Origin of the sequence: Sphingomonas sp. AAP5 (assembly GCF_004354345.1) — a bacterium.
Classification (GTDB): domain Bacteria; phylum Pseudomonadota; class Alphaproteobacteria; order Sphingomonadales; family Sphingomonadaceae; genus Sphingomonas; species Sphingomonas glacialis.
This window is the reverse complement of the sequence record NZ_CP037913.1, coordinates 1,371,374-1,429,044: the sequence shown is the minus strand read 5'-3', so window position 1 is coordinate 1,429,044 and position 57,671 is coordinate 1,371,374. Positions and strand designations below refer to the sequence as shown.

Sequence of the window (57,671 nt, the reverse complement as noted above, 5' to 3'; positions counted from 1 at the left end):
ACCCGTCAACCGGCCCGATCGGCAACGCTGGGGCGGCGGCACGGGCGGCCATTGGCAGGGCGGCACCAACGCACCGGGCGGGTGGAACGCCTATCGCCAGCCGTCACGCGGCTATCGCCTGCCGCGGTATTGGTCTTCGCCGAACTTTTTCATCGGCGACTTTGCCGGTTACGGTCTGTCGGCTCCGCCCGCAGGCTATGGCTGGTATCGCTATTATGACGACGCCGTGCTGCTCGACCAGCGCGGTCGGGTCTACGATTCGGTCAACGGGCTGGATTGGGACGGCGGCTATGACGATGGCGGCTACGATCAGGCGGGTGGCTACGGCCGATCCTACCCGCCGCAGCGCCACCCCGCGCCGCTGCCGCCGATTGTCCAGAACGGCAACGTCACGACCTATTCGACCTCTTCTGGGTATGGCGGCGGATACGCCACGAGCTACGGCGGCGGTTATGCCTATCCGGGCGCGACCACTACGGTCGTGACGATCCAGTCGGCACCGATCGTCACCACGACGACGACCGAGTATGTCGAAACCGTCCGCGAACGGCACGTCTATCGCGCCGCGCCGCGCAAGCGTTATTACCGTCCGGTGCGGCGCAAGCCCGTATGCCGCCCGGTCGAACAGCCCGTCCTGGGAAGCTGACCGGCCGCTACTTCGTGTGCGGCTCGGGTCCGGCAAAGCTCACCACGCTTTCCGACCCGTCCGCCGCGACAGCGCTCACGCCGACGAAGTGATCGTCGACGCTGATATCCTTGAGCACCGTGCTCGTCGCGCCGGCGGGCACGTCGCGTGACGTCTGCCAGTCCTGCGTGTCGTTGCGGCGCCAGTGGACGCGGTACGTGCTGGCGCCGGGGACCGGCTGCCACTTTACCGTCGTGTCGAAGCTCAGCGCACCTGCGACCGTGACGCCATCGGGTGCGGCGGGGGCGGCGGCGAGGCGGCGGATCGTCGCGATGTTGATCGCGGTGACCTTGGCGAGATACGGGAAGTCCATCTTGTCGACCGTGTCGCCATACGGGATTCCGTTCTCGACGCGCACGTCCTGGTGCTGCTGCGTCCAATTCTCGGCGCCGACCGAGAAGCGTACCGCCGGATAGCCGAGCTTGAGGAACGGCTCGTGATCGCCGCCCCGCCCGAAGCGGTCGGGCCGGCGGTCGACGAACACGTCGAGCCCGCCGGGGATCGTGCCGGCGACACCGTCGATCGTCTTGGCGAGGCTGCGTGAGGGGCCGTCATCCTCGCCGCCATTGCCGCGGCGCGCGAGTTGCGCGGGGACATCCTCGATAGCGCGAATGCCTTCGGAAAAGACGCGGACGCGGTCGGCGACGCGGACGCCGTTCTGCCCCATCGTGTTGCCGACGATATCGTTGTTGAGCATCGCCGAGACGGTCCAGCCGCGCGCCTTGGCGGTTTCCGCGAGCAGCGTGCCGCCGAACAATCCCTGTTCCTCGCCCGAGAACACCGCATAGACGATCGTCGCGCGGAATTTTTCCTTCGACAGGATCCGCGCCGCCTCGAGCACGAGCGCAACCCCCGATGCGTCGTCGTTCGCGCCGGGCGCGTCGTGCGTCGCATCCATGCCGTCGCTGATTCGACTGTCGATATGTGCGCCGACGATGATCACGCGCTTGGGGTCGAGCCCTTGCTGGAAGCCGAGCACATCGACCACGTTGACGCCATTGGGAGCGCGCGCGTTGGTGAAGGTCCGCGCGATATTGGCGACGGTGATGCAGCCGTTGCAGCCATCGGCGATGCGCGTGAGTTCGCCACCCGTCCATGTCCGCGCCGCGCCGATCCCGCGCACCGGATCGTCGGGCGACGACAGCGTGTGGCGCGTGCCGAAGCTGACGAGTTTCTCGACCGTCGCCTTGAGACGTGCCGGGTCGGGCGCGGGGTGCGCTGCGTCTTTGGCGACGGCGGGTGTGGCAAGAATCGCGAGGATCGCGGCGGCGGTGGGAAGGGTGCGCATCGCCGCATCGTGGCGGGATCGCGGTATCGACGCAAGCCGCTCTGCCGTTCAACCTTCACCGGCATCCATGCGCGGCCGTTCGATTTACTGGCATACCGCATGGACCCCGGATCAAGTCCGGGGTGACGGGGTGCTGTATCAACTCAGCCGGTCGATCGCTTCGCGGTCGAGCGAGCCGGGGATGATCATCAGCGGGATCGGCAAGGCCGCGTCGGCGCCCGCGAAATGCGCGACCAAGGGCCCTGGCACCCCGCTCGCCGCCGCGGCGAGCACGAGCGCGGCGATATCGGGATTCGCGGCGATCATGTCGCGGATCACCTTCGGGCCTTCACCCTGTCGTACCGTCAAAGCCGGCTTGAGCCCCGATTCCTGCAGCAAGGTGCCCGCCGCTGCGGTGACGAGGCCCTCTGCGTGCTGGCGCGCTTCTTCCTCGATCGTCGCCTGGATGCCGGCGAACGCCGTGAATTCGGTCGGCGGGATCAGCGCGAGGATCTCGACCCCGCCCCCCGTCTTGACCGCGCGCCGCGCGGCGAAGCGCAGCGCGATGCTGCTTTCTTGTGTCTCGTCGATCACGACCAGATAGGTCCGCATGGCGCTCGCTCTCCCCCCGCAGCGATATTGTGAGCGATAGGTGGGGCTAAGTATCGCATCGTGCAAGCCATGGCCTTGACCATCCGCGCGCCGGGCGCGAGAGACGACCCCTACGGATTCGGTTAGATGAGGACGCGTTGATGCCGGTCGAAATCAAGATGCCCGCTCTTTCTCCAACGATGGAGGAAGGCACGCTGGCGAAGTGGCTGGTCAAGGAAGGCGATACCGTCAAGTCGGGCGACCTGATGGCTGAGATCGAAACCGACAAGGCGACGATGGAGTTCGAAGCCGTCGACGAAGGCACGATCGGAAAGATCCTCGTCGCCGAGGGGACCGATAACGTGAAGGTCGGCACCGTGATCGCGACGTTGCTCGCCGAGGGCGAGAGCGCTGGCGACACGACGCCTGCGCCCGCCGCGAAGGAATCCGAGCCAAAGCCGTCGCCGGTCGACCCCAACAAGACCGGCAGCGAAGCCAAGCCCGTCGAGCGCACGCCCGAACAGGCCGAGGATCACGGCAATCCGGCAGGCGGCGCTGCGCCCAAATCGGCTCCGGTCGCCCGCCAGGACGGCGATCGCGTCAAGGCGAGCCCGCTCGCGCGCCGCATCGCGGCCGAGAAGAGCATCGATCTTGCGACGCTGCAGGGCTCGGGCCCGAACGGCCGGATCGTCCGCGCCGATCTCGAGGGGGCAAAGTCGGGCCATGCGCCGGCCGCTGCTGCCAGCGCACCCGCTGCGGAAACCGCAGCCCCGGCCCCCGTCGCCGCCGCCAAGCCCGCTGCGATCCCGGACATCCCGCACACCGCGGAAAAGCTCAGCAACGTGCGCAAGACGATCGCGCGCCGCCTGACCGAATCGAAGCAGACGGTTCCGCACATTTATCTCACGGTCGACATCCGTCTCGACGCGCTGCTCAAGCTGCGCGCCGAGATGAACAAGGGCCTCGAGGGCCGCGGCGTGAAGCTGTCGGTCAACGACCTGCTGATCAAGGCGCTCGCCGCCAGCCTGATCCAGGTCCCCAAGTGCAATGTGATGTTCACCCCCGACCAGCTGATCAGCTTCAGCCGCGCCGATATCTCGGTCGCGGTGTCGACCCCGTCGGGGCTTATCACGCCGATCATCAGCGGCGCCGACACCAAGGGCGTCGCGACGATCTCGGCCGAGATGAAGGACCTCGCCGCGCGCGCGCGCGACAACAAGCTCAAGCCCGAGGAATATCAGGGCGGCACCGCGTCGCTCAGCAACATGGGCATGTTCGGGATCAAGCAGTTCGAAGCGGTGATCAACCCGCCGCAGGGCATGATCATGGCGATCGGCGCAGGCGAGAAGCGCCCGTACATCATCGACGACGCGCTCGGCGTGGCGACGGTGATGTCGGCAACGGGCAGCTTCGACCATCGCGCGATCGACGGCGCTGACGGCGCGCAGCTGATGCAGGCGTTCAAGGCGCTGGTCGAATCGCCGCTGTCGATGCTGGCCTGATGATCGGCCGCCGGACCCTGATCGAGCTGCTGCACATCGCCGCCGGCGTGATCGGGGCGGCGGTGATCGCCTATGGCGCGGTCTGGGCGCTGCCGCATGCCGCGAGCCCGATTTGGGAAGTGGCGTTCGGCATGATGGCGGTGATCGTCTTCATGGGGGTTCGGCCGCTGCGCATGGCGTGGCGTGCCGACCGCAACCGCCACGATCCGGCGCTTCGCGACTGATCGCCGCGGCATGACCGATCTGCCCCCGACGACCGCACCGGCGATCCGCGCGACGGCGATGGCGTGCGACGCCAATCCGTACGGCAAGATCTTCGTCGGCTGGCTGATGGGCCAGATGGCGCTTGCCGCCGGTTCGGTCGCCTCGCGCCATTGCGGCGGGCGCGCCCCCGTCGTCGCGGCGGACGGGTTCAGCTTCACTGCACCCGTCGAGATCGGCGACGAAGTCTCGTTTCATGCCGAGATCGTCAAGACCGGGCGCAGCTCGATGACCGTTGCGGTCGATGTGTGGCGGCGCGACCGGCACGGTCCCGCCACGCAACGCGCCGCTCGCGGCACCTATATTCTTGTTTCGATGGGCGAGGACGACCGGCCGCGCCCGCTAGTGATAGAGGAATCCTCCCTTGGCTGACCAATTCGACCTCATCATCCTCGGTTCGGGCCCCGGCGGCTATGTCGCCGCGATCCGCGCGGCGCAGCTCGGTCTCAAGACCGCGATCGTCGAGCGCGAGCGCCTGGGCGGCATCTGCCTCAACTGGGGCTGCATCCCGACCAAGGCGCTGCTGCGTACCTCGGAAATCTATCACTATATGCAGAATGCCGAGAGCTACGGGCTCAAGGCCGACAACGTGTCGTTCGACCTCAACAAGGTGGTCGAGCGCAGCCGCAAGGTCGCGGGGCAGCTCAATGCCGGCGTCAAGGGGCTGATGAAGAAGAACAAGGTCACGGTGTACGAGGGCTTTGGCGCGATCACCGCGAAGGGCAAACTCTCGGTCAAGCAGGGCGATAAGACGACCGAGCTCGAAGCCAAGCACATCATCATCGGCACCGGCGCGCGCGCGCGCGACCTGCCGTTCGCCAAGGCCGATGGCGAGCGGATCTGGACGTATCGCCACGCGATGGTTCCGCCCGAAATGCCGACCAAGCTGCTGGTCATCGGATCGGGTGCGATCGGCGTCGAATTCGCGAGCTTCTACAACGACATGGGTGCCGACGTGACGATCGTCGAGATGCTGCCGCGCATCCTCCCGGTCGAGGACGAGGAAGTCAGCGCGTTCATGGACAAGGCGCTGACCAAGCAGGGCATCAAGCTGCTCGTCGGTACCGGGCTCGAGGCGCTGACGCCGAACGCCAAGGGCGTGACCGCCAAGATCAAGGGCAAGGACGGCACGGTCACGACCGAGGAGTTCAGCCATGCGATCGTCGCGATCGGTATCGTGCCCAATACCGAAAATATCGGGATCGAGGCGCTCGGCATCAAGACCGACCGCGGCCACATCGACGTTGACGGCTATGCGCGCACCAATGTCGAGGGCATCTATGCGATCGGCGACGTGACCGGAGCGCCGTGGCTCGCGCACAAGGCGAGCCATGAGGGCGTCGTCTGCGTCGAGGCGATCGCGGGGCTCAACCCGCACCCGTTCGAAAAGTGGAACATCCCGGGCTGCACCTATTCGCGCCCGCAGGTCGCAAGCGTCGGCCTGACCGAGGCGAAGGCCAAGGAAGCCGGTTACGAGCTCAAGGTCGGCAAGTTCCCGTTCATCGGCAACGGCAAGGCGATCGCGCTCGGCGAGGCCGAGGGCTTCGTCAAGACGGTGTTCGACGCCAAGACCGGCGAGCTGCTCGGCGCGCACATGGTCGGCGCCGAGGTGACCGAGCTGATCCAGGGCTATGTCGTCGCACGCCAGCTCGAGACAACCGAGGCCGAGCTGATGGAAACGGTGTTCGCACATCCGACGCTCAGCGAGATGATGCACGAGAGCGTGCTCGGCGCGTACGGCCGCGCGATCCACATCTAAGCCAAGGAAATGCCCCGCAACGGGGGGGCGAGGGCAGCCAGTCGGCGCTTTACACTTATGCTGCGGCGCGTCATGCCCCCCTCATGACGCGCGCAACCGAGCCAAGGTCCACGCCGCCTCGCACCGACCGCGCGGCGGCCGCGAGGATCGGCGGGGCGACTTTGCTGCTGCTGCTTGGGTCGCTTGCGCTCTTCTGGCCGGGCATCGTGACCTACGACGGCATCGCGCAATTCGGGCAGGCGCTCGCCGGGCACTTCGAGGATTGGCATCCGCCGATCATGGCAGGGCTGTGGCATGCGCTGCACGGGCTCGTTGGCGGCGGCGCGGCGCCGATGCTCGTGCTTCAGATGGTGCTCTATTGGGCGGGGTTCGGGGCGATTGCCGCGACTCTCGCGCGCGAAGAACGGCGCCATGCGGCGGTCGCCGTGCTGTGCATCGCGGGGCTGCCGCTGTTTCTCGGCTGGCAGGGCGTAGTGCTCAAGGACACGCAGATGCTTGGCGCGATGCTCGCTGCGGCGGGGATCTTTGGCTGGTGGCGGTTGCGGGGGGCGCGGCTGCCGGTCCTTGCCGGCGTGGCGGCGATCGTCTTGCTGGCCTATGCCACGTTGGTCCGCTCGAACGCGGTGTTCGCAACCGTGCCGCTCGTCGTGATGCTGTTCGGGCCGACGCGCTGGTGGGCGCGGGCGGTATTGACGCTGTCGGGCATCGTCGCTGTGCTAGGACTCGCCCAAGCGATCAACCACGGGGTTCTTCGAGCGACCGCGAGCGGTGTCGAGCGGACCGAGGCCTTTTATGACCTGTCGGCGATCGCGGCGCAGGATCCGGCGCATGCCATCGGGCTGACCCAAGCCGAGGCGCGCACAGTGCTCGCGCGACATTGCGCCAAGCCGTTCTTCTGGGATCCGCTGGGGACCGCCGACCGCTGCGGCCCGACGCTTGAGCGCCTGCATGGTCTGACTGCCGGGCCGTTGTACCGGTTGCTCGGCGAGGCGATCGTGCGGCATCCGCTCGCTTATGCGACGCACCGGCTCGGCCACCTCAATTCGACCGAGCGCTGGATCGTCCCGGCAGGCTGGCCGAGCGCGGTGCCCCCGGGTGCGAGCGAAGCCAATCCGATCGGCTTGCACAGCCCCGGGCCCGCCGCGTCCCGCTGGCAAGTGCTCGCGCGGTGGAATGCCGAGCTCCCGCTTGGCTGGCCCGCCGCATGGCTGGCGCTGGCGGTGTGCGCGATCGTCGTCGCGCTGCGTCGCCCGCCGGGGCCGTTTCGCGATGTCGCGCTGGCGTTGCTCGCATCGGCGGTGGTGCTCGAGGCAAGCTTCGCGGTGCTCAGCATTGCCTCGGACTTGCGCTATCACCTCTGGCCGATGGTCGCGACCGCGCTCGCGACGATCCTGTTATGGGCGCAGGCGCGCTGGTCGCGGCGCGCCGTGCTCGGGACAGGCGTCGCGCTGGCGCTGGTGATCGTCCCGGGAACCGTGGCGCGGCTGATACTCCCCGCAGCACCGACCTCCTACGCGGCATTGCTCCGCTAGGCGTCGCGGCCTCAGCCGGGCGTTGCGGTCGAGGTGAAGTGGACGACGTCGTCCATCGCGGTCGCCCGCACCGGAGGGGGCTCGAACGGGCTGACGGCGCCATCGGCGGTGATGTGCTTGAGATTTCCGTCCACCGACGCGCCGATCTCGATCGAGATCGTCTCATAATGCACATCGCCGATGATCCGGGCCGAGCGTTCGATCGTCAGCTGCCGCACCGCGACCGATCCCTCGATTGCGCCGCCGAGGCGGGCGCTCTCGGCGATCACCGCACCGGCAATGCGGCTGTCCTGACCCTGGATCAGCGTCCCGCACTGGACGTCGCCGTCGACGCGGCCATCGATGTGAAGGTCGGCACTCGCCGCGATATTGCCGGTGACGAGGACATCGGCGCTGATCACCGAGAACGCGCCGCGCTTGCCGCTTCCCGATGGTATCGAATGGCCTGAAACGCCGCCGCCGCCATCGCGCGCCTTACCGTTGAAAATTGCCATCGTTCCCGCCCCCGACTGTCAAATTCGGCGGCTGCCTAGCACATCACGCGCGGCAGCGGCAGGGGCGCGCTGCCGCCCACGCCATCGCAGGGTTGTCGTTGGCGGCCCCGCGTTTGAGCACGGCCCGCGCCTGAAGCAGCGTCGCACCGATCATCGCGATCGCCCCAAACGCCGCCGCGCCCACGCCGCCGGAGCAGGCGACCAGCATGCCGATCCCGACCAAGGCAGCGATGCGCCGGCGTGGTGCGCTGCGCTCGAGCAGCGCGGCGTGCAGCGCGAGTCCGCCAGCAAGCAGGAACGCGCTCGGATCAAGGCCGGGCAGGACCATCGGGATCGCCAGCGCGCAGAGCAGCGCCCGCTCGCGCACTTCGGGAGGACGGAGCGGCTGGGTCGACGCCCATGCACCATAGGCCACCGCCGTGCCGAACGCGCTTGTCAGCGCCAGCCCGCCGAGCGGCAGCGTCCCGATCCACGGCAGCATCTGGAGGATCGTCCAAAGCGAAGGCGCGGCGGGGAAGGTGATCGGCTGCGGCAGCGCCAGGAACGGAGGAGCTGCGTGGGCGCGGGCCAGCAGCATCGCCAGCGCAAAGACCGGCGCAAGCGGCAGCAGCCGCCAGCGCACTCGCGCGCCGATGAGGACCGCCGCGACGAATGGCGCAAGGACCAGCGCATTGTGGTCGAACCCGACAGCCAGCCCATACCAGACGAGCATCGCGCCATAGTGACGCGCGCCCGCCGCCGTAATCGCGACGAGGCACGCCGCCGGCCAGAACACCGCGCCATTCGCCACTACGCTGAGCGGCAGCAGCAACCACGCGGCCGCGCTCGGCGGCGGTATTCGCAGGGGAGGGGCGGGACGCAGCATGGTGTGTCTTTGCGCCGATCGGGTTGCCAGCGCGTTAAGGGTCTCACGCACGGCGATTTGCGCTCGGCGGATGGGGCGCTTAAGCTTCGCGTCTGCGTGCGGCACAGACCGCGGCAGAGGAGAGTCGGATGCCGCACCCCGTCAGCCACGTGCCAGTACGACGTTCGCGCGACGCTGTGCCGTGCCCGGCGCTCCGGTCGCACACCCTGTGGAAAGGACATCATCCCATGACCGACAAGATTCGCGACGCGTTCAACGAGACGATCGCCGAGCCCGCCAAGAAAGCCGGCGAGGCGATCAGAGACGCCGGCGGCAAGATGGCCGAGAGCGGTTCGGCAATTGGGATCAAGATGCTCGATCAGGCCGAGGCCAATGCCCGCGAGGCGTTCGCCGCGATGCGCGCCGCCGCAGGTGCAAAGGATTTGTCCGAAGTGATGAAGATCCAGGGCGACTTCCTGCGCGACCAAGGCCAGCGCAGCATGGCGCAGGCGCGCGAAATGGGCGAAGTCATCCTGCAATTCGGCCGCGAAGCGGTCGGTGCGGTGCGCGGCGACAAATAGCCCGCCGCTGGCGCCCGTCGCTCAGCGTGCGGGCGCGGCGGTGCGCACGATGTCGTGGCTCAGGATCGCGACATCGTGCGTGTTGCCGGCGCGGTCGCGCACCTGGTCCCTGAGCAGCGCTTCGGCGCGAAAGCCTAGGCTTTCGAACAGCATGACCGATCCAATCTGGTCGGGCGTCATGTGTGCGGTGATCTTCTCGAGCCGGCGTTCGAGCGCGATCGAGTATATCCCCTCGAGCAGATCGCGGCCTAGCCCGGCGCCGCGCTTGCCCGGCGCGACGAGCAGCCGGATCTCGCCGACATGCGCGCTCCAGCTGAGCGGATCGCGAACCAGCGCGGCGGTTCCGACGAACGTGCCGCCATCTTCGGCGATGAGACTGTCGATATAACCTTCGTCGATCGCCGCGACCCAGGCGGCGATGACGCGCGGATGGCGCAGGTCGCGGCCGAGGAAAAGCAAGTCATGCTCGGGCAGCGTCTCGGAAAAGGCGAGCATCGCCGCCGCGTCCTTGGGCTCGAACCGCCGGATGTGATAGCCCATCTTGATCACTCCCCGGCGCGTCGATCCAAGGCTGGATCATTCTGGTCTAAGCCGCTGTGCTGCCATGCGCGCTTCGGCTTGTCACGCGCTCGTTCGGGCGCTGGATCGCAATCGCTATGGCTGAGCCGATTTCGGCCCCGCCGCAGTCACTTCGAGCGTCGAATCGCCGCCGAGCGTGCGGTACAACGTCACCAGGTTGCTGGCCTGGGTTAGCTGCGCGGTGACGAGACTGCGCTGCGAGGAATAGAGCGATTGCTGTGCCGTCAGGCTCTGCAAAAAGGTGTCGATCCCGCCGCGGTAGCGCGCGTCGGACAGGCGGTAATTGTCGGTCGAGGCGGCGGTCAGCGCGCGTTGCGCGTTGAGCTGCGCAGTGATCGTGCCGCGCCGGGCGAGTGCGTCGGCGACTTCGCTGAACGCGGTCTGGATCGCCTTCTCATAGGTCGCCAGCGCATAATCGCGTTGCGCGCGCGATTGCACGACACCGGCGCGGCCGGCGCCGGCCCGGAAGATCGGATAGCTCGCGCTCGGCGCGACCGAATAGTTGAACGCGCCGCCGGTGAACAGATTGCCGAGCGAGCTGCTCGCCAGCCCTGCGAGCGCGGTGAGCGAGATCGTCGGGAACAGGGCAGCGCGCGCGGCACCGATCTCGGCGTTGCTCGCGCGCAGTTCATACTCCGCCTGAACGACGTCGGGCCGGCGCAGCAGGATGCTCGAATTGAGCCCGGCAGGAAGCTCGGCGATCGTCGGCGCGGCTTCCTCGATCGATGCGGGCAGCAGCGCTGGATCGACCGGCGCGCCGACCAGCAGCTGGAGCGCGTTGACATCCTGCGCAACCGCTGTGGTTTGCGTGGCGAGATCCGACAAGGCGGTCTGCTGCACGATCTGCGCCTGGGCGAGATCGGTCCGCGGGGCGATGCCGCCGTCGAGCCGCAATTTCGTCAGTGCCACGCTGCGGGCCGATAGCGCCGCGGTCTCGCGCGCGATCTTGAGCAAGCTGACGTCCGACGCATAGGTCAGCCACGCCGTGGCAATGTCTCCGACCAGCGTCAGGCGTGTCGCGCGCGCCGTCGCCTCGCTGCCGAAATAGCGATTCTGCGCGGCGGTGGTCAGCGAGCGGACCCGCCCGAACAGGTCGATCTCGAACGCGGTGATGCCGAGGCTGGCCGAAAAGGTATTGGTCGCGCCGCCGCTCGTCGTGATCGTGCCGGCGTTGCCCGTGCCGGTGTTGCCGGTGCCAGTCCCGGTCCCGGTCCCGTTTGCGGTGTTCGACACACCGCGCGTCCCGTTGTCGCGGCGTGTATAGCCCGCCGAACCGCCGATTTCGGGGAGCAACTCCGCGCGCTGGATGCGGTACTGCGCGCGCGCGATCGCGATGTTGGCGGCGGCGGCGCGGAGGTCGCGGTTGTTGACGAGCGCTTGCTCGATCACTTTCTGCAAACGCGGATCGCGGAAGATGTCGCGATAGCTGACGCTCGGCAGCGTCGCCTCGGTCTGCGCGAGATAGGCGTCGCCGACCGGCCAGCTCGGCGGGACGGGCAGCGCGGGCTCGACATATTTGGGCGCCAGCGAACACGCCGACAGCGCGGCGAGCGAGACGAGCGAGACAGTCTTGCGGATCATGCGGTCGCCTCGCCCTGGCCGGAAGGACGCGTCGGGGGCGTCTCGTCGGCAGGCTTCTGTTCGTGGTGGAGCTTTTGCGAGATGCCGCGTGCGCCGCGACGGATCATCACGAAGAACAACGGGATGTAGAAGATCGCGAGGATCGTCGCGGTCAGCATCCCACCGATCACCGCGGTGCCGATCGCGACGCGGCTGTTCGCGCCGGCGCCGGTCGAGATCGCCAGCGGCAGCACGCCGAAGATGAAGGCAAAGCTCGTCATCAGGATCGGGCGCAGTCGGATCCGCGCAGCCTCGAGCGCGGCATCGATCACGCGCTTGCCCGACTTCTCGGCTTGCTCGGCGAACTCGATCATCAGAATCGCGTTCTTCGCCGCCAGGCCCATCGTCGTCAGCAGCCCGATCTGGAGATAGACGTCGTTCTGCAGACCACGGAGCGTCACGGCGAACACCGCGCCGACCAGGCCGAGCGGAATGATCAGAAGCACGGCGATCGGGATAGACCAGCTCTCATAGAGCGCGGCGAGACACAGGAACACGACGAGCAGCGAGATCCCGTAGAGGAACGGCGCCTGGCCCGAAGACAGCCGCTCCTGATACGACAGGCCGCTCCACGCGACGCTCGTGCCGGGATACTGCGCGGCGAGCTCGGTCATCTTCTCCATCGCGGTGCCCGAGCTCTGCCCCGGCGCGGCCTGACCCGAGAATTCGTACGACGAGATCCCCTGGAAGCGCGCGAGCGAGGGGGCCGCGGTGCTCCAGCTCGTCGTGGCGAAGGCCGAGAAGGGGGTCATCGCGCCAGTCGAGCCGCGGACATACCATTGTGCGAGATCGTCGGGCGACGAGCGGTACGGTGCGTCGCCCTGGACGTAGACGCGCTTTACGCGACCACGGTCGTTGAAATCGTTGACATAGCTGCCACCCCACGCCGTCGAGAGCGTCGAGTTGACGTTCGCCTGGGTGAGGCCGAGCGTGCTGAGCTTCTGCGCGTCGAGATTGACCTGTAGCGTCGGCTGGTCGTCGAGGTCGGTCGGGCGCACCGCGGCGAGCGTCTTGTCGGCGCGTGCCGCTGCCAGCAATTTGTCGCGCGCCGCCTTGAATTCGTCTCGGCTCAGGCCGCCCGAATTGAGCAGTTCCATCGTGAAGCCGGTCGACTGGCCGAGCCCGCGCACTGGCGAGGGAACGGTCGCGTAGAATTCGACGTCGCGCAGACCGCTCAGCGCCTTGGTCGCGCGCCCGGTGATCGCCTCGGCACCATTTTCGACTCCGCTGCGATCGGCCCAATCCTTGAACGCGATGAAGCCGCGCCCGGCATTCTGCCCGCCCGACCCGCCGCCGCCGCCAGCGACGGTCAGATAGCCGGCAACGTTCTTGGCCTCGGGGCCGGCAAAATACTTCTCGATCTCGAGCTGCGCCTTGCGCGTCGAATTGAGCGTCGCGCCTGGCGCGAGATTGTACTGGATCTGCGCGATGCCCTGGTCCTCATTGGGGAGGAAGCCCGTCGGCAAGCGCAGGAACAAGACCGCGAGGATTGCGATGACAAGGGCATAGATCAGCACGAACAGCCATTTGCGATCGATCACCGTGCTGACGGCGGTGCCGTAGCGATCGATCGTCTTGTCGAAGCCGGTGTTGAACCAGTCCTTGGCCGGCTGCGTCTTGCGCGTGAGCCAGCCGTCCTGCTTCATGTCCTGCTTGCGCTTGAGCAGCGTTGCGGTCAGCGCCGGGGTCAGCACCAGTGCGACGACGACCGAGAGCACCATCGCCGAGACGATCGTGACCGAGAACTGGCGATAGATCACGCCGGTCGATCCGCCGAAGAACGCCATCGGCAGGAACACCGCCGAGAGGACGAGCGCGATCGCGATCAGCGCGACGGTGATCTCGTTCATCGACTGGATCGTCGCATCGCGCGGCGACATGTCGGGATTCTCTTCCATCAAGCGCTCGACATTCTCGACCACGACGATCGCGTCGTCGACGAGCAGACCGATCGCGAGCACGAGCCCGAATAGCGTCAGCGTGTTGATCGAGAAGCCGGCGAGCGAGAAGATGCCGAAGGTGCCGAGCAGCACCACCGGCACCGCGATCGTCGGGATCAGCGTCGCGCGCCAGTTCTGCAGGAACACGAACATGACGACGACGACGAGCAGGATCGCCTCGAACAGCGTCTTCTCGACTTCCTCGACCGACAGCTTGATGAACGAGGTCGAATCCTGCGGGAAGCTGTAGGCATAGCCGTTGGGGAAGGCCTTCGAGGAGCGCTCGATTTCAGCCTTGACCAGTTCGGCCGTGCTCAGTGCGTCGGCGCCCGGCGCGAGGCTCACCGCGATGCCGGCGCCCGGATGGCCGTTAACGCGGCTGGTGACGTTGTAGCTTTCGGCGCCAAGCTCGATCCGCGCGACATCCGACAGATGCACCGAGGAGCCATCGGGCTGCGTCTTGACGACGATCGCACGGAACTGTTCGGGCGTCGACAGACGCGTCTGCGAGGTCACGGTCGCATCGAGCACTTGCTCGGCCGTATTCGGGACGCCGCCGATTTCGCCCGCGGCGACTTCGGCGTTCTGCGCGGTGATCGCGGTGGTGATGTCGCTCGGGATCAGGCTGTAGCTGGCGAGCTTGTTGGGATCGAGCCAGATGCGCATCGCATATTGCGCGCCGAATACGTTGATGTCGCCGACACCCTTGATGCGGCCGATCGTGTCCTGCAGGTTCGAGACGAGATAGTCCGACACGTCCTGGTTGGTCGTCCGGTTGGTCGTGTCATAGATCGCAGCGATCAGCAGGAAGTCGGGGTTCGACTTGGTCACCGTCAGACCCTGCTGCTGGACCTGCTGCGGCAAGCGCGACAGCGCCTGCTGCACCTTGTTCTGCACCTGCACCTGCGCGATGTCGGGATCGGTCCCCTTGTCGAAGGTCGCCGTGATCGTCACCTGGCCGCGCGACGACGAGCTCGTCGCGAAGTAGAGCAAGCCGTCGATCCCGGTGAGCTGCTGCTCGATGACCTGCGCGACCGAATTCTCGAGCGTCGCCGCCGACGCGCCGGGATAGGTCGCGCGGATGTTGACCTGAGGCGGCGCGATGTCCGGAAACTGCTCGACCGGCAGGGTGTAGATCGCACCGACGCCCGCGAGCATGATGATGATGGCAACGACCCAGGCGAAGATCGGCCGGTCGATGAAGATGCGCGATATCACAGGGCTGGCTCAGTTCTTCTGGACGGCTGCATCACCCGCTTTGGGCGACTTGATCGTTTGCGGCGCGCTTGCGGCAACGGGCCTGATGGTCTGGTTGACCTTCACCTTGCCGACGCCTTGCGTAATGATCTTGTCGCCAGGGTTGAGGCCGGTGGTGACGATCCAGTTGGTACCCTGCGTCGCCGTCGCGGTGATCGGGCGCTGGACGGCCTTGTAGCCACCCTTGCCGTCGGCGCCGACGACATAGACCGTCGCCTCGCCCTTGGGCGTGCGAGAAACCGCTTGCTGCGGAACGAGGAAGGCGTTCGGATTGATCGACTGCGCAAAGCGCGCGCGGACGAACATGCCGGGCAGCAACAGCCCCTTGGGATTGGGGAAGCGTGCGCGCAGCGTCACCGTGCCGGTTGCCGCATCGACCACGACTTCGGAGAATTCGACGTCGCCGCTGAGCCCGTAATCCGAGCCATCCTCCAGCTTGAGCTGGACATTCGCGCGGGTCGCCACCGAACCGCCCGATGCGAGCGCGCGGCGGAGCCGCAACAGGTCCGCGCTCGCCTGCTGAATGTCGACATAGATCGGATCGAGCTTCTGGATCGTCGCCAGCGGGTCGGTCTGGCTCGCGGTGACGAGCGCGCCGACGGTGTAGAGCGAGCGGCCGATCCGCCCGGTGATCGGCGCGGGCACGGTGGTGAACCGCAAATTGATCTTGGCGGTGTCGAGCGCCGCCCTGGTCTGCGAGACCGTCGCGGCGGCCTGGCGTGCGGCGGCGGCGGCGTCGGTGTAATCCTGCTTGGCGACCGCTTGCATGTCGGCGAGCGGCTTGTACCGATCGGCCTTGACGCGCGTCGCCTCGGCATTGGCGATCGCGCTCGCGACGTTCGCGTTCGCCTGGTTTGCAGACGCGCGGTAGAGGCTCGGGTCGATCTGGTAGAGCGGCTGCCCCTGACGGACGAGCGCGCCTTCGGTGAAGAAGCGGCGACGGATCAGGCCGGTAACCTGCGGGCGGACTTCCGAACTCTGATAGGCGGCGGTGCGGCCGGCGAGTTCGGTCACCAGCGGGACGCTGCTCGGCTGGATGACGATATAGCCGACTTCGGGGGGACCCTTGGGGGCGCCACGGCCGCTCTTTTCCTGTTTTGCGCTGCCGCAGCCCGTCAGCAGAAGCGCCGATGCACCGACGACGATCATCGAGCGCAGGGAAGAAAACTCAGCCGCCATTGTGTCCACCGCTCTAAAGGCTGTTCCCGCACGGTGGATACCCTACGGAACGGTCGCCAAACGCTGCCTAGTAGCGATTGTTCCGGGGGCTTATCAACTGTCCCGGTACGGCCACAATTCAACCATTACCGAACCCTATGCGCATCACCGCAGCTTCGCGATGGTCAGTCCGTCGGCCTTGGCACGGTCCTTGGTCGATTCTTCGCTGCGCTTGAGCGCCTTGGAGATCGCCTTGAGCGCCATGCCCTTTTTGGCCAGCGTGTGTAGCTTCTGGATCTCGTCGGTCGTCCAGGGCTGCCGATGGCGTTCGAATCGCTCTTCACTCATTGGGCTGTCCTACGGCAGCCCCGATCGAAGTTCCAGCCATGCGCGGCTTCGACATACTCTTGCGACATAAGCACGCTAGCCGACGGGAAAGACATTTTGGGGCTACGATGATCCGCACAACAAAACTGCTTACGCTCGCGCTCGCGGCGACCCCGGCGTTCGCCTCGGCGCAACAGGCGACGACCAAGAGCACGACCAAGCAGGCGCCAGCAGCGGCACCGGCGGCGGCGCCCGACGATAGCGAGGACGGCCCCGATATCGTCGTGCGCGGGGCAAGGCAGCCTGGTTCGGTGATCGGCGACATTCCGCCCGAACAGCAGCTCAGCCCTGCAGACATCCGCTCGTACGGGGTCAGCTCGATCACCGAGTTGCTGACCGAACTCGCGCCGCAGATTCGCAGCGATCGCGGTGGCGGCGGTGCGCCCGTCATTTTGCTCGATGGCAAGCGGATCTCGGGTTTTGCTGAAATCCGCGATCTGCCGACCGAGGCGATCGCGCGCGTCGACATTCTGCCAGAGGAAGTCGCGCTAAAATATGGTTATACCGCCGACCAGAAGGTGGTGAACTTCGTCCTGCGCCGCCGCTTCCGCGCGGCGACGGTCGAGCTGTCGGACAAGCTCGCCACCGAAGGCGGGCGAAACGCGCCGCAGGGCGAACTCGACTTGCTCCAGATCGCCAATAAGGGGCGGGTCAATCTCCACCTCGAATATCAGCCGGTCGAGGCGCTGACCGAGAGCGAACGCAGCATCCTCCCGACTGTCCGTCCGACGATTCCGGGCGCGACCACCGTGGCGACCGATCCGACCGACCAGCGGCCGTTTCGCACGTTGCTGCCCTCGGGCCGCACGTTCAACGCCAACTCGACCTACGCGCGCAGCTTTGGCGCGGTTTCGGGAACGCTGAACGGAACGCTTTCGGCGAGCAACACGACCGGACTGCAAGGGTTGCCAAGCACGACGCTCGTCGTTCCGGCGGGCAATCCCTTTTCGGCCAGCGCGGTGACGGTCAGTCGAACGCTGGGAGGGGACTTCTCGCCGCTCAAGCAACGCACTTCAGCGATCGCGGCGCACCTCGGCACGACGTTCAACGGCGCGATCAGCACGGCGTGGCAATGGTCGGTGACGGGCACCTATGACCATTCCGAATCGAAGACTTTTACCGATGCGGGGCTCGACGCGACCGCGTTCAACGCGCGGCTCGCGGCCAATGACCCGACCGCGAATCCGTTCGGCGCGCTTGGTGCCTCGCAGATCGGGACGCGGGCGACGACGCGTGGCTATTCGACCTCCGACGAGGGGAAGCTCGACGTTCTGCTCAACGGCACGATTTTCAAGCTGCCCGCGGGCGAGGTTTCGACGAGCGTCCATCTCGGCGGCGACATCAGCAGCTTCAATAGCCGCTCGTATCGGGCCGGGCTGACCTCGACCGGCGCGGTGACACGCAATATCGTCAATGGCCAGCTCAACGTCGACGTGCCGCTGACCAGCCGCGCGAAGGACGTCCTCGCGGCAATCGGCACGCTCTCGGTCAACGGCAATGTCGCGGTCAACCACCTCTCCGATTTCGGGACGCTGACGACGCTTGGCTACGGGCTCAACTGGTCGCCAATCGTGCCGCTGCGGATTATCGCATCGGCGACGATGCAGGATACCGCGCCGAGCGCGACGCAGCTCGGCAATCCGCAGATCGTCACGCCCAACGTGCCGGTTTTCGACTATGTGCTCGGGCAGAATGCGAGCGTCACGACGGTGTCGGGTGGCAACCCCAATCTGATCGCGAGCAACAGCCACACCTACAAGCTCAGCGCGACGATCAAGCCGTGGAGCACGAAGGACCTGTCGCTCACCGCGACGTATATCGACGCACGGATCGAAAATCCGATCGCCGCCTTCCCGACCGCGACCGCTGCGATCGAAACGGCCTTCCCGTCGCGCTTCACGCGCGTGCGCGATGCCAATGGCGATCTGGTGCTGACGCAGTTCGACACGCGACCGATCAATTTCGCGCAGAGCAGCCGCTCCGAGCTGCGCTGGGGGATCAATTTCTCGATGGCGCTCAAGTCGAAGCTGCAAAAACAGATCGAAGCGTGGCGCGCCGGGACGGGGCCGAACCCGTTTGCCGGGATCAAGGTTCCCGACAGCGTACAACGCCAGATCGCGCAAGCGCGAGCGGAGCGCGGCGGGGGTGCCGGCGGACCTGGTGGTCCAGGTGGTCCTGGTGGTCCTGGTGGTCCCGGCGGCCCCGGCGGCGGGCGCGGCGGCTTTGGCGGCTTCGGGGGTGGTGGCCGTGGCGGCGGCGGCGGGCGGCTGCAGTTCGCGCTCTACCACACGTGGCACTTCAGCGAGCGCGTGCTCGTCCAGCGGGGTGGCCCGGCGCTCGACCTCTTGAACGGCGACGCGATCGGCTCGAACGGCGGGCAACCGCGCCACGAGCTCGAGGGGCAGGCGGGATACAGCAACAACGGCCTCGGCGTGCGCCTGTCGGCGAATTGGCAAAGCGCGACCGACGTCAACGGCGGAACGCTCGGCAACCCGCAGAATCTGCATTTCTCGTCGCTCGGTACGCTCGGCGTGCGGTTGTTCGGGGATCTCGGGCAGCGGCTCGATCTGGTCAAGGCACACCCGTGGATGCGCGGGATGCGCGTCGCGCTGGCGGTCGACAATCTGTTCGATACGCGCCAGCGCGTGACCAATGCGAGCGGGACGACGCCGGTCGCCTATCAGCCCGATTATCTCAATCCACTCGGGCGCACGGTGCGCATTTCGATCCGCAAATTGTTCCTCTGACGCGGGGCACGCTTAGATAGCGATCGGCCCGGGCGCGCCTCTTGCGCCCGGGTCGCGCTGCGGCGACAAGCGGGCGATGGCATCGCCCGATTTCTCGCTGCTCACGAAGCGCCACTTTGCGCCGCTGTTCGTCGTCCAGTTCCTCGGCGCGTTCAACGACAATGTGCTCAAGTTCGGGTTGCTGTTCCTCGCCAATTTCGGGGTGCATCGCACGGGTCTCAGCGGCGAGATGCTCGCGACGGTCTCGACCGGCATCTTCATCCTACCCTATTTCCTGTTCTCGGCGATCGGCGGGCAAACCGCCGATGCGATCGACAAGCGCATCCTGATCCGCTGGATAAAGGCCGCCGAGATCGCGATCATGGCGGTCGCTCTGGTCGGCTTTGCGATCGGGTCGATCGCGACCCTGCTCGTCTGCCTGTTCTTGATGGGGCTGCACTCGACGATCTTCGGCCCGGTCAAATATTCGATCCTGCCGCAGCATCTCGGCCATCATGAAATGATGGGCGGCACCGGGCTGATCGAGGCGGGCACCTTCCTCGCGATCCTCGGCGGGCAATTGCTCGCCGGCGTGCTTGCGCCGTGGGAGGCAGGGCTTGCCGCGACCGGGCTCGCGTGCGTCGGGTTCGCCGCGAGCCTTGCGATCCCGCCGGCACCGCCGTCGGGCACGCAGCACCGCATCGACTGGAACGTCTTCCGCGGCACCGCGGACATCCTGCGCACTGCGAGCCGCGAGCGGCTCGTCGTCCTGGCGATCCTCGGGATCAGCTGGTTCTTTGCCGCAGGGGCGGTGCTGGTTTCCGAATTCGCGCCGCTCGTCAGTGGTACGCTCGGGGGATCGAAGGCGGTGGTGACGCTGTTCCTGCTCGTCTTCTCGACCGCGATCGCGATCGGCTCGCTGACCGTCAACCGCTTGCTGCGGGGCGAGGTCTCGGCGCGTTACGTGCCGCTGTCGGCGGCCGTGATGGGCGGGTGCATGATCGACCTGTGGGCGTCGACGCACGGTTTCCAGGTGCGCGCGGCGGGGCTCGATATCGCGCACTTCTTCGCCGCGGCCGGGAGCTGGCACATCCTGATCGGGCTCGCGGGCATTTCGTTCGCGGGCGGGATGTTCATCGTGCCGCTCTACGCGATCCTCTCGACCGCGACGCCGGCGGCCGAACGCTCGCGCGTGATCGCGGCGAACAACATCGCCAACTCGATCGTCACCGTGCTGGTGGTGATCGTCGCGACCGCGATGATCGCACTCGGCAGCGATGTGCCGGGGGTGATCGGGATGCTCGGTGTGGCGACCTTGGGCGTGGCGCTCGTGCTGCGCGGCATGCCGCGGCGGGGGATCCTCTGACCGGTCGGGCGGTTGACGCAACCGGGCGTAGCCGTAAGGGATTGGCGACCGTCTCGAGGAGTGCCCCATGAAAACCCGCGCCGCCGTCGCCTTTGCCGCCAAGCAACCGCTCGAGATCGTCGAGCTCGACCTCGAAGGCCCCAAGGCGGGCGAAGTATTGGTCGAGATCATGGCGACCGGGATCTGCCACACCGATGCCTATACGCTCGACGGGCTCGACAGCGAAGGGCTGTTCCCGAGCGTGCTCGGCCATGAAGGCGCCGGAATCGTGCGTGAAGTCGGGCCGGGCGTGACGAGCGTGAAGCCGGGCGATCACGTCATCCCGCTCTACACCCCCGAATGCCGCCAGTGTAAGTCGTGCCTCAGCGGCAAGACCAACCTGTGCACCGCGATCCGCGCGACGCAAGGCAAGGGGCTGATGCCCGACGGCACCTCGCGCTTCTCGTACAAGGGCGAGACGATCTTCCACTACATGGGCTGCTCGACCTTCTCGAACTTCACCGTGCTCCCCGAAATCGCGGTCGCGAAGATCCGCGAGGACGCGCCGTTCAAGACGAGCTGCTACATCGGCTGCGGGGTGACGACGGGCGTCGGCGCTGTGGTCAACACCGCCAAGGTCCAGGTCGGCGACAATATCATCGTGTTCGGTCTCGGCGGGATCGGGCTGAACGTGCTGCAGGGTGCGCGGATGGCGGGCGCGAACATGATCGTCGGGGTCGACATCAACCCTGATCGCGAGGAATGGGGCCGCAGGTTCGGCATGACGCATTTCGTCAATCCGAAGGACGTCGGCGATCTCGTCGCGCATCTCGTCGCGCTGACCGATGGCGGGGCAGACTATACGTTCGATTGCACCGGCAACACGACGGTAATGCGGCAAGCGCTCGAGGCGTGCCACCGCGGGTGGGGCACGTCGATCATCATCGGCGTGGCCGAAGCGGGCAAGGAAATCAGCACGCGCCCGTTCCAGCTCGTCACCGGGCGCAACTGGCGCGGTACCGCGTTCGGCGGCGCGAAGGGGCGGACCGACGTGCCGAAGATCGTCGATTGGTACATGAACGGCAAGATCGAGATCGACCCGATGATCACGCACGTCCTCAGCCTCGAGGAGATCAATACGGGCTTCGAGCTGATGCACGCCGGCGAAAGCATCCGCAGCGTGGTGGTTTACTGATCGACCACCGCTATTCCGGCGTGGCCGCTGATGAGGGCGGCCCGGTATTGGGGATTAACGATTCAGAAACCGCGATCCAATAGCGCCGATCATGGGTGAGGTTGCCGGAGTATAGGCATGCGTTTTTATCAAGCCACGCGGTTTCTGTTTCCGCGTAATTTCCAGTTCCGCATGTTCAGCATCTGCTTTGGCGCGGTGCATTTGCCGATCATCGTCTTCTGCGTGAGCGAGTTGGCGCTGGCGCGGTGGGATTGGCGGTTGTTCGCAGCATTGCTCGTCGCGACGCTGGTCGGAACGGTCACCGCGATCGTCGCGCTGCGCGGGCTGCTCGCGCCGGTGGCGCACGCGATCGATTTGCTGCAGTCGTTGCAACGCGGCGAGCCCGTCCCGCCGGTACCGACGGGCGGCGATGATCTGGTAGGGGCCTTGCTCGCCTCGGTCGCGCGCGCTTCGGCGGAAACCCATGCGCGCGTCGAGCGGCTGGCCGATGCCGCCGAAAAGGACGTGTTGACCGGGCTGCGCAATCGCCGAGGTTTCATGGACGCGATCGCACCGGTGTTGCGCGACGACCGCAATTCTGTGGTCGCGGTGCTCGACCTCGATCATTTCAAGGCGGTCAATGATCGTCATGGTCATGACGAGGGCGACCGTGTCCTGGTCGAGTTCGCCAAGCGGCTGCAGACCGAATTGCGCCGATCGGATCTTCCCGCGCGCTGGGGCGGCGAGGAATTTGCGATCCTGCTGCCCGACACCGCGCTCGACGAAGCGACCGAGATCGTCGAACGGCTGCGCGCCTCGCTCCATCGCGACGAAATCGGCCATCGCGGCGGCGACGCGCTGACCTTTTCGTGCGGGCTCGCGGTCGTGCGCGACTACGCGTCGCTCAAATCGGCGATGCTTCGCGCCGACAGCGCCTTGTACGATGCCAAGCGCTCGGGCCGGGATCGCGTCAGAAGCGTGGCGTAAGGTGCGCCCGGACTCAGCGCGCGAGGAATAGCGGGAGGCAGGGTGTGCATGAGCAACGCACGCGTCGTGCCGCCGAACAGCGCATCGGCGACGGGCCGAGGGCCAGAGCCACCCATCCCGCTTTAACCCGCGTAACACCGTTAGAGCAGCTCGCGCTCAGCCACGGCTGACGTTCAGTCGAGCCCGCCGCCCTGGACGTTGCTGCCAGCGAACAGCGCCGTCTATGCCAGACCGCTGCCGATCGTTCGGATCGCCTTTGGTCTTTTGGTATGCAAGCGTGGATCACGCGGGCGGCGGAGCGTCCTCATCGTCGGCCGGCAGGTGGAATTCATGCCACATGCCGTTGAGGATGCCGAAGCCGACTGCGAGCCCGAGACCCAACACCCAAGTGAAATACCACATCGTCTAGTCCTTTCGGGATCAGTAGAAATCGGGGTTGGTGGCGACGTCGGCGGTGGTGACGCGGCCCCACATCACCTTGAACGCCCAGCTCGTGTAGAGCAGCACGATCGGCAGCAGGATCGCGGTGACGAACAGCATGAGCCCGAGCGTCGCCGGGGTCGATGAGGCGTTCCACACCGTCAGACTCGAATGCGGATCGATGCTCGAGGGCAGGATATAGGGGAACATCGACAGGCCGACGGTCGCGATGATCCCGGTGATCGCCAGCGCCGAACCGCCGAACGAGCTCTTCTCGGCGCCCACGGTAATACCGACGAACGCCAGCACCGCGCCGCCGATGCCGAGCACTGGCGCGATCAGCATCCAGCGATGCAGCGCGTAATTGCCGATCCAGGCACCCGCGAGATGCTGCGTCGTGGTGCGCAGCGGGTTCGACTGGCCGAGCGGATCGGCCACCGACTGCATGTGATAACCGATGTCGCCGAACGCGACGTACAATCCGCCCCCGGCAAACAGCAGCAGCGTCAGGATTGCGGCAACCGCGCCGAAGCTGCGCGCGCGCCAATGGACGGGGCCGCCATGCTCGACCTTGAAGGTCAGCCACGTCGCGCCGTGGAGCGCGAGCATTGCGACCGAGAGCAGCCCGCACAGCAAGGCGAACGGCGTGAACAGGCCGAGCAAGCCGCCTTCGTAGAACGACCGCAAGTCGCTATCGAGCCGGAACGGCGCCCCGAGCAGGACATTGCCGACAGCGACGCCAAACACGAGGGCAGGGACGAACCCGCCGACGAACAACGCCCAGTCCCACCGGCTGCGCCACGCCGCGTCGGGGCGCTTCGAGCGATATTTGAAGCCGACCGGGCGCAGGATCAGCGCGGCGAGCAGCAGGAACATCGCGAGGTAGAAACCCGAGAAGCTGACCGCATAGACGAACGGCCACGCCGCGAAGATCGCGCCGCCGCCGGTGATGAACCACACTTGGTTGCCCTCCCAGGTCGGGCCGACCGAATTGATCACCATCCGCCGCTCGGCATCGTTGCGCGCGACGAACGGGAGCAGGCTGGCGACGCCGAGATCGAAGCCGTCCGTGACCGCAAAGCCGATCAGCAGCACGCCGAGCAGCGCCCACCAGATCACGCGCAGCGTTTCATAGTCGAACATTGTCCGTCCTTTCGGTTCAGGCGGCGACGGGGAGAATGGGAACCACGACGGTATCGCTCTGGTCGGGCACGGGATCGTCGACATGCTCGAACGGGCCCTTGCGGATCGCCGCGATCATCAAGCGGACTTCGATCACCGCGAGCGCGCCGTAGAGCACGGTGAAGCCGATGATCGTCGTCCACAACGCCGCGACGCTCAGCGTCGAGGTGGCGAGGAAGGTCGGCAACACGCCTTCGATCGCCCAGGGCTGACGCCCGATCTCGGCGAGCATCCAGCCGAGCTCGATCGCGATCCACGGCAGCGGGATCGAATAGAGCGCGATCCGCAGGAACCAGCGCGTGCTGTCGTGACGGCGCAGGCTCGCCAGCACGAACGCGGTCGCGAACAGCGCGATCATGTAGAAGCCGATGAACGCCATCGCGCGGAAGCTCCAGAACATCAGCGGGACGTTCGGGACGACGTCCCACGCAGTCACCGCAATCAGCTTGGGGCTCGCCAGGCGCGGATCGGCGACGTGCGCCTTGAGCAGCAAGGCATAGCCGAGATCGCGCTTGTGGAGCTCGAACCGTGCGCGTTCGCGAACATTGGTCGGGTCGGTCTTGAGCTTCTGCACGGCGTCGTATGCGACCACGCCCGATGTGATCCGCTCCTGCGCCTTCAGCACCAGCTCGGACATGCCGGTGACTTCGGTGTCGAGGCTGCGCGTGGCGATCAGCCCGAGCACCCACGGCACTTCGACGGCGTAGTGCGTCGTTCGCGCGGCGACATCGGGGATGCCGATCAGCGTGATGCCGGCGGGGGCGGGGGCGGTGTGCCACGCCGCCTCGATCGCGGCGAGCTTCATCTTCTGGTTGTCGGTGAGCGCGTAACCGCTCTCGTCGCCGAGCACGACGACCGATAGCGATGAAGCGAGGCCGAACGCCGCGGCGACCGCCATCGAGCGTTTCGCCACGCCGACATATTTGCCGCGCAGCAGAAAGAGCGCCGAAATGCCGAGTACGAACACCGCCGCGCAGACATAGCCAGCGCTCACGGTATGGACGAACTTGGCCTGCGCGATCGGGTTGAACAGCACCGTGCCGAAATCGCTGATTTCCATCCGCATCGTTTCAGGGTTGAAGGTCGCGCCCGCGGGGTTCTGCATCCAGCCATTGGCGACGAGGATCCACAAAGCCGACAAATTCGTACCGAGCGCGACCATGAAGGTGACGCCGAGATGCGCGAGCTTGGACATCTTGTTCCAGCCGAAGAACATCAGCCCGACAAAGGTCGCTTCGAGGAAGAACGCCATCAGCCCTTCGATCGCGAGCGGCGCGCCGAAGATGTCGCCGACATAATGCGAGAAATACGACCAGTTGGTGCCGAACTGGAACTCCATCGTCAGCCCGGTGGCGACGCCGAGCACGAAGTTGATCGCGAACAATTTGCTCCAGAAGCGCGTGATGACGCGCCAGATCGGCCGGTCGGTCATCACATAGACCGCCTCCATGATCACCAGCATGAAGCTCAGGCCGAGCGTCAGCGGCACGAACAGGAAGTGGTACAGCGCGGTCAGGGCAAATTGCAGCCGCGACAGGTCGACGACACCTGGATCCATGGTCAATCTCCGTTAACGCCGCACAGCAGCGGTCGCCCGGCTTCACCCGATTTCGCACCGCAGCAGATATTGGGGTTTTCCCGTACGAAGGGGCCCGGCGAACGCACGGCGGGCGGCGGGTCGTCGCTATACAGGGCGAACGCTCCATGGGCTGTGTCGCCAAAATGTCGTAAGCCCGCGCTACGGCTTCGGGATGGGTATCATGCACAAAGCGTTTCTGTTTGGTGGCTTGCTCGCGATCACCGCGTCGGTTGCGGCACGCGACTATTCCGAGCCAGGCGTCGCGCTGCCGACCGGGCAGCGGCTAACTCCGCTGGCAGCACCAGGCGCACGATTCGAACCGCTGACGACGCGCATCGCGCCGCACCCCGAGTATGTCGCCGATGGCGCCGCAGCGATTGCGGTCAGCCCCGACGGGCGCGAGATGCTGGTGCTGACCAGCGGGTTCAATCTGTTCAACGGCAGCGATGGCAAACGGCTCCCCGCGCAGTCGACGCAATATGTCTTTCGCTACGCGATCGACGCGCGCGGCGGTCGGTTGCTTCAGACGACGCGGGTGCCGAACAGCTATTCGGGGATCGCGTGGCAGCCCGACGGCCGCGGTTTCGTCGTCGGGGGTGGAGTCGACGATGTCGTCCATCGGTTCGAGGCGCACGGGAGCCTTTTCGCCGAGACGCGCGCGCCGATCGCGCTGGGGCATGCGAGCGGAAACGGTGCCGAGGTCAAGCCGCAGGCGGCAGGACTTGCGGTCAGCCCCGATGGGCGACGCGCGCTGGTCGCAAATTACTACAATGATTCAATCAGCCTGATCGACCTGGCGGCGGGCAAGGTGATCGCCGAGCGCGATCTGCGGCCTGGCAAGATCGATCCCGCGAAAGCCGGCGTTCCGGGCGGCGAGAACCCGTTTGCGATCGTCTGGACCGATGCGACGCATGCCTGGGTGTCGGCACCACGCGATCGGCAACTCGTCGCGCTGGAGATCATCGGCGATGCGGTCCGTGTGACAGGCCGCGTGGCGACGCTCGGTGCGCCGACCGCACTGCTGGTCGATCCACGCCTCGGCCGGCTCTACGCGACCGAGGACAATGCCGACCGGCTGGCGATCATCGAGCTCAAGACCGGCCGTCTCGCCGCCGAGTCGCGGCTCGGGCTGCCGGACGCACTCGGCGCGGCACCGGTCGCCAAGGGGCTCAACGCCAATGCGCTGGCGCTGCTCCCCGATCACCGCTTGCTCGTGACGATGGGCGGAATCAACGCGGTCGCCTTGGTTACGCCGCGCGCCGACGGCGCGAGCGTCGACGGGCTCGTGCCGACGGGCTGGTATCCCAGCGCGGTCGCAGTGAGCCGCGATGGCGGTCGCGTATTCGTCGTCAATCGCAAGAGCCCGCCGGGGCCGAACCCGCTCGGCTGCGCGCCGAAGCTCGCTATCTATCGCGGCCAGCCCAATGCATGCGGCGCTGCCAACCAATATATCTTCCAGCTCGAAAAGGCCGGGCTGCTGCAGTTCGCGCTGCCGAAGCCTGCTGCGTTGGTGCGCACCACGCTGCAAGTCGCCGACAATATCGGGCTGACCGCAACGCAGGCGCGCGCGGCCGCGAACGTGACGATGGCGGCGGTGCGCGCGCGGATCAAGCACGTCGTCTTCATCATCAAGGAAAACCGGACCTACGACCAAGTGCTCGGCGATCTCGCGGTCGGAAATGGTGATCCGCGGCTCGCGATCCTTGGCGAGCGGCTGTCGCCCAATCATCACCGCCTCGCGCGCGACTTCGTCACGCTCGACAATTTCTACGACAGCGGCGAGCAGTCGAGCACCGGCTGGACCTGGTCGACCGCGGCGCGCGTGCCAGACCTCCTCGAGAAGACCGCGCCGGTCAATTATGCCGGGCGCGGGCTGGCGTATGAGGCGGAGGAGGCCGATCGCTTCATCTACACAGCTCAGACGCCCGCCGAGCGGCACGCGACGAATCCGGCGCTCTCGACCGATCCCGATCTGCTGCCCGGGCCAGCGCTGCTGACTGCGCCCGATGGCGATCGTGACGACGAAACGGGCCAGGGTTTCCTGTGGAATGCCGCGATCCGTGCCGGGCTGAGCGTTCGCAATTACGGATTTTCGGACGCTTCGGTCTACGATCTCGGCAAGCCCGGCTTCATTCCGCTCGAGCGCGAACCGGCGAAGACAGGGACGCGGATCTACACGCCGGGCGACCGCTTGCTGGCCTCGCGCAGCGACCCGTATTTCCGCGGCTTCGACCAGAAGATGCCCGATTATTGGCGCATGCTCGAATGGCAGCGCGAATTCGCCGTGGCGGACGCGAAGGACGCGGTCCCCGCGCTCACGCTGCTGCGGCTCAGCCACGATCATTTCGGCGATTTCAGCGATGCGATCGACGGGGTGAACACCGTCGAGACGCAAATGGCGGACAATGACTATGCGCTCGGCCAAGTCGTCGAGACGATCGCGCAAAGCCGCGCGCGTGATTCCACCCTGGTCTTCGTGATCGAGGATGATGCGCAGAACGGTGCCGACCATGTCGATGCCCGGCGCAGCGTGGCGTTCATCGTCGGGCCGATGGTGCGCCACAACGCCCTGGTCTCGACGCGCTATACCACCGTCAGCCTGTTGCGGACGATCGAGGCGGTGCTCGGCCTGGCGCCGCTCGGGTTGAACGATGCGCTCGCGGTGCCGATGGCCGATGTGTTCGATCCGGCGATGACGGACTGGCGCTACCACGCCGTTGCCGCCGACGTGCTGCGCGCGACGCAATTGCCGATCCCGCGGGATCGCTTCGTGGCGGCACCGGTGGCCGCCGGATGTGCCCCGCACGACGCCGCTTATTGGGCCGCTGCGATGCGAGGACAGAATTTTGCGACCGAGGATCGCCTCGATACCGATGCTTTCAACGCCGCTTTGTGGAACGGGCTCGGCGTTGGCGCGCAGCCGAGCACGCGTGGCGGCGAGGATTTCCGTATCCAGCGTACCGCTTTGCTCGCGGGCGTCTCTGCAGCCGAGCCCTGTCACCGCTAGCAGCGCGGAATTCGCGGCGACGGAAATCGCTCTGGCATAGCGCTGCGCAGCGTGCTCCATTTGCTGGCGAAGGGAGCTGCCGCATCGAGTCGGAGTCGCACCGCCCGTTCGGATTCTGGACCGCGACCGCGCTGGTGGTCGGCGGGATGATTGGCTCGGGCATCTTCGTCCTGCCCGCACAACTTGCCCCTTATGGCTGGACGAGCATCGTGGCGTGGATCGTGGGGGTCAGCGGCGCGATGTTGATCGCCTGGGTGCTCGCAAGGCTGACGGCGGCGATGCCCGAAGCGACGGGAGTGGTCGCGATGTGCGGCGCCGGGCTGGGCCCGCTGTGCGGCGTGCTCGTCGGGTGGAGCTATTGGATCGGTATCTGGTCCGCCAATGCGGTGATCGCACTGACCGCAGTGCGCTATCTCGCGCAATTCGTTCCGATGATCGGCGCGACGGCGCTTGCCCAGGCGGTGTCGGCGACGGTGCTGATTTGGCTGCTGACGGTGCTCAACCTCGGCGGTGCGCGGCTGGCGGGGGCGTTCCAAGTCGGCACGACGGTGATCAAGCTCGTCCCGCTTGGTGCGATTGTCCTGATCCTCGCGGGGATCGCGTGGCGGGGCGGGGTGGGGCATTCGGCCGGGCCCTATGCGGATTTCGCATTGGGCGGTCTGACGCCGGCGCTGACCTTCGCCTTTTACGCGATCGTCGGGTTCGAAGCGGCGAGCGTCGCTGCCGAGCGGGTGCGCGACCCGGCGCGCAATGTCGTGCGCGCGATGCTGTTCGGGCTCGCGCTGACGGGGGTGCTGTATCTCATCGTCTGCACCGGCATCATCTTCGCGTTGCCGAGCGCGGCTGTCGCCAATGCGCAGGCACCGTTCGCGCTGTTCGTCTCGACCTTCTGGGGGCCTTGGGCAGGGCTTGCGACCGCAGGCTTCGCCGCGATCGCGGCGATCGGCGCGCTCAACGGCTGGACGCTGGTGCAGGGCGAGGTGCCGCTCGGCATGGCGCGCGCCGGGCTGCTGCCGCGCTGGATCGGGGCGACCAGCACGCGCGACGTGCCGGTTGCAATCCTGCTCGTGTCGAGCACGCTCGCCAGTTTGCTGGTGCTGTCGAACGCGACGCGGTCGCTCGGCGGGCTGCTCGACTTCATGCTGCGGCTGACCGCGGCGGCGACGATCTGGCTCTATGTCGGCGCGTGCCTCACCGCGCTGATCCTGCGGATCGCGCCCGTCGCGGCGGCGCTGGGGCTGGCCTTTGCCGCGTGGGCGATGTGGGGCGCGGGGATCGAGGCGATCTGCCTGAGCGTCGGGCTGATGCTGACCGCGATCCCGCTGTATCTGCTGCGCTATCGCGCGGCGCTATCCGAAGACGCGCCCGACTAGGCTGCGATCGCGCAGGATCTCGTGTGCCGCATTGTGCCCCGGCGCGCCGGTCACGCCGCCGCCGGGATGCGTGCCCGATCCGCACATATAGAGCCCCTTGATCGGCCCGCGATAGTCGCCGTGGCCGAGCACAGGCCGTGCCGCCCAAAGCTGATCGAGGCCCATCGCCCCGTGGAAGATGTCGCCGCCGACCAGCCCGAACTTGCGCTCGAGATCGAGCGGCGAATGGATCTGGCGCGCGATCACGCTCGCCTTGAAGTTGGGGGCGTGCGCGGTGACGGTGTCGATGATCAGATCGGCGACCTCCTCACGCGCATCGTCCCACGAGCGGCCATCTGGCAGCGTCGGCGCGAATTGCTGGCAGAACAGGCTGGCGATGTGCTGTCCGGGCGGCGCGAGGCTGTCGTCGACCGTCGTCGGCAGCTTCATCTCGACGATCGGCTGTTTCGACCAGCCATATTGCTGCGCGTCGATGAACGCCTGGTCCATGTAATCCATGCCGGGCGCGATGATGATCCCGGCGGTATGATGCTCGGCCTTGTCCGTCCCGCGCAGCACGCTGAAATCGGGCAGTTCGGATAAAGCGACGTTCATGCGGAAGGTGCCGCTGCCGGTCTTGAAGCCGGCGATCCGGCGGTTGAAGTCGGCCGGTAGATCGGAGGAATCGACCATCTGGCGATAGAGCAAGGCCGGGCCGACATTGGCTGCGACGATCTTGGCAGCAATCTCTTCGCCCGATTCGAGGCGGACGCCCGCGACTTTGCCACCTTCGGTCAGCAGCTTGGCGACGGGTGCGTCGAGGCTGATCTCGACACCCGCTTCGAGGCAGGCGTGCGCCATTGCCTGCGTGATCGCCCCCATTCCGCCGACCGAATGGCCCCAGGCGCCGTATTTGCCGTTCACCTCGCCGAAGACGTGGTGGAGCAGGACATAGGCGCTGCCCGGGGTCGAGACGCCGGCATAATTGCCCACCACCGCGTCGAAGGCGAAGGCCGACTGGACATGGTCGTCCTCGAACCAGCCGCCGAGGAAATCGCGCGCCGATTTGGTGAAGATGTCGAGCAGATCGCGTTGCTGCTCGATCCCCATCTTGGCGACGGGCCAGCCCTGCGCCGCACCCGCGAGCAGCGCGCGTAAACCTCCGCCGACATTGGGCGGGGTCTTGAGCGCGAGATCGCGGAGCACTTGCGCGACCTTTTCGAGCGCGGCGTCATAGGCCGGGTAGGCGTCGGCATCCCTCTGGCTGAAGCGCGCGAACTGCGCTTGCGTGCGCGCGGTGCCGCCGCCGAGCGTGAGATAGGTGTCGGGGAAGGGGAAGAAGTTGCTGATCGTCCGTTCGATGATGCGAAAGCCGCGGTCGTGCAGCTTCATGTCGGCGATGACCTTGGGGCGCAGCAGGCTGACGGTGTAGCTCGCGGTCGAGTTGCGGAAGCCGGGGTGGAATTCCTCGGTCACCGCCGCCCCGCCGACGACATGGCGGCGTTCGAGGACGCGGACCTTGAGCCCGGCGCGCGCGAGGTAGAAGGCGCAGACGAGGCCGTTATGGCCACCGCCGATGATGAGCGCGTCGTAGCGTTTGGTCATACTTGCTCCCGCCTTCCTAATTCTTACCCCCTCCCGCCTTCGCGGGAGGGGTGGGGGAGGGTCACCTTCTTCTTCTTCAACGACCGAAAGAAGAAGACCCTCACCGACTTCGACTAGGCCCGCCTGAAGAAGGCGGACCAAGTCTGCGTTTCCTCTCCCGCGAGCGGGAGAGGAAACCCGCAGCGCACTACCCCCGCGACCATCCCGGCGCGGGCGCACGGTGCAATCGCGCCTCGGGGATCCGCTCGCGGATCTTCCGCGCGAAGCTGCGAAGGCACACCTCGCTCCGCCCGATCGGCCCTGCGGTGTAGCTGCGCGACGCCATCCCTCGCTGGACGCGCTCGATCAGCCACGTGTCCTCGGCATTGACGACGCGGTTGATCCGCCAATTGGCATAGCGCACGAGCTTCATCTCGCGCCGGTCATCGGGCAGCGCGAACGCCATTTCGCGCAGCACGCTGGTGGTCGGCGTCAGTGGGAGCCATTGCATGAAGTCGATCTGGTCGGCGTAGAGATCGAACGCCATGTTGGGCCACAGCTTGAAGTAGAGCCATAGCCGCTGGTTGGCCTCGGGCAGATGATCGACGTGCGGCAGATGCGTCTGGTAGAACCGCTCCCAGCGATTGTCCGAGGCGCGGTCGACGATCTGGCCCGACATCTTGTCGACGAACGGCGCCGCCTCGATCGCATAGCTCTTGCCGAACAGCCGGCTCAGCCCGTCATGCGCGACCGGGATGTGCAGATTGTCCGAATAATTGTCGCCGACGTTCTTCCAATTGACCGCGCGCTCGCGCAGCCGGACGGGCGAGAGCTCCTCCATCGCCTCGAGGCGATACGGCGCGATCTCGGCATCGTACGGCGCCATCATCGCGGCGACCGACGGACCATCGCCTTCGAGCCGGACGAACACGAAGCCGCGCCAGATCTCGAGCTCGACCGGGGCGAGGCCGTGCGCCTCGAGCTCGAGCGCGGGATAATCGCGGCGCATCGGCACGCCCGACAGACGGCCGTCGGTCTCGTAGCTCCAGGCGTGATACGGGCAGACGAACTTGCGCGCACATCCCGTCGGCCCCTCGACGAGCCGCATCGCGCGATGGCGGCAGACATTGGCGAAGGCGCGCAGCGCACCGTCATCGCCGCGCACGACGACGACGCTCTCGCCGAGATAGTCGATCGTGTGGAAATCGCCGGCGTTGGCGATCTGGTTCTGGTGGCAGACGATTTGCCACGACGGCCGCAGCACACGCTCGACCTCGACCGCATGATATTCGGGATCGGTATAGAGCCAGCCGGGCAAGCTCCAGTCGGCATCAGGATCGGGGGGACACGGCGCCATGCTGAGCTCCGATTGCGGGTGCGCCGATCGTAGGATCGGCGTGCGCCCCGGGCAAGACCGGGGCGCATCAAGCGCGTTTGCCGCGGTTACTTCGACAGATCGGTAAACAGCAGCTTGTAGTAGCGAATCCCCGGTTCGATCGTCGCGATCGGCGTGCGCTCGTCGAGGCCGTGGCTGAAATCGTCCGACGGCTTGATGAAGGTCGGGCTCGCGCCATAGCTCGCGACGTGGTGCGAGCGGAACCACATGCTGTCGCTCGCGCCCGAGGCCATCGCCGGGAAGACGGGCACGCCCGGATAGACCTGGCCCATCGCGCGGGTGATCGCGGCGATGAAATCGGGGCGCATCGGCGATGCGTCGTTCGCGACCGAGCCTTCGCTGACATCGGCGATCGTCAACGACGGGTCGGCGATCACGCGGCCGAGCTCGGCCATGATGTCGGCTGGCTTGTGGCCGGGGAAGATCCGGCAGTTGATATTGGCGGTCGCGCGCTGTGGGAGCGCGTTCTCGGCGTGTCCGCCGTTGACGAGCGTCGGGACGCAGGTCGTGCCGATCTTGCCGACGGTCGCGGGATTGGCGGTCAGCGTCGCGATCGCGGCCTTGTCGGTCGGGTCGGCGACGAACGCTTTCAGCGCGGCACCGATCGCGGGCTCCTCGAATGGCGCGGCCTTGGTCAGCGCCTCGCGCGTCAGCGGGCTCAGTTCGGGCTTGAACTGATACGCGCCGACCTTCCCGAGCGCTTTCGAAAGCTCGACGATCGCGTTGACCGGGCGCGGCATCGACGAGTGGCCGCCGGGGTTGGTGACGGTCAGCCGGAAATCGGCATAGGTCTTCTCCGCGCCGTTCCACGTCCAATATTTGGGCTTGCCGGTCGCCTCGTCGAGCACACCGCCGCCGCCATCGACGTTGAGCACGATATTGGCGTCCTTGAGCCGCTCGGCGATCAGCGTCGAGGTCTTCATCGCGGTTTCCTCGTCACCCGAGAATTCGATGACGATCGTCCGTTTGGGGTTGTAGCCGCTGCGCCGCAGGTCGGTGAGCGCGGTGATCGCGATCGTCCCGTCGAGCTTCATGTCGGTTGCGCCGCGGCCGTAGAGATAGCCGTTCTCGACCACGGGGGTGAACGGATCGCGCTTCCAGTCGGCGGGCTTGGCCTCGACGACGTCCATGTGCCCCGAAATCACCATCGGCTTGAGCGTCGGGTCGCTGCCGCGCCACGTGCCGATCAGATAGGCGGTGTCGTCGACGGGCACGATCTCGACATCGGCATCGGCAAAACCGCCCGCGACGAGCGCCGCCTTGTAGAGTGCGGCGACTTGCGGGGTCTGGTTGCCCGGGCCCTTTACCGAGCGCAGCGCGATTGCCTTCTTGGCGAGCTCTAGCGCGGCATCGGCCGACGCCGCGGCGGTGGGGGCGGCCGCGTGCGCGCCGCTCGTCAGGATGGTGGCAGACAGGAGAACAGCGAAGACAGCGCGCATGCAGGGGTCCTTGGCGGGAGGCGCTGTGAACCTAGCGCTCAGGCTGACCGGCGCAAGGCAGTTGCCGGTCGGAGCTATGCGTATTTTCCGAGTCTGCCCAAACGCGGGCCGCGACTTCTAGGGAAGAGAGGCCAGAGCGCTCGTGCAGGCGGCCGTGTCGCGGCACCGCTGTCAGCGTGTCGCGCGCGTGTCAGGTCGAAACGATTCTCGCATTTCCCCCGGAAGGAGCCTGCTCATGGCCAAGACAATGCACGCCGCAGTCGTGACCGCATTCGGACAGCCGTTGGCGCTCCAGGAGGTTGCGATCCCGACGCCAGGTCCCGGGCAGATCCTCGTCAAGACCGAGGCGTGCGGGGTCTGCCATACCGATCTCCACGCCGCGAAGGGCGACTGGCCGGTCAAGCCCAACCCGCCTTTCATCCCCGGGCATGAGGCGATCGGCATCGTCGTCGCGCTCGGCGCCGGAGTGACCCGCGTCAAGGAGGGTGACCGCGTCGGCGTGCCGTGGCTCTATTCGGCATGCGGACATTGCGAATATTGCCTGTCGGCGTGGGAGACGGTGTGCGGCGAGGCCAAGTTCGGCGGCTACACGCAAAATGGCGGCTTCGCCGAATATATGCTCGCCGACCCCGATTATGTCGCGCACATCCCTGTCGGGCTGAGCGCGGTCGAGGCCGCGCCGCTGATCTGTGCTGGCATCACGACGTATAAGGGCATCAAGGAAACGCAGGCGCGGCCGGGCGAATGGGTCGCGATTTCGGGGTGTGGCGGGCTTGGCCATCTCGCGATCCAATATGCCAAGGCGATGGGTTTGAACGTCGCCGGGATCGACATCGACGACGGCAAGCTCGCCCACGCGACGCGGCTCGGCGCCGATCTCGTCATCAACGCAAAGACGCATAGTCCCGCCGAAATACTCAAGGAGAAGTCCGGCGGCGGGGCGCACGGCGTGCTGATCACCGCGCCCTCGCTCGCCGCGTTCAAGCAAGGCGTCGCGATGACGCGCAAGCGCGGGACCTGCGTGCTCGTCGGCCTGCCGCCGGGCGAGTTCCCCGTGCCGTTGTTCGATGTCGTGGCGAATTGCATCACCGTGCGGGGATCGTTCGTCGGCACGCGCAAGGATATGGCCGAGTGCCTCCAATTCGCCGCCGATGGCAAGGTCAAGGCCGACATCGAGCTGCAGCCGTTGGCGGCGATCAACAGCGTGTTCGAGCGGCTCGAGCGCGGCGACGTGCCGTCACGCGTCGTGCTCGACTTCACGCCGGCCGACGCCTGAGCCCGTCTCGCACCGATCGGAAGGGTCTGGGATGAACCGCCGAAATCTTCTGATCGGGGGCGGGGCAGCCGCGCTCGGCGTCGTGGGGGCTGGCTGGGCCGGCCTTCAAGACCTGTCCTCGATGACCGCGTATGATGCGGCAGCTGCCGCCGCGCGTATTCCGCTTGGCGGCAACCCGGCGCTGGCCGAGCTCGTCCGCTTCGCGACGCTTGCCCCCAACGGCCATAATACGCAGCCGTGGCGCTTCCGCCTCGGCACGAACCGGATCGACGTGCTCCCCGACTTCAGCCGGCGTACCCCGGTGGTCGATCCCGACGATCACCATCTTTTCGTCAGCCTGGGATGCGCGACCGAAAACCTCGTGCTGGCGGCGGCTGCGTCGGGGCATCGCGGGGCGGCGGTGTTTGCGCCCGACGATGGCGGGACGATCGGCTTTGCGTTTCGCCCCGGCCCGCCCGTCGATGATCCGTTGTTCTGGGCGATCCCCAAGCGGCAATCGACGCGTGGCCGCTATGACGGGCGATCGCTGCCCACCGCCGAGCTCCGCGACCTGGCGATCGCGGCAGCGGTGCCCGGGGTCGAGCTGATCCTGATGACCGAACGCCGCGATAGGGCGATCGTGCGCGACATGGTCATCGACGGCAACTCTAGGCAGATGGCCGACCCGGCTTTCGTGCGCGAACTCAAGCAGTGGCTGCGCTACAATCCGCACGCGGCGCTGCGGACACGCGACGGCCTGTTCAGCGCGGCGAGCGGTAACTCAGCGCTGCCGAGTTGGGCCGGGCCGGCGCTGTTCGATCGCTTCGTTACCGCCCGCTCGGAAAACGACCGATATGCGCGCCAGCTCGACTCTTCGGCCGGCGTGGCGATCTTCCTTGGGGCAAAGGCGGATCCCGACCATTGGGTGCGCGTCGGTCGGGCGTGCCAGCGGTTCGCGCTCCAAGCGACCGCGCTCGGCATCAAATGCGCGTTCGTCAATCAGCCGGTCGAGGTCGCCGGTTTGCGACCCGAGCTTGCCGCGGTGATCGGCGCGCCGGGCATGCGGCCCGATCTCGTCCTGCGCTTCGGGCGTGGGCCCGCGTTGCCCTATGCGCTGCGTCGTCCGGTCGCAGCGGTGTTGGCGGCATGACGCTGCGTCTGGCCCGATCTACGTAGTTTCATCAGCAGCCAGCCCGACCTTCGCAGCGCATGAGGCGCTCTTGTGAAGCTCGGAATCGGGTTTCGTTTGCCAAGCGGAAGGGCCTTCGATGCATCAGCCGAGCCAGACACTCACCACGCGCAGCGGATTTACCTTTCACGTGCGCCCGGCGCGGCCCGAGGACGATGGCACCGTCGCCGAGTTCTTTACGCACGTGACGCGTGAGGATCTGCGGTTTCGCTTTCTCACCGGAATGAACGAAGTCGCGCCGGCACAGATCACCGCTCTCACGCACGTCGATCATCGCTGGACCGAGAATTACCTCGCGTTCACGCATGACGGAGCGACGATGATCGCGACCGCGATGCTCGCCTGCGACCCGGGGTTCGAGCGCGGCGAAGTCGCTATCGCGCTCCGCAAGGATTTCAAGCAGCACGGCATCGGCTGGACGCTGCTCGCGCATATCGCCGCGGTCGCCGACACCAAGGGCGTCAAGGTGCTCGAGGCGATCGAGAGCCGCGATAATCACGCCGCGATCGAGGTCGAGCGCGACATGGGCTTCACGGTTGCCCCTTATCCTGGCGACGGCGCGTTGTTGCTGGTGAGCCGCTCGATCGGTCACGCCGCGGTACAGGCTTGACCGCACGCTGCGCACGCCCCGGATTGTAACGGCCAAGAGGAAGTTCATGCCTTCGAAAATCAGCGCGCATTTGCGCGACCGCGTCATGGGGGCCGAGGCGGCCGCAGCGCTGATCGCACCGGGCAGCACGGTCGGGCTGAGTGGCTTTACTGGATCGGGCTATCCAAAGGCAGTTCCGCTAGCGCTCGCCGCGCGGATCGAGGCCGAGCACGCGCTCGGGAATCCGTTCCGGGTCCGCGTGTGGACGGGGGCGTCGACCGGGCCCGAGCTCGATGGCGCGCTTGCGAAGGCCGACGGGATCGAGTTTCGCCTGCCGTACAATTCCGATCCGATCGCACGCGAGAAGATCAACCGTGGCGAGATGGACTATTTCGACATGCATCTGAGCCAAGTCGCGCCGATGGCGTGGCAGGGCTTTCTCGGGCCGCTCGACACCGCCGTGATCGAAATCGTGGGCATTCGCGACGACGGATCGCTGATTCCGTCGTCGTCGGTCGGCAACAACAAGACCTGGCTCGACCGCGCCGACCAGATCATCCTCGAGGTGAATCGCTGGCAGAACCCCGCGCTCGAGGGAATGCACGATATCTATTACGGCACCGCGCTGCCGCCGCACCGCGTGCCGATCCCGCTCGTCCGCCCCGACGACCGGATCGGCGAGGCCTATTACCGCGTCGATCCCGCCAAGATCGTCGCGATCGTCGAGACCGACGCGCCCGATCGCAACTTGCCGTTCGCAGCACCCGATGCCGCAGCCGAAGCGATCGCCGGGCATTTGATCGAGTTCTTCCGCCATGAAGTCGCGCGCGGGCGGTTGCCGGCGTCGCTGCTGCCGTTGCAGTCGGGGGTCGGCAACACCGCCAATGCGGTGCTGAGCGGGCTCGTCGCTGGACCGTTCGAGGCGATGACGTCGTACACCGAGGTGATCCAGGACGGCATGCTCGACTTGCTCGATTCGGGGAAACTGCTGATGGCGTCGGCGACCGCCTTCTCGCTCAGTCCGGAGGCGGCGGCGCGGCTCAATGCCGATCTGCGCGCGTATCGCGACAAGATGATCTTGCGCCCGCAGGAGATCAGCAACCATCCCGAGCTGATCCGCCGGCTCGGCTGCCTCGCGATGAATGGGCTGATCGAGGCGGACATCTACGGCAACGTCAATTCGACGCACATTATGGGATCGCGGATCCAGAACGGGATCGGCGGCTCGGGCGATTTCGCGCGCAATGCCTATGTCTCGATCTTCATGACGCCGTCGACCGCCAAGGGCGGCGCGATCTCGGCGATCGTGCCGCAGGCGAGCCATGTCGATCATATCAGCCAGGACGTCCAAGTGCTCGTCACCGAGCAAGGCCTCGCCGATCTGCGCGGGCTGAGCCCGAAGCAGCGCGCGCAGCTGATCATCGAGAATTGCGCGCATCCCGCTTATCGCCCCGCGCTCGCCGACTATTACCGCCGCGCCCGGCTGGGCTCTTACGGCCAGCAGACGCCGATGCTGCCGGGCGAAGCGCTGTCGTGGCACCAACGCTTCCTCGAGACGGGCACGATGCGGATGTGACCGGGATCCACCGGTGATGACGGTCGGCTTTTGCCCCGCGCCGATTTGACCCCTACGCTCGGGTGGCGGTCGATGTCGACTGGGCGGAGACTCGCTGTTGCGGCCGACCTTGGACCGTTATCTGGGAGATGCGGTAGCTAGCGCCGCTGCCATCACCAAAGCTTGGGGAGCTTGGTTGAACATCTGCAAGCGCGCTGCTAGCTGGTAGTCGGACTAATAGCGCGCAGCGGTTCGATCGGCTGCGGGGCTTTGTGGAGAGGTTACCGATGAGCGTATCGCTCGTTCAATTTCGCGGCGCTGACGGCGCTCGCGGCGTCGCTGCGCTCGGTCCCGACGGCTCGGCGCGCGTCGTGCCCGGCGCCAGCACCACCATCGCGCTTGCCAAGACGGCGCTCGCCGACGGAGTCGGTCTGGCCGAGGCGGTGGACCGCGCCGGCGTTGGCGACCCGCTCGACCTGGCGAGCGTTACGCTGCTCTCGCCGGTTGACCATATCGATCCCGCGCATCTGCTGTTGACTGGAACGGGCCTCACGCATCTCGGCTCGGCCGAGGGGCGCGACAGGATGCACCGCGCTGCAGTCGAAAATCCTGCGCCGACCGACTCGATGAAGATGTTCCTGATGGGGGTCGAGGGCGGCAAGCCGTCCGAGCCGGGGCAGGGCGTCCAGCCCGAATGGTTCTACAAGGGCGACGGGTCAAAACTGGTCGGCCCCGGCGAGCCGCTGCGCTCGCCCGCCTTTGCGCTCGATGCAGGCGAGGAGCCCGAGATTGCCGGCATCTATTTGATCGATGCCGACGGCACGCCGGTCCGGCTTGGCTTCGCGCTCGCCAATGAGTTTTCGGACCATGTCACTGAGCGGGGCAATTATCTGTGGCTGGCGCATTCGAAGCTGCGCAATGCCGCGCTCGGCCCCGAATTGCGCGTCGGTGCGCTCCCCGCCGACGTCCGTGGCACCAGCCGGATCGTGCGCGACGGCGCGACGCTGTGGGAAAAGCCGTTCCTGTCGGGCGAGGCGAACATGTCGCATTCGATCGAAAATCTCGAGCATCACCATTTCAAATATGCGCTTTTCCGCCGACCGGGCGACGTGCACGTCCATTTCTTCGGGACTGCGACGCTGTCGTTCAGCGAAGCCGTGCAAACCCAGGAAGGCGACGTGTTCGAAATCGAAGCCGTCCCGTTCCATTTGCCGGTGCGCAACCCGATCGCGATCGATGCGCCGGTGACTGTCAGCATGAAGGCGCTTTGAGATGGTGATCCACATCGGCATCGTCGGCGTCGGCAAGATCGCGCGCGACCAGCATATTCCCGTCCTCGACGCCTCGCCCGATTTCGATCTCGTCACCGCCGCCAGCCGGCACGGGCGGATCGAGCACGGGGTGACGCACACCACGATCGAAGAGATGCTCGCCGCCGAGGAGATCGACGCGGTCTCGCTGTGCCAGCCACCGCAAGTCCGCTTCGAGGCGGCGCGTCTGGCGATCGCTGCCGGCAAGCACGTGTTTCTCGAAAAGCCACCCGGCGCGACGCTGAGCGAAGTCGACCTGTTGCACGCACTGGCACGCGATAAGGGGGTGACGCTGTTTGCGAGCTGGCATTCGCGCTACGCAGCGGGGGTCGAAGCTGCCCGGGCATGGCTGGCGGGCAAGACGCTGCGCTCGGTCCATATCGAGTGGAAGGAAGACGTGCGCCATTGGCATCCCGGCCAGGCGTGGATCTGGGAAGCCGGCGGGATGGGGGTGTTCGATCCCGGGATCAACGCGCTGTCGATCGCGACCGCGATCCTGCCGGGCTTCTTCCTGACGCACGGCGTGCTGGAGATTCCAGCCAATCGCGCTTCGCCGATCGCAGCCGATCTGCACTTCACCGATGCGGCGGGAACGCCGATCCGTGCGGAGTTCGACTGGCGCCAGACGGGCCCGCAGACGTGGGACATTAAGGTCGAGACCGATGCCGGCACGCTTGTGCTGTCGAAGGGTGGCAGCGAATTGCGGATCGACGGAGTCGAGCAGAGGCTCGCGCCTGAGGCCGAATATCGCGGGTTGTACGATCGCTTTGCGGCGCTGATCGCGGCGGGCGAGAGCGACGTCGATGTCGCGCCGTTGCGGCACGTGGCCGATGCCTATCTGCGCGGCGAGCGGCGGCAAGTCGAGGTGTTCGAGGAGTGAGCGACGATACGTAGCGAAGCGACGGCGGCGGCAACCGCCGTCCCCTCTTTTGTGTCGGCTCAGTGGCTGTCGCGCGGCAACCCTCGTGTCTGTGCGATGCGCTGATACTTTTCGGCACCCTCGAGGATCGCGCCGGTGTTGAGCTGGCCGACGACGGCGCGCTGCATTTCCTGCCATGGCGTCTGCGAGGCCGGATACTGATACCCGCCCGCTGCGACCAGCGCGGCGCGGCGCTCGGCAAGCTCTTCGTCCGAGATCAGCACATCGGCGGTGCCGCGACCGAGATCGATCCGCACGCGGTCGCCCGTCTTGAGCAGTGCCAGTCCGCCATGCGCCGCCGCTTCGGGCGAGGCGTTGAGGATCGACGGCGAGGCCGACGTGCCCGACTGTCGACCATCGCCGATGCACGGTAGCGCGTGAACGCCTTCGCGGATCAGATACGCGGGCGGTCGCATGTTAACGACCTCGGCCGCCCCAGGATAGCCGATCGGGCCGGCACCACGCATGAACATCAGCGTCTCGCGCGTGATGCCGAGCGCGGGATCGTCGATCTGGTGGTGATAATCCTCAGGACCGTCGAACACGATCGCCGGCCCTTCGAACGCCTCGGGATCCTCGGGGTTGGAGAGATATTGCTCGCGGAACTCGGCGCTGATCACGCTCGTCTTCATGATCGCGGCGTCGAACAGATTGCCCTTGAGCACGACGAAGCCGGCTTCCTCGACGAGCCGCGTCTCGAAGGTGCGGATCACGCGGTCGTCCTCGATCGTCGCATCCCGGCAATTGTCGCCGATCGTCCGCCCGTTGACGGTCAGCGCGCCTTCCTGGATCAGGTCGTGGCGCATGAGTTCTGCGACGACGGCGGGCACGCCGCCCGCGCGATAATAATCCTCGCCGAGATATTCGCCGGCCGGCTGCAGATTGACGAGCAGCGGGACCTTGTGGCCGTGGGTCTGCCAGTCGTCGAGCTCGAGCTCGGCGCCGACATGGCGCGCGATCGCCGCCAGATGGATCGGCGCGTTGGTCGATCCGCCGATCGCCGAATTGACGACGATTGCGTTGAGGAACGCGTCGCGCGTCATGATGTCGGACGGCTTGAGGTCCTCGCGGACCATGTCGACGATCCGCTTGCCGGTGAGATAGGCGACCTCCTGGCGGTCGCGATACGGCGCGGGGATCGCGGCCGAGCCCGGCAGCATCATGCCGAGCGCCTCGGCGAGTGAGTTCATTGTCGTCGCCGTACCCATGGTGTTGCAATAGCCGGTCGACGGGGCGGACGAGGCGACGAGCTTGATGAAGCCGGCATTGTCGATCTCGCCCTTGGCGAGCATTTCGCGCGCCTTCCACACGATCGTGCCCGAGCCGGTGCGCTCGCCCTTGTGCCAGCCGTTGAGCATCGGTCCGACCGACAGCGCGATCGCCGGGATGTTCACGGTTGCCGCCGCCATCAGGCAGGCGGGCGTCGTCTTGTCGCAGCCGATCGTCAGCACGACGCCGTCGAGCGGATAGCCGTAGAGCGTCTCGACGAGGCCAAGATAGGCGAGGTTCCGGTCGAGCCCGGCGGTCGGGCGCTTGCCGGTTTCCTGGATCGGATGGACCGGGAATTCGATCGCGATGCCGCCCATCTCGCGGATGCCCTCGCGCACGCGGTCTGCCAGCACGAGATGATGGCGGTTGCACGGCGACAGGTCGCTGCCGGTCTGCGCGATGCCGATGATCGGCTTGCCCGACTGGAGTTCCTCGATGCTGAGCCCGAAGTTCAGATAGCGCTCGAGATAGAGCGCGGTCATGTCGATATTGTCGGGATTGTCGAACCAGGCGCGCGAGCGCAGGCGAGCGAGCGGCGTGGCGGGAGCGGTAGGCGTGTCGGTCATGCAGGATCGTCCGGACTGAGTCAGCAGCAGCGCGGCGACCTCCCTAGGCGCGGACGGGTTTCCACATTCCCGCGCCACACACTCCGGTCGCCGAGGCTATCTGTTGACGAGATAGAGCGAGACTTATACTCGGACAAATACCGAGAAGGCAATCCGCCGCGCGCGGGGTTCGCCACATGGAGGATCTACGAATGGCCGCACCCGTGATTGCCGCGCCTGCCCCCGTCGCATCGGGCGATTCGCCCGACAATGGGCGCTATCGTTCGGCACTGACGCTGCTGGCGAGCCTGTTCTTCATGTGGGGCTTCATCACCGTCATCAACAACACGCTGCTGCCGCACCTGCGCAGCGTGTTCGACCTGAGCTATACCCAGACGACGCTGATCGAAAGCGTGTGGTTCATCGCCTATTTCGTCGCGTCGATCCCCTCGGCCAAGCTGATCGAGCGGATCGGCTATCAGCGCTCATTGGTGGTCGGCCTCGTCATCATGGCGGCGGGTGCGCTCGGGATGATCGTCGCGGCGCGGATCCCGTCGTACGGGGTGACGCTGTTCGCTTTGTTCGTCATCGCGAGCGGCATCACGTTGCTGCAGGTCGCCGCCAACCCGTATGTCGCGGTCGTCGGCAAGCCCGAGACCGCGTCGTCGCGGCTCAATCTGGTGCAGGCGTTCAACTCGCTCGGCGCGACGCTCGCGCCGCTGTTCGGCGGGTATCTGATCCTCGGTCGCTCGACCTCGGGCACGGCGGCGGCGGGGGCCGCAGCGCTGACCCCGGCGCAGCGGCTCGCCGACGCGCAATCGGTGCAATTGCCGTATCTGATCGTCGCGGTCGTGCTGGTCGTGCTCGCGGTCGTCATCGCGCGGTCGCCACTGCCGGCGATGGGCGCTGCCACCAAGCGCAACGCCAAGGCCGAGCGCGCCAACCATTCGCTCTGGTCGCACCGCAACCTGATCTTCGGCATCCCGGCGATCTTCATCTATTTGATCGCCGAGATCGGCGTCGGCAACCTCTTCATCAACTTCATCAGCCAACCCGAGATCGGCAACACGACGCACGAGCAGGCCTCGCATTATCTCTTCCTGCTGTGGGGCGGGATGATGGTCGGCCGCTTCGTCGGCAGCTATCTGATGCAGCGCATCCCCGCCGAGTACGTGCTAGCCGCCGCCAGCATCGGCGCGTGCGTCGTGATGCTGATCGCAACCTTCACCACGGGGCATGTCGCGATGTGGGCGCTGATCTCGGTCGGGCTGTTCCACTCGATTATGTTCCCGACGATCTTCACGCTCGGCATTCGCGGGCTCGGGCCGCTGACCGAGGAGGGATCGGGGCTGCTGATCATGGCGATCGCGGGCGGTGCGCTGGTGATCGTGCAGGGCAAGCTGGCGGATATGTACGGGCTGCAGACCTCGTTCCTGCTGACGGCGGTGTGCGAGCTGTATGTGCTGTTCTACGCGGTGTGGGGGTGCCGGGTGAGTGCCGAGGTGGCGGCGCAGGAGGCGGCTTGAGTGCCGCGCGGGGTTGGTTGACTCGATTGACCCCAAGACGTGATGTTTACAAAGCCGATAGTTTCCGTTTTTGCGCTAATGCGCGGGCGCGGGTTCGACGATTTCAAAGAGCCTGACGGGTATATCATGAAAGCTGGGATGTAGGACAGCGCCGGGTCTGCTGGCGGGCGGGCGCGGTTTGTTCGCGTGGGCTGCCGTGGGCTTCGGCACTGCTAGGAGCCCGCATTGCCGCTCGCAGGCTCAATCGTTTCCGGTGCAGGCGGGAAAACATTGCCGCTGAGCTGCCGCAAAACGGAAGCTCGTCGGCGCAATGGATGCCCGCCTGTGCGGGGATGACGATAAAGACGAAAACCGACCACTTGCAGTCGTTCCCGCGTCGTGGCTTACCCGTCTCATGCCTGATACCCGCATCACGATCGCTGACGGCAAGCAACGCTTCAGCAAGAAGCTTCGCGAGATTGTGAAGCACAAGCCGGTGACGGAGAAGTTGGTGTGATGAATGGCTATGTTTGCTGTTTCTGCGGCAAGGACATAACCAAAGATGACTACGCGGCTCTGCATCTGATCGCGAGCAACCTGTGGGAACGGGAAGCGGCGCAGAGTGTCTACGCCCATTCCCGCTGCGCAGAGGAGCATATCGCGTTTGGCCAGATCTCCCCCGACGCGCTCCTTGATGGCACCGCTGGCCATTCCGCGCAGGAGATTATCTGGGGAGAAGACGAAGGCCGCCGGATTAAGGTGCCGCGGTGGGGATGTCCCGCGATCTCCGTGGCGCTCCTTGCAGGCGCTTATTTACTGATCCGCATTTCGGGTTTCTGAACTTCGCGATCGCCAAATCGTTATGGCATGGCGAACGGCAGCTTTCCACCGAATACGGTTTCTCAGCATCGGTACCACCCGATCGGACGTCACCTCCCTATTGGCAGGCATCCAAAGGACTGCGAGCGCATCCGCAAATGAAAACGAGACCGCGATGGCATCATCGCGGTCCCGTCAAAAGCGATCTGCTCGAAGATCGGAGCTGCACGCGCCACCAAGGTGGCGCGCGCCTTACCCCTCCATCGCCTCGAGCGACTTGCCCTTGGTCTCGTGGATGAACTTCTGCACTAGGAAGAAGCTGATCACCGCGCACACCGCGTAGAACGAATAGCTCTTCGCCAGGCCGATGCTCCCGAGCATGATCGGGAACGACTGTGCGACGAGATAATTGGCGAACCATTGCGCAAAACCGCAGACCGCGAGCGCCGAACCCCGGATCTGGTTCGGGAACATCTCGCCGAGCATCACCCACATCACCGGGCCCCAGCTGATGTTGAACGCGAACGAATAAGCGAGCGCCGCGCCGACCGCGAGTTGCCCCATATGGCCCGGCAGCGTGAGCTTTTCGGCGACGAGCGTGCCGGTCGAGAAGGCATAGACCATCGCGAACAGCGTGACCGCCATGCCCGCCGACCCGATCAGCAGCAACGGCTTGCGGCCGATCTTGTCGACCAGACCGATCGTGATGAAGCACGCGACGATCGAGATCGTCCCCGAGATGATGTTGGTCATCAGCGCCTCGGACTCGGAGAAGCCCGCCGCCTGCCACAGCGTCGCGCCGTAATAGAAGATCACGTTGATGCCGACGAACTGCTGGAACACCGCGAGCAGCAGACCCGCCCAGACGACCGAGCGAAGCCCGAGGAAGCCGCGGCCGCCCGGCGGCGTCAGCACGTCGGAGAGGCGCGGGCGATGGTCCTTCGAGAAGCTTGCTTGAATCTCGCCGAGCGTCAGTGCGCCCTGGCGGGTGCCGAACAAGCTCGTCAGCACGTTCAGCGCTTCTTCATCGCGCTGCTTCGAGACGAGGAAGCGCGGGCTTTCGGGGATGAAGAACAGAGCGATGAAGAAGACCACCGCGGGCACCGCCTGCAGCAGGTACATCCAGCGCCACGCGGCGATGCCGAACCAGAGCGGGTTGAGCGAGGCGACGTCGTTGGGGTTGACGGGGTTGGACGCGGCTGCCGCGAGGTAATAATTGGCGAAGAACGCCGCCGTCAGACCGGTGATGATCATGATCTGCTGGACGGTCGTCATGCGGCCACGGATGTTGGGCGGCGCGACCTCCGAGATATACGCGGGCGACAGCACGCTGGCCGCGCCGACCGCGATCCCGCCGCAGATGCGCGCGATGACGAACAGCGTATGGTCGTGCGCGATCCCCTGGACGAGCGCACCGAGCAGGAACAGCAAAGCAGCATAGCGCATCACGTTGCGACGGCCGATCGCATCGGCGAGCGTGCCGGCGGAGAACGCCCCGATGACGCAGCCGATCAGCAGCGATCCGACGGTGAAGCCCAGCCCGGCATCGTCGAGCGCGAACGCCGCCTTGAGCCCGGGCTGCGTCCCGTTCACCGCGCCGCTGTCATAGCCGAACAACAGTCCGCCGATCGTGGCCACCGCCACGATCGCCGCAATGAACCCCAGATTGCCCCTTTGGGTATCGGGCTGCGTGAGTGCCATATCGTTTTTCCGCTCCTGAAATCGTTTATAGTTTTGCTGGATAGACGGGCAGGCCACACACGCCGGCGTCGAACGCGAAGAGATTGCCGGCGAGCGGCTGCGCTTGCAAATCCTGTCGTGTCAGGCCCTTGCGCGCGGTTGTTGCATAGGCGGTGCGCAGATCTGGGCCGCCGAAGGCGATCTTGGTGACGTTGGCGACGGGGAATTCCACCGTCTCGATCAGCGTGCCCGCCGGATCGTAGCGCCGCACGCCCCAGCCGCCGAACAGCGCGACCCAGACACAGCCTTCGGCATCGATCGTCGAGCCATCGGGATGGCCTTCGCCGGGTGCGATTTCGCAGAACAGTTCGGTCGCGGCGAGCGTGCCGTCGTCGTTGAGGACGACGCGCCACACGCGCCGGCCGAGCGTATCGGTGTGGTAGAGCGTGCCGCCATCGGGCGCGATCGCCGGGCCGTTGGTGATGACGACGGGGGCGAGGCCGCTGTCGGTGCTGCCGTGCGGATCGGCACGATAGAGCCGGCCGCTCGCGTCCTGCTCGGCATTGTCCATGCTGCCGAACCAGATGCGGCCCTCCGCATCGGTCGTCGCATCGTTGAGGCGGTTGCCGGGGAGGTGCGGCTCGGGATCGAACAGGTGGGTAAACTGCCCGCCGCCGGGGTCGAAGGCGTGCAGGCCGGTGTCGAGCCCGGCGATCATCCCGCCGCTCGCGCGCGGTAGGACCCAGCCGACTTCGCCCGGCGCGTCCCAGTGCTGCAGAGCATCGCGCGCCGGATCGAAACGGTAGATCCGCGAGCGCTTGATGTCGACGAACCACAAGGCCGCGTCATGCCAGACCGGCCCTTCGCCGAGGATCGCGCCGATCGGCTGGACCGAGCGTACCGCGCCGACCATCAGCGCCAGCCCGCGTCCACGAAATAGTCATGGCCGGTGCACATCCGCGCATCGTCCGAAGCGAGGAACAGCGCGAGCGATGCGACGTCGGACGGCTGAATGCGGCCATCGAGGCATTGCGCGGCGACGATCTCGGCCTCGCCCTCGGGGGTGTACCAGCGTTCCTGCCGCGGGGTCTGGATATTGCCGGGGACGATCGTCGTGACGCGAATGTTGTCGCGGCCGAGATCGCGCGCGAGGCTGCGCGTGAGACCCTCGATCGCGGCCTTGGCGGTCTGGTAGAGGACCAGATCGGGGAGCCCGAGATGCCAGCTGATCGATCCGAAATTGACGATCACGCCGCCGCCCGCGGCCTTCATGCCGGGGACCACGGCCTGGGCGGCGAAGAACAGGTGGCGGAGGTTGGTCGCCATCCGCTCGTCCCAATAAGCGGGCGTCACTTCCTCGATCGTGTGGCGGTCGTCGCGCGCGGCATTGTTGATGAGGATGTCGATCCCGCCGAGCTCGGTCGAGATCCTGGCGATCGTTGCGGTGAGCGCATCGATGTCGCGCAGGTCGCAAGCGTGGAAGCGGCCGGGCGCGAATTTCGCCGCGGTCGCTTCGCCGGCTTCCCGGTCGATGTCGATGAACGCGACGTTTGCCTGCTGCGCCGCGAACGCTTCGACTAGCGCAGCGCCGATCCCGCTGCCGCCGCCGGTGACTAACACGCGCTTGTCGACGAGACTAGGATAGACGGCACCGCTCACCGGGGTTGCTCCCAACAGGCCGCGTGCGGCGAGATTTGCGAAAAACGCGCTGATCCCGATCGTCCAGGGCGCGGCATCGCGCGAGGTGACGACGCGATTGACGAGACGGCCGAGCCGCGCGCTTTCGATCGTCACGCTGTCGCCGACCTTGTGGGTGAAGCCGCGGCCCGGCTCGTCGCGGTCCTGCACGGGTGCGAAAAGGGTGCCGAGGAACAGCACGAAGCCGTCGGGATATTGATGTTCGCTGAGCGTCTGGCGAACCAGGTCGAGCGGATCGCGGCTGATCTCGGCCATGTTGCTCGCGCCGTCCAGGACATAGCCGTCCTCGCCCTCGATCCGCAGCCGCAATTCGGCCGAGCGGACATCGTCGATGCCGAAGCCGGCGTCGAAGAGCCGGACCATCGGCCCAAGCGAGCACGACGCATTGTTGTCCTTCGCCTTGCCGAGCAGCAGCGCCGAGCGGCCCTCGAAATCGCGCAGGTTCACGTCGTTGCCGAGCGTCGCGCCGACGACGGTGCCGCGGCTGTCGACGAGCAGGGCGATCTCGGGTTCGGGGTTGTTCCAGGTCGAATCCGAGCGGATGCCGATCTCGGCATCGCCACCGACGGTCGAGAGGACGGGTGCCTTGGTGAACACCTCGGCATCGGGGCCGATCGCGACCTCGAGATATTGCGACCACATCCCGTCGTCGATCAGCGCTTGCTTGAGGTCGGCGGCCTCGCTCGAGCCCGGCACGACCGCGCGGATCGAACCGCCGACGCGCGTCTCGAGCCGCGCGCGGATGTCCGCCGCCGCGCTCGAATCGCCGCGCGCGCGTTCCTCGATGACGCGCTCGATCGCCGAGACTGCGAAGGTGACGCCGCATGCCTTGACGCATTGCAGGTCGACGGGGCTGAGCAAGGTGACCGCCGACGGGTCGAATACGCCGAGCGAGACGCCGCCAGTGCCGCTGAAATCCCCCGCTTCGACGAGCGCCGAGACGGTCGGGGCGACGCGCGCCATGTCGAACAGTTCGCCGCGGACGAGCAGAACCGGCGAGGGGCCATCGGCGCTTTCGATCCGTCCGAGGAACGTCCCGCTCTGCCAGTCCGCCGCCAGTGCAGACCGCTGTGGGTCGCTGCTGCCCGCCATCCTCAACTCCCGTCACGTTTTTATATCTGATAGCGCTACCAACACGACGTCAAGCCGTGTGTCAAGAGCGCGGGACCGGTGCGTCCGATCCGCCGCTTGCGGCATCGCCGCGGCAGGCCATCGCCCGCCGCAGCGCGCAGGGTTTTACCGCGGCGAGGCTTCGCGAACGCCCTCGATCCGGCGCGCGACATTCCACGCATTGTCGGGCGCGATCGCTGCCGGGAGCAACTCCGCCGGCAAGTTCTGGAAGCACACCGGCCGCAGGAAGCGATAGATGGCGAGCGTGCCGACCGAGGTCGTCCGCCCGTCGCTGGTCGCGGGGAAGGGGCCGCCATGCACCATCGCATGGCTCACCTCGACCCCGGTCGGCCAGCCATTGGCGAGGATCCGCCCGACTCGACCGGCGAGCGTGGGGAGGAGCTTGGCCGCGGCGGCGTGATCGTCGGCATCGATCTGGAGCGTCGCGGTCAGCTGGCCTTCGAGCCCGGCGACGACGCGCGTCAGCTCGGCAAGGTCGGTGCAGCGCACGACCACCGCCGACGAGCCGAACACTTCATGCCCGAGCGCGCTGTCGGCGAGGAAGGCGGCGGCATCGGTGTCGAACAGCGCGCCGACCGCCTGATTGGCGCCGGTGCTCGCGCAACCGCGCGCGACGGTCCTGACCGACCCGTGTTCGGCGAGCACGGCGACGCCCTTTTCGAAGCTGTCATGGATGCCGGGCGACAGCATCGTCGCGGGCTGGCTGCCGCCCAAGGCGACGCCGGCCGCATTGACGAAGGCATCGAGCTCGGGGCTGTCGATCGCGAGGACGAGGCCGGGATTGGTGCAGAACTGGCCTGCGCCCATCGTCAGCGACTGGACGAACGCGGTCGCCAGCGCGGCACCGCGCGCGGCGAGCGCTGCGGGGAAGAGGATCACCGGGTTGATGCTCGACATTTCGGCATAGACCGGGATCGGCTCGGCGCGCTGTGCCGCGATCTTGACGAGCGCCAGGCCACCGCCGCGCGAGCCGGTGAAGCCGACCGCCTTGATCCGCGGATCGGCGACGAGCGCGCCGCCGAGATCGTTGGTCTCACCAGGCAGATAGGAGAAAGTGCCGGCGGGCAGGCCGCACTTGGCGACCGCGCTGGCGATCGCGCGCGCGACGAGTTCGCCGGTGCCGGGATGCGACGGATGGCCCTTGACGATCACCGGGCAGCCCGCGGCGAGCGCCGACGCGGTGTCACCGCCGGCGACCGAGAAAGCGAGCGGGAAGTTCGACGCGCCGAACACCGCGACGGGGCCTACCGCCACATTGACGCGGCGCAGATCGGGGCGCGGCAGCGGCGCGCGGTCGGGAAGCGCTGGGTCGATCGTCGCATCGAGCCAGTCGCCCTGGCGGACGACGGTCGCGAACAGCCGCAGCTGGCCGACGGTACGGCCGCGTTCGCCTTCGATCCGCGGGCGGGGCAGGCCGCTTTCCTGGACGGCGCGGTCGATCAGTTCGTCACCGATGGCGACGATCGCATCGGCGATCGCCTCGAGGAAGGTCGCGCGCGTTTCGGGATCGGTCGCCGCATATTCGGGGAAGGCCGCTTCGGCGAGCGCGGCGGCATCGGCCACGGCATCGGTGCCGGCCGAGGAGAAATCGGGGGTGAGGGTCGCGCCGGTCGAAGGGTCGATCCCCGAAAATCGCGTCGTCGCCTGCCGTTGCTCGGCACCGATCAAAATCGCTCCGTCGATCATAGATACTGTTCCTTGAATTAGTCCGACATATTAGAAGCTGCCGGCGCAGGGTACAAGGCGACCAGCGCAAGGGCTCGTCGGAAGATCGGCCCGTCCGCGCGAAACGGACGGGCCGATCGCTTGATCAGATGAAGCGGTTGATGAGGTTCTCGATCCGCTCCTGCCGGCCCGAGCGCGGCTGCGGGTCGATACCCTGCTCGACCGCCAGATCGGCGATCGCCGCCAGATCGAGCGAGCCAACCTTCTGGCCGAAATCGGCATCCCAGCCGGCATAGCGCTCGGTCTTGATCGCATCGAGGCGCCCGTCCTCGATCAGCGCTGCTGCATTGAGCAGACCCTTGGCGACGACGTCGATCGCGCCGACATGGCCGTGGAACAGGTCGACCGCATCCATCGACTGGCGACGGACCTTGGCGTCGAAGTTGAAGCCGCCGGTGGTGAAGCCGCCTGCGCGGATGATCTCGAGATTGGCGAGCGTCAGTTCCTCGACCGAATTGGGGAACTGGTCGGTATCCCAGCCATTCTGCGGATCGCCACGGTTGGCGTCGATCGAGCCGAAGATGCCGAGCGCCGCCGCGGTCGCGATTTCATGCTCGAAGGTGTGGCTGGCGAGCGTCGCGTGGTTCGCCTCGATGTTGACCTTGACCTCGTTCTCGAGGCCGTAGCGCTTGAGGAAGCCGTACACCGTCGCGCTGTCGAAATCGTACTGGTGCTTGGTCGGCTCGAACGGCTTGGGCTCGATCAGGATCGTGCCGGTGAAGCCGATCTTGTGCTTGTGCTCGACCACCAAGTTGAGGAAGCGGCCGAGATTGTCGAGCTCGCGCTGGAGATCGGTGTTGAGCAGCGTCTCATAGCCTTCGCGACCGCCCCACAGCACGTAGTTCGCGCCGCCGAGGCGATGCGTCGCTTCGAGCGCGTCGCGGACCTGCATTGCGCCGAATGCGAAGACTTGCGGGTCTGGGTTGGTCGCGCCGCCGGCAGCGAAGCGCGGGTGGCTGAACAGGTTCGCGGTGCCCCACAGCAGCTTGCGGCCGGAGGAGGCCTGGAGCTTTTCGAGATGATCGACCGCTTCGGCGAAATTGCGGCGATGCTCGGTGATGGTGGCGGCATCGGCCATCACGTCGACGTCGTGGAAGGTGTAGAACGGGATGTCGAGCTTGCTAAAGAAATCGAACGCGACTTCGCGCTTCTGCGCGGCCGCGGCCGAATCGTTCGCGCCGGCATGCCACGGGCGGTTGAAGGTGCCGCCACCGAACACGTCCGAACCCGGCCAGCAGAAAGTGTGCCAGAAGCACGCGGCCAAGCGCAGATGGTCTTCCATCCGCTTGCCCATGACGACGCGGTCCTTGTCGTAATAGCGATAGGCGAGCTCGTCGTCGGTCTCGGGGCCCTTGAAGGCGATCTGGGGAATGTCGGCGAAGAAATCGGTGGCCATCGGGGCGCTCCTTGGGTGTCAGTTGGATTCGGTGAGCGGGGAGATGCGCGAATAGGCTGCCTTGAACCTTGCCTTTTTGGGGGCGAGGCGGCGGACCAGCGCGGCATCGGGGGCGATGCGATGCGAGACGGGTGGGGCAACGCAGACGTCGGCGGGCGTTCCGCCATCGACCGCGATCTGCGCGAGCCGCGCGGCACCGAGCGCGGGGCCGACTTCGCCGCCCTGGAGATAGACGAGCGGCACGTCCATGGCGGCGGCGAGCGTCTCGCCCCAATAATGCGAGCGCGCGCCGCCGCCGATCACCGCGAGTTCGGCGACCTCGGTTCCGGCTTCGCGCAGCACGTCGAGCCCATCTGCGAGCGCAAACGCGACACCTTCGAGCACGGCCTGCGCGAGGCGGTTGGCGTCGGTGTCGTTGTCGAGCCCGACAAAGGCGCCGCGGACCTGCGCGTCGTTGTGCGGGGTGCGTTCGCCCGAGAGATAGGGGAGGAAGATCTCGGGACCATTGGCAGCACCCGCCGCTTCGGCGCGCTGGAACAGTTCGGCCGCACCACTCGCGCCGGTGAGCCGCGCGACCCAGTCGATGCACGACGCCGCGCTGAGATGGACCGACATCTGGTGCCACATATCGGGCAGGCAGTGGCAGAAGGCGTGGACCGCGCGCGCCGGGTTGGGCCGGAACGCGTCGTTGGCGACAAAGATCACCCCCGACGTGCCGAGCGACAGCAAGGCCTTGCCGTCGGTGACGACACCGACCCCCGCGGCACCACCGGCATTGTCGCCCGCACCGCCTGCGACCGGAACCTGCGCCATTCCCCACGCGTCGGCGATGTCGGCGCGAAGCAACCCGGCGACATCGGTGCCCTCGACCAGCCGCGGCATCTGCGCCTCGGTCAACCCGCAGGCGGCGAGTAGAGTCTCGCTCCAGCGCCGGCCCGCGACGTCGAGCCACAGCGTGCCCGCCGAATCCGACATGTCGGACGCCTTCTCGCCGGTCATCCGCAGCCGGACGTAATCCTTGGGCAGCAGCACCGTCGCGACCTGCGCGAAGATCTCGGGCTCATGCCGCCGCACCCATTCGAGCTTGGGCGCGGTGAAGCCCGGCATCACGATATTGCCGCCGATGGTGCGGAAATCGCCCGTCGTTGCTTCGAGCGCGGCGCATTCCGCGAACGAACGCCCATCGTTCCACAAGATCGCGGGCCGCAACGGCGTGTCGTCCGCGCCGAGCAAGGTCGCGCCGTGCATCTGTCCGGCGAGCCCGATCCCGCGGACCGACCGGCGGACCTCGGGGTCGATCGCGAGCACTGCGGCGGTCGTCGCCTTCCACCAATCCTCGGGGTCCTGTTCGGACCACAAGGGGTGAGGGCGCTGGACGGTGAGCGCCGCGACGCCCTGGCCGACGACCGCGCCATGCGTGTCGAGGACGACGGCCTTGACGCCCGACGTGCCGATATCGACTCCGAGAAACATCGTCTGCCTTATTTGACGAGCGGATCGATCGTCTTGATCGTCCCGTCAGCGTTGAAGGTGAGCTCGGTCAGCTTGACGTTGCGCAGGTGGTTCTTCCCGCTGAGCTGCGTGTCGGCATAGAACAGCCACCATTTCCCACCGGTCTCGATGATCGAGTGATGCGTCGTCCAGCCCTGGACGGGGTTCATGATATGCCCGCGATAGGTGAACGGGCCGTAGGGGCTGGTGCCCGTCGCATAGTTGAGGAAGTGCGTGTCGCCGGTCGAGTAGGTGTAATAATAGTGCCCGCCGCGCTTGAACATCCACGACGCCTCGAAGAAGCGCTTGTCGTGATCGCCGCCGAGCACGGGCTTGCCGGCTTCGTCGAGGATCACTGCGTCGTGCGGCGTCTCGGCGAGGCTCGTCATGTCGGGGTTGAGCCGCGCGACCTTGCCCGTCAGCGCTGGCTGCGTGTCTTGCCCGAGATCGGTGTCGCTGCCGTTGGGATCGAAGGTACCGTTCTTCCAGCGCTGGAGCTGCCCGCCCCAGATCCCGCCGAAATACAGATAGCTCTTGCCGTCGCTGTCGGTGAACACCGCCGGGTCCATCGAGAAGGCGCCCGCGATCGGTTTGGGATCGGCCTTGAACGGGCCCATCGGGCTTTTCGACGTCGCGACGCCGACCATGAACTTGCCGAGGCCGTTCTTGTCCTTGGTTTTGTCGCGCGCCGGGAAATAGAGGTAATAGGTGCCGTTCTTGTAGGCGGCGTCGGGCGCCCACATCTGCTGCGAAGCCCAGGGGACTTGGCGGACGTCGAGCGCGACCGGGCCGACGGTGACGGGGGCGCCGATCTTGTCCATCTTCAGCACGCGATAATCGTGCATCGCATATTGGTTACCGAGATCGTCGTCGGGGGTCTCGGTCGGCACGTCGTGCGACGGGTAGACGTAGATCTTGCCATTGAAGACGTGTGCCGACGGATCGGCGGTGTAGATCGAGGTGACGAGCGGTTGCGAAAGATAGCGCCGGCCATCAGGCGCCCGATCCTGCGCCAGCGCGAGCGATGCGGTTCCACACGCCAGCACGGTGGCTACGAAACGATACGCCATTGGTCCTCTCCCCGATGCGCGTAACCGCGCTATAGCAGACAGGTAGCGCTACCATTTGGAAGCTGCAAGCGGTTTCGGGATCGTACGCATTCCAAGACACGCTGCTGGCGGAGCGCGCCGTCGCCGATCGTATCACTCCCCGGATCGACAACCGGTTGGTCGGTTGGAGGCGCATGGGCGTGTTCAACACGATCTGCGGCGCTCGCGGCCAAGGTTGGAAAGCTGGATCAGTCGATGATGGCTGCCACCAAACTTGAAGCGTGCCGTGCGGTCACCCAGACTTCGTGTCGTTCGCGTCGGCAAGGGGCGCGTCGAGGTGGAATTGGAGGTGCGGCCGGATATCGTCGTCCGGCGATCGGATCAGGGACCCGTCGTCCTTCACAGCGCGCGGAAGCGGAAGTCGCGAAAGCGCGCTTCGCCCTGACCGGCCGCGTAGAGACCCGGCCGCAGCATCAGGAAGCCACCGCGAACATTGTGATGATACCCCGACACCTCCATGCCCCGATCGAAGCGCTGCCAGCTTCGGCCTGCATCGTGCGAGGTGTGGATGGCGACGATATGGCGCGTGTTGGTGATGCGGATCCGCATCCTTCGCCCGTGCGGGTTGGACGGGCGTCCGCGCTCCATCCCGTATTGATGCGTCACGAAGCGCCGCTCGTCGAAACCGAGGCCGGCATATAATCTGTCGTCATAGAACAGCACCAGTCCGGCCGTAGCGCCGGGGGCGATCTCGACGTCGCATTCGAAGGTATAGGCCTGGTCGCCGGCCGTCAGCAACAGGGGCGAGGAATCGACCGGCGCGGTTCCGCTCGCGCGCAGCACCAACGCGCCTTGCTCGATGCGGAGACGATCAGTTTCGTGCGGGCCGGGGCGAAAGAAGTTCCAGCGGCTGCCGAGGTCGAGCCGCGTGAAGGCGTCGCTGAGCGGCTGGCCGTGCGGCACGGCAGCACCGCCACGCGGCTTTGCGAGCGGGCGCGAGAGATCGCCGCCGGTCATCCGAAACCAGCCATCCGCGGTCCACGCGACCGGATCGAGCAGCGCCTGGCGACCGAGCGTCCAGAAGCCATTCTCGTAGCCGTGATAGATCGACCACCAACTCCCGTCGGGCGCCTCGATCAAGCTGGCATGGCCGCGCGACCACCATCGTTCATCGGTGCTGGTAGTGCGCACGATCGGATTGTGCGGACAGTGCTCCCACGGTCCATGCAGCGAGCGCGATCGCGCGGCGATCACCATATGCCCGGTCGGCGGGCCCGCAGTGCCGCCGACCGCAGTGATGAGATACCAGTAATCGCCGTGGTGCGCGATCTTCGGTCCCTCCGGGCTGAAGCTCTCGACGTCCCATTCCGCGGGATAGTGCCACGGATCATAGACATGCTCGACTGCGCCGAGCGTCGAGAGGCCGTCGGGCGCGAGCCGGATACGGTCCCCGCCCGAAAGGAACAGCCAGCGCGATCCGTCCTCCGCCACCGCGTGGCAGGGGTCGATATGGGCGGGCAAATGCAAGTCGATCGGGTCGCTCCACGGGCCGTCGATGTGATCGGCATGGATCACGAAGATCGTGTTGGGGGTCGCCTTGACCGGTATGTAGAGGAAATAGCGCCCGTCATGCTTGGCCAGGCTGACCGCCCAGACCGAGCCGATGTTCTTGGTCAGCGCTGCCTTGCGCGGCTGCCAGTTCACCAGATCGCGACTGTGCCACAGCGTCAGCCCCGGGTAGGAGTCGAAGCTCGAGAAGGTCATGTAATAGTCGGCGCCGTCCTTGAGGATCGCGGGGTCGGGATGGTCGCCGGACAGTAGCGGATTGAGGAAGCGGCCGTCGCCCAGATCGGGCACGCGCTGGTTATCGAACCCGCGGCGCCAGGCCGCGGCGGGGA

The 57,671-nt window shown here is 66.5% G+C and carries 46 protein-coding genes and 1 pseudogene (2 of these 47 running past the window's edge); 22 read left to right on the top strand and 25 right to left on the bottom strand.

The features are described from left to right. Nucleotides 1-646, top strand: partial view of an RcnB family protein gene (locus E2E30_RS06480; protein WP_240699055.1) — the 3' portion only. 35 nt of this gene lie to the left of the window's left edge; only the last 646 of its 681 coding nucleotides appear in the window; its start codon lies off the left edge, out of view; the stop codon is at nt 644-646. A 7-nt stretch (nt 647-653) separates the two neighbouring features. On the opposite strand, the gene E2E30_RS06475 is transcribed toward E2E30_RS06480, so the two are convergent. Then, on the bottom strand, nt 654-1,973 hold the full coding sequence (locus tag E2E30_RS06475; protein WP_133188320.1) for a M20/M25/M40 family metallo-hydrolase: 1,320 nt from the start codon (nt 1,971-1,973) through the stop codon (nt 654-656). A gap of 138 nt (nt 1,974-2,111) precedes the next feature. After that, on the bottom strand, nt 2,112-2,564 hold the full coding sequence (locus tag E2E30_RS06470) for a universal stress protein (RefSeq protein WP_133188318.1): 453 nt from the start codon (nt 2,562-2,564) through the stop codon (nt 2,112-2,114). A 140-nt stretch (nt 2,565-2,704) separates the two neighbouring features. Here E2E30_RS06470 and E2E30_RS06465 point away from each other — a divergent pair, with 140 nt between their 5' ends. The 5 genes from E2E30_RS06465 (at nt 2,705) to E2E30_RS06445 (ending at nt 7,597) form a co-directional block, all read left to right on the top strand. Then, nucleotides 2,705-4,045: a pyruvate dehydrogenase complex dihydrolipoamide acetyltransferase gene (locus E2E30_RS06465; RefSeq protein ID WP_133188316.1), complete on the top strand. Its 1,341-nt coding sequence runs from the start codon at nt 2,705-2,707 to the stop codon at nt 4,043-4,045. Beyond that, on the top strand, nt 4,045-4,269 hold the full coding sequence (locus tag E2E30_RS06460; RefSeq protein WP_133188314.1) for a hypothetical protein: 225 nt from the start codon (nt 4,045-4,047) through the stop codon (nt 4,267-4,269). Before E2E30_RS06465 ends, E2E30_RS06460 begins: the two co-directional genes overlap by 1 nt. A 10-nt stretch (nt 4,270-4,279) precedes the next feature. Continuing rightward, entirely contained in the window at nt 4,280-4,678 is a 399-nt protein-coding gene (locus tag E2E30_RS06455) for an acyl-CoA thioesterase (protein WP_133188312.1), read from the top strand. Further along, entirely contained in the window at nt 4,671-6,065 is a 1,395-nt protein-coding gene (gene lpdA / locus E2E30_RS06450) for a dihydrolipoyl dehydrogenase (RefSeq protein WP_133188310.1), read from the top strand. The genes E2E30_RS06455 and lpdA overlap by 8 nt, the downstream gene beginning before the upstream one ends. 83 nt (nt 6,066-6,148) lie before the next feature. Beyond that, complete coding sequence (locus E2E30_RS06445) at nt 6,149-7,597, top strand: hypothetical protein (RefSeq protein WP_133188308.1); 1,449 nt, start codon at nt 6,149-6,151, stop codon at nt 7,595-7,597. A gap of 11 nt (nt 7,598-7,608) precedes the next feature. Here the strand turns inward: E2E30_RS06445 and E2E30_RS06440 are convergent, their stop codons facing one another. Together E2E30_RS06440 and E2E30_RS06435 are read right to left on the bottom strand one after the other, a co-directional pair. Further along, entirely contained in the window at nt 7,609-8,091 is a 483-nt protein-coding gene (locus E2E30_RS06440) for a bactofilin family protein (protein WP_133188306.1), read from the bottom strand. 43 nt (nt 8,092-8,134) lie between these two features. Then, nucleotides 8,135-8,956, bottom strand: a complete 822-nt coding sequence (locus E2E30_RS06435) for a hypothetical protein (RefSeq protein ID WP_133188304.1) — start codon at nt 8,954-8,956, stop codon at nt 8,135-8,137. Nucleotides 8,957-9,183: 227 nt separating this feature from the next. Here E2E30_RS06435 and E2E30_RS06430 point away from each other — a divergent pair, with 227 nt between their 5' ends. Continuing rightward, a complete protein-coding gene (locus E2E30_RS06430) occupies nt 9,184-9,516 on the top strand; it encodes a phasin family protein (protein WP_133188302.1) in 333 nt (110 codons plus the stop codon). Between the two features lie 21 nt (nt 9,517-9,537). On the opposite strand, the gene E2E30_RS06425 is transcribed toward E2E30_RS06430, so the two are convergent. The 5 genes from E2E30_RS06425 to E2E30_RS06405 all read right to left on the bottom strand — a co-directional run bounded on the left by E2E30_RS06425 (nt 9,538) and on the right by E2E30_RS06405 (nt 16,418). Next, nucleotides 9,538-10,056, bottom strand: a complete 519-nt coding sequence (locus E2E30_RS06425) for a GNAT family N-acetyltransferase (RefSeq protein WP_133188300.1) — start codon at nt 10,054-10,056, stop codon at nt 9,538-9,540. 114 nt (nt 10,057-10,170) lie between these two features. Then, nucleotides 10,171-11,676, bottom strand: coding sequence for an efflux transporter outer membrane subunit (locus E2E30_RS06420; RefSeq protein ID WP_133188298.1), 1,506 nt, complete (start codon nt 11,674-11,676; stop codon nt 10,171-10,173). Then, the gene (locus tag E2E30_RS06415; protein WP_133188296.1) at nt 11,673-14,873 is read right to left on the bottom strand and encodes an efflux RND transporter permease subunit; all 3,201 of its coding nucleotides are present in this window, start codon (nt 14,871-14,873) and stop codon (nt 11,673-11,675) included. The genes E2E30_RS06420 and E2E30_RS06415 overlap by 4 nt, the downstream gene beginning before the upstream one ends. Nucleotides 14,874-14,882: 9 nt before the next feature. Next, nucleotides 14,883-16,091, bottom strand: coding sequence for an efflux RND transporter periplasmic adaptor subunit (locus E2E30_RS06410; protein WP_133188294.1), 1,209 nt, complete (start codon nt 16,089-16,091; stop codon nt 14,883-14,885). Nucleotides 16,092-16,235: 144 nt separating this feature from the next. Then, the gene (locus tag E2E30_RS06405; RefSeq protein WP_026046530.1) at nt 16,236-16,418 is read right to left on the bottom strand and encodes a hypothetical protein; all 183 of its coding nucleotides are present in this window, start codon (nt 16,416-16,418) and stop codon (nt 16,236-16,238) included. 107 nt (nt 16,419-16,525) lie between these two features. Here E2E30_RS06405 and E2E30_RS06400 point away from each other — a divergent pair, with 107 nt between their 5' ends. From E2E30_RS06400 to E2E30_RS06385, 4 genes are all read left to right on the top strand, one after another. Continuing rightward, a complete protein-coding gene (locus E2E30_RS06400; RefSeq protein ID WP_133188292.1) occupies nt 16,526-19,204 on the top strand; it encodes a TonB-dependent receptor in 2,679 nt (892 codons plus the stop codon). Between the two features lie 76 nt (nt 19,205-19,280). Next, nucleotides 19,281-20,549 (top strand): MFS transporter, encoded by a 1,269-nt coding sequence (locus tag E2E30_RS06395; protein ID WP_133188290.1) that lies wholly within the window; start codon nt 19,281-19,283, stop codon nt 20,547-20,549. 67 nt (nt 20,550-20,616) lie between these two features. Beyond that, on the top strand, nt 20,617-21,723 hold the full coding sequence (locus E2E30_RS06390; RefSeq protein WP_133188288.1) for an S-(hydroxymethyl)glutathione dehydrogenase/class III alcohol dehydrogenase: 1,107 nt from the start codon (nt 20,617-20,619) through the stop codon (nt 21,721-21,723). A 117-nt stretch (nt 21,724-21,840) separates the two neighbouring features. Continuing rightward, on the top strand, nt 21,841-22,689 hold the full coding sequence (locus E2E30_RS06385) for a GGDEF domain-containing protein (protein ID WP_133188286.1): 849 nt from the start codon (nt 21,841-21,843) through the stop codon (nt 22,687-22,689). A 282-nt stretch (nt 22,690-22,971) separates the two neighbouring features. Here the strand turns inward: E2E30_RS06385 and cydX are convergent, their stop codons facing one another. Genes cydX through E2E30_RS06370 form a run of 3 tightly spaced genes read right to left on the bottom strand, consistent with a single transcriptional unit; the run spans nt 22,972 to nt 25,849 of the window. Beyond that, on the bottom strand, nt 22,972-23,091 hold the full coding sequence (gene cydX, locus E2E30_RS06380) for a cytochrome bd-I oxidase subunit CydX (RefSeq protein ID WP_133188284.1): 120 nt from the start codon (nt 23,089-23,091) through the stop codon (nt 22,972-22,974). 18 nt (nt 23,092-23,109) lie between these two features. Beyond that, complete coding sequence (gene cydB, locus E2E30_RS06375; protein ID WP_133188282.1) at nt 23,110-24,252, bottom strand: cytochrome d ubiquinol oxidase subunit II; 1,143 nt, start codon at nt 24,250-24,252, stop codon at nt 23,110-23,112. Between the two features lie 16 nt (nt 24,253-24,268). Further along, nucleotides 24,269-25,849 carry a cytochrome ubiquinol oxidase subunit I gene (locus E2E30_RS06370; protein ID WP_133188280.1) on the bottom strand — a complete coding sequence of 527 codons (1,581 nt, stop codon included), beginning with the start codon at nt 25,847-25,849 and terminating at the stop codon, nt 24,269-24,271. Nucleotides 25,850-26,051: 202 nt separating this feature from the next. Between E2E30_RS06370 and E2E30_RS06365 the strand changes: the two genes are divergently transcribed. Then, on the top strand, nt 26,052-28,877 hold the full coding sequence (locus E2E30_RS06365) for a bifunctional YncE family protein/alkaline phosphatase family protein (RefSeq protein WP_240699054.1): 2,826 nt from the start codon (nt 26,052-26,054) through the stop codon (nt 28,875-28,877). Further along, nucleotides 28,763-30,250: an APC family permease gene (locus tag E2E30_RS06360; RefSeq protein ID WP_272482944.1), complete on the top strand. Its 1,488-nt coding sequence runs from the start codon at nt 28,763-28,765 to the stop codon at nt 30,248-30,250. The genes E2E30_RS06365 and E2E30_RS06360 overlap by 115 nt, the downstream gene beginning before the upstream one ends. Here E2E30_RS06360 and E2E30_RS06355 read toward each other — a convergent pair. The 3 genes from E2E30_RS06355 to E2E30_RS06345 form a co-directional block, all read right to left on the bottom strand. Next, a complete protein-coding gene (locus E2E30_RS06355) occupies nt 30,227-31,834 on the bottom strand; it encodes a phytoene desaturase family protein (RefSeq protein ID WP_133188274.1) in 1,608 nt (535 codons plus the stop codon). The genes E2E30_RS06360 and E2E30_RS06355 overlap by 24 nt on opposite strands. A 187-nt stretch (nt 31,835-32,021) precedes the next feature. Beyond that, nucleotides 32,022-33,170, bottom strand: a complete 1,149-nt coding sequence (locus E2E30_RS06350) for an aromatic ring-hydroxylating oxygenase subunit alpha (RefSeq protein ID WP_133188272.1) — start codon at nt 33,168-33,170, stop codon at nt 32,022-32,024. An 86-nt stretch (nt 33,171-33,256) separates the two neighbouring features. Then, on the bottom strand, nt 33,257-34,648 hold the full coding sequence (locus E2E30_RS06345) for a M20/M25/M40 family metallo-hydrolase (protein ID WP_133188270.1): 1,392 nt from the start codon (nt 34,646-34,648) through the stop codon (nt 33,257-33,259). A gap of 235 nt (nt 34,649-34,883) precedes the next feature. Between E2E30_RS06345 and adhP the strand changes: the two genes are divergently transcribed. The 6 genes from adhP to E2E30_RS06315 all read left to right on the top strand — a co-directional run bounded on the left by adhP (nt 34,884) and on the right by E2E30_RS06315 (nt 41,426). Further along, nucleotides 34,884-35,924: an alcohol dehydrogenase AdhP gene (gene adhP / locus E2E30_RS06340; protein WP_133188268.1), complete on the top strand. Its 1,041-nt coding sequence runs from the start codon at nt 34,884-34,886 to the stop codon at nt 35,922-35,924. 31 nt (nt 35,925-35,955) lie between these two features. Next, the gene (locus E2E30_RS06335; RefSeq protein WP_133188266.1) at nt 35,956-37,053 is read left to right on the top strand and encodes an Acg family FMN-binding oxidoreductase; all 1,098 of its coding nucleotides are present in this window, start codon (nt 35,956-35,958) and stop codon (nt 37,051-37,053) included. A gap of 118 nt (nt 37,054-37,171) precedes the next feature. Further along, nucleotides 37,172-37,702, top strand: coding sequence for a GNAT family N-acetyltransferase (locus tag E2E30_RS06330; RefSeq protein ID WP_133188264.1), 531 nt, complete (start codon nt 37,172-37,174; stop codon nt 37,700-37,702). A 46-nt stretch (nt 37,703-37,748) separates the two neighbouring features. Further along, entirely contained in the window at nt 37,749-39,257 is a 1,509-nt protein-coding gene (locus E2E30_RS06325) for an acetyl-CoA hydrolase/transferase family protein (protein ID WP_133188262.1), read from the top strand. 266 nt (nt 39,258-39,523) lie between these two features. Next, entirely contained in the window at nt 39,524-40,507 is a 984-nt protein-coding gene (araD1, locus tag E2E30_RS06320) for an AraD1 family protein (protein ID WP_133188260.1), read from the top strand. A 1-nt stretch (nt 40,508) separates the two neighbouring features. Further along, a complete protein-coding gene (locus tag E2E30_RS06315) occupies nt 40,509-41,426 on the top strand; it encodes a Gfo/Idh/MocA family protein (RefSeq protein WP_133188258.1) in 918 nt (305 codons plus the stop codon). Nucleotides 41,427-41,485: 59 nt separating this feature from the next. Here the strand turns inward: E2E30_RS06315 and E2E30_RS06310 are convergent, their stop codons facing one another. Continuing rightward, nucleotides 41,486-43,300: an IlvD/Edd family dehydratase gene (locus E2E30_RS06310; protein WP_133188256.1), complete on the bottom strand. Its 1,815-nt coding sequence runs from the start codon at nt 43,298-43,300 to the stop codon at nt 41,486-41,488. Between the two features lie 191 nt (nt 43,301-43,491). Between E2E30_RS06310 and E2E30_RS06305 the strand changes: the two genes are divergently transcribed. From E2E30_RS06305 to E2E30_RS06295, 3 genes are all read left to right on the top strand, one after another. Then, nucleotides 43,492-44,805, top strand: a complete 1,314-nt coding sequence (locus tag E2E30_RS06305; RefSeq protein ID WP_133188254.1) for a sugar MFS transporter — start codon at nt 43,492-43,494, stop codon at nt 44,803-44,805. Between the two features lie 310 nt (nt 44,806-45,115). Further along, nucleotides 45,116-45,301 carry a hypothetical protein gene (locus tag E2E30_RS06300; protein WP_133188252.1) on the top strand — a complete coding sequence of 62 codons (186 nt, stop codon included), beginning with the start codon at nt 45,116-45,118 and terminating at the stop codon, nt 45,299-45,301. After that, entirely contained in the window at nt 45,298-45,624 is a 327-nt protein-coding gene (locus tag E2E30_RS06295) for a hypothetical protein (protein WP_133188250.1), read from the top strand. Before E2E30_RS06300 ends, E2E30_RS06295 begins: the two co-directional genes overlap by 4 nt. 231 nt (nt 45,625-45,855) lie before the next feature. On the opposite strand, the gene E2E30_RS06290 is transcribed toward E2E30_RS06295, so the two are convergent. From E2E30_RS06290 to E2E30_RS06255, 9 genes and pseudogenes are all read right to left on the bottom strand, one after another. Beyond that, the gene (locus tag E2E30_RS06290; protein WP_133188248.1) at nt 45,856-47,304 is read right to left on the bottom strand and encodes a sugar porter family MFS transporter; all 1,449 of its coding nucleotides are present in this window, start codon (nt 47,302-47,304) and stop codon (nt 45,856-45,858) included. 25 nt (nt 47,305-47,329) lie between these two features. Next, nucleotides 47,330-48,196, bottom strand: a complete 867-nt coding sequence (locus E2E30_RS06285; RefSeq protein ID WP_133188246.1) for an SMP-30/gluconolactonase/LRE family protein — start codon at nt 48,194-48,196, stop codon at nt 47,330-47,332. Next, nucleotides 48,196-48,942, bottom strand: a complete 747-nt coding sequence (locus E2E30_RS20905) for an SDR family NAD(P)-dependent oxidoreductase (protein WP_206365693.1) — start codon at nt 48,940-48,942, stop codon at nt 48,196-48,198. The genes E2E30_RS06285 and E2E30_RS20905 overlap by 1 nt, the downstream gene beginning before the upstream one ends. A gap of 12 nt (nt 48,943-48,954) precedes the next feature. Further along, a pseudogene (locus E2E30_RS20900) lies at nt 48,955-50,073 on the bottom strand (fumarylacetoacetate hydrolase family protein); the annotation flags it as partial. Nucleotides 50,074-50,217: 144 nt separating this feature from the next. Beyond that, a complete protein-coding gene (locus tag E2E30_RS06275; protein WP_133188244.1) occupies nt 50,218-51,798 on the bottom strand; it encodes an aldehyde dehydrogenase (NADP(+)) in 1,581 nt (526 codons plus the stop codon). A 124-nt stretch (nt 51,799-51,922) separates the two neighbouring features. Further along, complete coding sequence (gene xylA, locus E2E30_RS06270; RefSeq protein ID WP_133188242.1) at nt 51,923-53,233, bottom strand: xylose isomerase; 1,311 nt, start codon at nt 53,231-53,233, stop codon at nt 51,923-51,925. Between the two features lie 18 nt (nt 53,234-53,251). Then, the gene (xylB, locus tag E2E30_RS06265) at nt 53,252-54,706 is read right to left on the bottom strand and encodes a xylulokinase (RefSeq protein ID WP_133188240.1); all 1,455 of its coding nucleotides are present in this window, start codon (nt 54,704-54,706) and stop codon (nt 53,252-53,254) included. Between the two features lie 8 nt (nt 54,707-54,714). Continuing rightward, nucleotides 54,715-55,794: a glycoside hydrolase family 43 protein gene (locus tag E2E30_RS06260; RefSeq protein WP_133188239.1), complete on the bottom strand. Its 1,080-nt coding sequence runs from the start codon at nt 55,792-55,794 to the stop codon at nt 54,715-54,717. Between the two features lie 378 nt (nt 55,795-56,172). Then, nucleotides 56,173-57,671, bottom strand: partial view of a family 43 glycosylhydrolase gene (locus E2E30_RS06255; RefSeq protein WP_133188237.1) — the 3' portion only. The gene runs 100 nt beyond the window's last position; only the last 1,499 of its 1,599 coding nucleotides appear in the window; the start codon falls outside the window, past its right edge; it ends in the stop codon at nt 56,173-56,175.

What these genes read in the sequence shown, in the direction of transcription:
- adhP (WP_133188268.1), top strand. Translation starts at nt 34,884, where the DNA reads ATGGCCAAGACAATGCACGCCGCAGTCGTGACCGCATTCGGACAGCCG.
- E2E30_RS06330 (WP_133188264.1), top strand. Translation starts at nt 37,172, where the DNA reads ATGCATCAGCCGAGCCAGACACTCACCACGCGCAGCGGATTTACCTTT.
- E2E30_RS06430 (WP_133188302.1), top strand. Translation starts at nt 9,184, where the DNA reads ATGACCGACAAGATTCGCGACGCGTTCAACGAGACGATCGCCGAGCCC.
- E2E30_RS06390 (WP_133188288.1), top strand. Translation starts at nt 20,617, where the DNA reads ATGAAAACCCGCGCCGCCGTCGCCTTTGCCGCCAAGCAACCGCTCGAG.
- cydB (WP_133188282.1), bottom strand. Translation starts at nt 24,252, where the DNA reads ATGTTCGACTATGAAACGCTGCGCGTGATCTGGTGGGCGCTGCTCGGC.
- E2E30_RS06345 (WP_133188270.1), bottom strand. Translation starts at nt 34,648, where the DNA reads ATGCGCGCTGTCTTCGCTGTTCTCCTGTCTGCCACCATCCTGACGAGC.
- araD1 (WP_133188260.1), top strand. Translation starts at nt 39,524, where the DNA reads ATGAGCGTATCGCTCGTTCAATTTCGCGGCGCTGACGGCGCTCGCGGC.
- E2E30_RS06355 (WP_133188274.1), bottom strand. Translation starts at nt 31,834, where the DNA reads ATGACCAAACGCTACGACGCGCTCATCATCGGCGGTGGCCATAACGGC.
- E2E30_RS06465 (WP_133188316.1), top strand. Translation starts at nt 2,705, where the DNA reads ATGCCGGTCGAAATCAAGATGCCCGCTCTTTCTCCAACGATGGAGGAA.
- E2E30_RS06410 (WP_133188294.1), bottom strand. Translation starts at nt 16,091, where the DNA reads ATGGCGGCTGAGTTTTCTTCCCTGCGCTCGATGATCGTCGTCGGTGCA.
- E2E30_RS06435 (WP_133188304.1), bottom strand. Translation starts at nt 8,956, where the DNA reads ATGCTGCGTCCCGCCCCTCCCCTGCGAATACCGCCGCCGAGCGCGGCC.
- E2E30_RS06460 (WP_133188314.1), top strand. Translation starts at nt 4,045, where the DNA reads ATGATCGGCCGCCGGACCCTGATCGAGCTGCTGCACATCGCCGCCGGC.
- E2E30_RS06315 (WP_133188258.1), top strand. Translation starts at nt 40,509, where the DNA reads ATGGTGATCCACATCGGCATCGTCGGCGTCGGCAAGATCGCGCGCGAC.
- E2E30_RS06260 (WP_133188239.1), bottom strand. Translation starts at nt 55,794, where the DNA reads ATGGCGTATCGTTTCGTAGCCACCGTGCTGGCGTGTGGAACCGCATCG.
- E2E30_RS06440 (WP_133188306.1), bottom strand. Translation starts at nt 8,091, where the DNA reads ATGGCAATTTTCAACGGTAAGGCGCGCGATGGCGGCGGCGGCGTTTCA.
- E2E30_RS06290 (WP_133188248.1), bottom strand. Translation starts at nt 47,304, where the DNA reads ATGGCACTCACGCAGCCCGATACCCAAAGGGGCAATCTGGGGTTCATT.
- E2E30_RS06405 (WP_026046530.1), bottom strand. Translation starts at nt 16,418, where the DNA reads ATGAGTGAAGAGCGATTCGAACGCCATCGGCAGCCCTGGACGACCGAC.
- E2E30_RS06305 (WP_133188254.1), top strand. Translation starts at nt 43,492, where the DNA reads ATGGCCGCACCCGTGATTGCCGCGCCTGCCCCCGTCGCATCGGGCGAT.
- E2E30_RS06470 (WP_133188318.1), bottom strand. Translation starts at nt 2,564, where the DNA reads ATGCGGACCTATCTGGTCGTGATCGACGAGACACAAGAAAGCAGCATC.
- E2E30_RS06325 (WP_133188262.1), top strand. Translation starts at nt 37,749, where the DNA reads ATGCCTTCGAAAATCAGCGCGCATTTGCGCGACCGCGTCATGGGGGCC.
- E2E30_RS06455 (WP_133188312.1), top strand. Translation starts at nt 4,280, where the DNA reads ATGACCGATCTGCCCCCGACGACCGCACCGGCGATCCGCGCGACGGCG.
- E2E30_RS06395 (WP_133188290.1), top strand. Translation starts at nt 19,281, where the DNA reads ATGGCATCGCCCGATTTCTCGCTGCTCACGAAGCGCCACTTTGCGCCG.
- E2E30_RS06350 (WP_133188272.1), bottom strand. Translation starts at nt 33,170, where the DNA reads ATGGCGCCGTGTCCCCCCGATCCTGATGCCGACTGGAGCTTGCCCGGC.
- cydX (WP_133188284.1), bottom strand. Translation starts at nt 23,091, where the DNA reads ATGTGGTATTTCACTTGGGTGTTGGGTCTCGGGCTCGCAGTCGGCTTC.
- E2E30_RS06285 (WP_133188246.1), bottom strand. Translation starts at nt 48,196, where the DNA reads ATGGTCGGCGCGGTACGCTCGGTCCAGCCGATCGGCGCGATCCTCGGC.
- E2E30_RS06445 (WP_133188308.1), top strand. Translation starts at nt 6,149, where the DNA reads ATGACGCGCGCAACCGAGCCAAGGTCCACGCCGCCTCGCACCGACCGC.
- E2E30_RS06420 (WP_133188298.1), bottom strand. Translation starts at nt 11,676, where the DNA reads ATGATCCGCAAGACTGTCTCGCTCGTCTCGCTCGCCGCGCTGTCGGCG.
- E2E30_RS06385 (WP_133188286.1), top strand. Translation starts at nt 21,841, where the DNA reads ATGCGTTTTTATCAAGCCACGCGGTTTCTGTTTCCGCGTAATTTCCAG.
- xylB (WP_133188240.1), bottom strand. Translation starts at nt 54,706, where the DNA reads ATGTTTCTCGGAGTCGATATCGGCACGTCGGGCGTCAAGGCCGTCGTC.
- xylA (WP_133188242.1), bottom strand. Translation starts at nt 53,233, where the DNA reads ATGGCCACCGATTTCTTCGCCGACATTCCCCAGATCGCCTTCAAGGGC.
- E2E30_RS06310 (WP_133188256.1), bottom strand. Translation starts at nt 43,300, where the DNA reads ATGACCGACACGCCTACCGCTCCCGCCACGCCGCTCGCTCGCCTGCGC.
- E2E30_RS06425 (WP_133188300.1), bottom strand. Translation starts at nt 10,056, where the DNA reads ATGGGCTATCACATCCGGCGGTTCGAGCCCAAGGACGCGGCGGCGATG.
- E2E30_RS06335 (WP_133188266.1), top strand. Translation starts at nt 35,956, where the DNA reads ATGAACCGCCGAAATCTTCTGATCGGGGGCGGGGCAGCCGCGCTCGGC.
- E2E30_RS06275 (WP_133188244.1), bottom strand. Translation starts at nt 51,798, where the DNA reads ATGATCGACGGAGCGATTTTGATCGGTGCCGAGCAACGGCAGGCGACG.
- E2E30_RS06400 (WP_133188292.1), top strand. Translation starts at nt 16,526, where the DNA reads ATGATCCGCACAACAAAACTGCTTACGCTCGCGCTCGCGGCGACCCCG.
- E2E30_RS06475 (WP_133188320.1), bottom strand. Translation starts at nt 1,973, where the DNA reads ATGCGCACCCTTCCCACCGCCGCCGCGATCCTCGCGATTCTTGCCACA.
- E2E30_RS06365 (WP_240699054.1), top strand. Translation starts at nt 26,052, where the DNA reads ATGCACAAAGCGTTTCTGTTTGGTGGCTTGCTCGCGATCACCGCGTCG.
- E2E30_RS06300 (WP_133188252.1), top strand. Translation starts at nt 45,116, where the DNA reads ATGGATGCCCGCCTGTGCGGGGATGACGATAAAGACGAAAACCGACCA.
- E2E30_RS06370 (WP_133188280.1), bottom strand. Translation starts at nt 25,849, where the DNA reads ATGGATCCAGGTGTCGTCGACCTGTCGCGGCTGCAATTTGCCCTGACC.